Source organism: Sciscionella marina DSM 45152 (assembly GCF_000379465.1).
Classification (GTDB): Bacteria; Actinomycetota; Actinomycetes; order Mycobacteriales; family Pseudonocardiaceae; genus Sciscionella; species Sciscionella marina.
Genome location: NZ_KB905391.1, coordinates 56,468 through 108,079, shown reverse-complemented (window position 1 = coordinate 108,079; position 51,612 = coordinate 56,468). Strand labels below are relative to the sequence as shown.

Below are 51,612 nucleotides of genomic sequence, written 5' to 3'. Positions count from 1 at the left end.
GCACACTCCCGCGAGGTACCCTGGGGCTAGCGTGTTATCCCGGTCGATCTCTCGACCGGCTATACGCCAGTGGCGCTCGATGTGCCGAGCTAGCTCCTCGGTGCGGACGGGGGTAAGCCCATAAAACTCGGCTACCCGCTCGGTGCTTGTCCGTCTTCGTGTCTTGGTTTTCATGGTGACCCCAATCGTCAACTCTGTATCGCCTGGTCAGCCGGTTTGTTACAGCGTAGGCAGTCTGTCGTCATCTGCTGGCATATCTACATGCCCGCGATGCGGATGCACATGTACGCCAAAGGCGTCCAACTCTACTGCGCGCCCACCGCCGATCCCCGGGACAGCTGGGTTGCCAGCATGCGCCACATCGCCTGCGAGGGCCGCTGTTTCGTGCTGGCCGCCAACCAGTTCGCCCGGCGCAGCGATTTCCCGGCCGACTACCCGCTCGAGACGAGTGATCCGGACGAGGTGCTCTGCCGTGGCGCCTCGGTCATCGTCGACCCGCTCGGGGAAATTCTCGCCGGACCGGCGACCGAGGGCCAGACCGTGCTGCACGCCGAACTCGATCTCGGCAGGATCACCGAAGGAAAATACGACTTCGACGCGGTCGGCCATTATGCCCGGCCGGATATTTTCAGCCTGAACGTAAATACCGCAGAACAGCACGCCGTCACCGAACGGCAGGCGTGATATCTCGATTCACGAGGCATCGAGTACCAGACAACGCCCGGCAAGCAAGGAAAGTCCGCGTAAACAACCCGAAAACGCCCAAGAAGGTGCGGTAACGCATATACCGCCTGCGGGTGAGCGGTCTTTACAGGCACATCCACAACCTGCTTAGGATTGACCGAGGAAAGCTTTCAGCTCGAAGATGGAGCTTTTCGGAATCGCACATCCGGAATTCAACGGCGATTTCCTTATTCTCGCAGGGAATGGGTATGGCTACTACGCACGGTCAGGTAGAACCGATCCGGGGCACCCTCGTCCGCGGCGGAACGAGCAAGTGCTGGCTGTTCGATGCGACCGAGGTGAGCCCGGAACGCGAAGCCCTGGAACGGGTCTGGCCTGCCGCGTTCGGCTCCGCGGACGCCGAACAACTCGACGGGGTCGGCGCGGGAACCTCCACGACCTCGAAGGCCGCGGTGGTCGGTTCCGCGGACGCCGGGGACGTGGATGTGCAGTACACCTTCGGTCAGGTCGGCATCGGTGACCGGCGCGTGGAATGGGGAAGCAACTGCGGCAACTGTGCCACGGCGGTCGGGCTCTACGCGGTGCACAACGGATTCGTGGCACCGCACGGGGACGACACCCGCGTGCGGATGTGGAACGGCAACACCGGCGCGCGCATCGACGCGGTGGTGCGCACCCCCGGCGGCGTCGTACCCAGGCACGGCGGGGCGGTGGTCCCCGGCGTGACCGGCCACGGAGTCGGCGTGGACCTGGAGTTCCGTCACCCGGTCGGCCCGGCCACCGGGCGCCTGCTACCTACCGGGAACGCGCTGGATTTCCTGAACCTGCAAGGGAATCCGGTGCCGCTGAGCCTGGTGGACGCCGGTGCCCCCGCCGCGTTGCTCGACGCGGGCGCGCTCGGGCTCGCCGGAACCGAACCGCTTCCCCGGTTCGCCGAGGCGCTGCACGACCTGCTGCCGCTGCGTGCCGAGGCAGCCGTGCGCATGGGCCTGCGTGCTCCGCAGGAGCCGGTGGACCATGCCGTTCCCAAGCTCGGCGTGGTCGGGCCGCCTGCCGATTATCACACCACCGAAGGAAAGCCGGTCGGCGCCGGGGAATTCGACATCGCGGTGCGGATGGCCTCGATGCACGCCCCGCACCCCTCCATCGGGCTCACCTCCGTGGTCGCGGTGCTCGCCGCCGCGATCGTCCCCGGAAGCACCGTGGAACGGATCACCGGCACCCCGGACGGACCGCTGCGGATCGGCACCCCGGCCGGCGTGGTCACCGGTATGCCGGTGCTGGACGCCGACGGCGAGCTGACCGGGGTGTGGCTGTCCCGCTCGGCCCGGGTGCTCGCGGAGGCCACGATCTACGTGCCCGCCGCCCCCGTCCTCGCCGGCACCGCATGACCGCGGCACCGGAACAGGTCGCGGGCCGGACCGCATTCGGTCCCCGGTTCCTCGCCCCGCTCGTTCTCGGCACCCTGCTCAACGCCATCAACTCCTCGATGATCGCGGTGACCCTCACCCCGATCGGGCGGCAGTTCGACGCGTCACCGGCACACACCGTCTGGCTGGTGACCGTGCTCTACCTGGCCACCGCTATCGCCCAGCCGGTCATGGGCCGTCTCGTGGACCGCTACGGCCCGCGCCGGGTGCTCTGTACCGGACTGGTCCTGGTCGCCTTCGCCGGGCTCGCCGGGATGTTCGCGCCGAGCCTGTGGGTGTTGCTCGTGGTCCGCGTGGTGCTCGGCCTCGGCACGGCGAGCGGGTTCCCGGCCGCGATGGCGATCATCAAACAGCGCACGAACGCGCTCGGCCTGGAAACGGTGCCCGGTGGGGTCCTCGCCGCGGTCGCCACATCCACCCAGGCATCCATGGCCGCCGGTCCCACCCTCGGCGCGTTCCTGACCAGTGCCCTCGGCTGGCAGGCGACCTTCGCGGTGAACATCCCGCTGGCCTCGGCGGGGCTGGTGCTGGCGCTGCTCTGGCTGCCCGCCGATCAGCTGCGGCGCGCCGGTTCCGCGCGCGGTATCGACCTCGCCGGGATCGGCCTGTTCTCGGCCACCCTGCTCGCCCTGCTGCTGCTCGGCACCACGCCCTCGATGCCCTTGCTGCTCACCGGTGTGGCGTTGGCCGCAGTGCTGGTGTGGTGGCAGCTGCGCGCCCGGGAACCGTTCCTCGACCTGCGCGCCCTCGGCGGGAACGGCGCGTTGCTGCGCACCTACGGCAGGCAGGCGCTGGCCTATCTGGCGATCTATGCCTTCCTCTACGGCTATCCGCAATGGCTCGCGCACACCGGGCAGCTCGGCGACTCCGCGATCGGTGTCGCCCTGCTGCCGATGTCGCTGACCACCGTGCTGCTGTCCGCATTCGGCAACCGCCTCGGCATCAAGGCGCGGGGCCGCCTGGTGCTCACCGCGGCCACCCTGCTCGCGGGCAGCCTCGCGCTGCTGTTCCTGAGCTCGGACACCGCGCTCGGGGTGCTCGTCGCGGTCGGGTTCTGTTTCGGGCTCGGTCAGGGACTGGCCACGGTGGCCAACCAGACCGCGCTCTACGCGCAGGCACCGCTGGACCGGATCGGCACCCTGAGCGGGTTGTTCCGCACCTCGCAGTACATCGGTGCGCTCGCCTCGACGAGTGTGCTCGCCTTGTGCTTCGGCTCCGGGGTCAGCGATGACGGGCTCGGCGTGCTCGGCCTCGTGCTCTGCGGTGCCGGGCTGGTGCTGTTCGGCCTGACCGCGCTCGACCGGACACTGCGCGGGCTGCGCGAGGCCTGACCGGGCCCGCTCAGTTGCGCGGTTCCAGGCGCACCACGATCGACTTCGAGGTCGGCGTGTTCGAGGCGGCCGCGGTGGACTCCAGCGGAACGAGCGGGTTCGCCTCCGGGAAGTAGGCGGCCGCGCAGCCCTCCGTGGTCGGATAGTCGACGATCCGGAACCGCTCCGCACGCCGCTCCCCATCGGCCCACTCGCTGACCAGGTCGACGATCTCGCCGTTGCTGAGGCCGAGTTCGGCGAGATCCTTCTCGTTCACGAACACGACCCGCCTGCCGTTCTCGATGCCGCGGTACCGGTCGGAGAGCCCGTAGATCGTGGTGTTGTACTGGTCGTGGCTGCGCATGGTCTGCAACAGCAGCCGCCCCTTCGGGGCGCTCGGCGCCTCGAACTCGTTCACCGTGAAGTTCGCTTTCCCCGTAGCGGTGGGGAATTCCCGTGAGTCGCGCGGCGGATGCGGGAGCACGAAACCGTTCTTGGTGCGGACCCGCCGGTTGTAGTCGGCGCAGCCGGGAACCACGGCGGCGATCGCGTCCCGGATCGCGTCGTAGTCCTGCTCGAAGCGCTGCCACGGGATCGGGTGCTGCGCACCGAACAGCGCGCGGGCCACCCCGCAGACGATCGCGACCTCGGAGCGCAGCTGCTCGGAAGCCGGAGCCAGCCGCCCACGCGAGGCGTGCACCATGGACATCGAGTCCTCGACGGTGACGAACTGGTCCCCGCCCTCCTGCCGGTCGCGCTCGGTGCGCCCGAGGGTCGGCAGGATCAGCGCCGTGCGCCCGGCGACCGCGTGCGAACGGTTGAGTTTCGTGGACACCTGCACCGTGAGGTCACAGTCCCGCAATCCTTTCTCGGTGGCCTCGGTGTCCGGGGTCGCGGCGACGAAGTTGCCGCCGACCCCGAAGAACACCCGAACATCCCCGGCGTTCATGGCGCGGATCGCGTCCACCGTGTCGAAGCCGTGCTCGCGCGGCATGGGCATCTCGAACCGCTTCTCCAGCGCGTCGAGGAAAGCGTCCGGCATCTTCTCCCACACGCCCATGGTGCGGTCGCCTTGCACGTTCGAGTGGCCGCGCACCGGGCAGGCTCCCGCGCCCGGCTTTCCCATCATGCCGCGCATCAGCAGCACGTTCATGACCTCGCGGATGGTGGGTACCGCGTGCTTGTGCTGGGTGAGGCCCATCGCCCAGCACACGATGGTGCGCTCGGACCTGGCGAACAGATCGGCGACCCGGCGGATCTGGTCGAGTTCCAGTCCGGTGGCGCGCTCCACGGCGGCCCAGTCCAGCCCGCGCAGGTGCTCGGCGTACTCGGCGAATCCGTGGCCGTACTGCTCGACGAACTCGTGATCCACCGCGTCCGCTTCGAGCAGCAGCTGTCCGATCGCGGCGAACAGCGCCAGATCGCCGCCGAGCCGGATCTGGCAGAACTCGTCGGCCAGCGAAGTGCCCTCGCCGAAGACCTTCAGCGGGCGCTGCGGGTTCTTGAACCGCATCAGCCCGGCCTCGGGAAGCGGGTTGACCGCGATGATCTTCGCGCCGCCTTCCTTGGCCTCCTCGAGAGCGGAGAGCATCCGCGGATGGTTGGTTCCCGGGTTCTGCCCGACGACCACGATCAGGTCGGCCTTGCCGATGTCCTCCAGGGTCACCGAGCCCTTGCCGATGCCGATGGTCTCGGAGAGCGCCGCGCCGGAGGACTCGTGGCACATGTTCGAGCAGTCCGGCAGATTGTTGGTGCCGAAGGCGCGCACCATGAGCTGGTAGAGGAAGGCGGCCTCGTTGCTGGTGCGCCCGGAGGTGTAGAAGGCGGCCTGGTCCGGCGAGTCGAGGGCCTGCAGCTTCTCCGCCACGAGCGCGAAAGCGTCCTCCCAGGAGATCGGCTCGTAGTGGCTCGTACCCTCCCTGCGGACCATCGGCTCGGTGAGCCTGCCCTGCTGGCCGAGCCAGTAGTCGGTCTTCGAGTCCAGCTCCTCGAGGCTGTGCGTGGCGAAGAAGTCCCGCTCCACGCGCCGTTTCGTGGCTTCCTCGGCGACCGCCTTCGCCCCGTTCTCGCAGAACTCGGCGGGTTTGCGGTGCCCGAGCGGATCCGGCCAGGCGCAACCCGGGCAGTCGTAGCCCTGAGTCTGGTTCAGCAGGCGCAACGTGCGCACGGTGCGGACCGGGCCCATCTGCTCCATTCCGCGTTTGAGCGAGACCATCACCCCTGGTATGCCCACCGCCCATTCCTTGGGGTGGCCGACCTCGATGGCGGATTCGTCGATGTCCTCGCGTGGCGCCTTACTCATACCCCTAATCCTGCGCCTTCCCTACCCGCCTTGACCAGCGGGGTCCCTCGGAATAATCAGCTTCACCGTGATCTCCCGGCCACCCCGCCGCCGCAGCACCAGTCCGGCGAGGAATCCGCCGAGCACCCCGGCCAGCACCGGGCCCGCGCGGCGCAGCAGCGGCGCGAGCACCAGGCCGAGCCCGTCCACGGCGGCGGCTTCCGGCGGTGCCGCGGCGGGTGCCGGTTCTCGCGGGGTGTTCACCGGAGCGTCGTCCAGGCCGCCACCGGCGAGCCGTTCCCCGAGGTTGCGGGCGAACTGCTCGATCAGCCGTTGCGAGACATCACCGAGCACTCCCCTGCCGAACTGCGCGACCTTGCCGCGAATGTCCAGGTCCGTGGCGAGGTGCAGCACGCTGGCCCCCTCGCCGTCCGCGGCGACCGTGGCCACCACCTTCGCCTCCGCGTTTCCCCCGCCGTGCTGTTCGGTGCCGCGCGCGGAGAGCACGGCGCGCCGGTTGGCCTCGTCCAGTTCGAGGAACCGCACCTTCCCCGCGTACTGCGAGGCGATCGGGCCGACCTTGATCCGCACCGTCCCGGTGTAGGCCTCGCCGTCGCGCCCGTCCAGGCTCGCCCCGGGAAGGCAAGGCGCGATCCGCTCCACCTCGCACAGCAGCGGGAACAACCGCTCGGGCGGGATCGCGAGCCGGACTTCGTTCTGGATCTGCATGAAACATGGTATACCATTTGCCATGGCCTACGTCACTACGGACGACGGCGTCCGGCTGTTCGTCGAGGAGACCGGAACCGGGTTCCCGATCCTGTTCGTGCACGAGTTCGCCGGGGATCACCGCAGCTGGGAACCACAACTGCGGCGGTTCTCCCGGCAGTACCGGTGCGTGCGCTACGCGGCGCGTGGCTATCCGCCCTCCGAGGTGCCTGCCGATGCCTCGGCCTACTCGCAGCAGCGCGCGGTGGCCGACGCCATCGCGGTGCTGGACGGGCTCGACATCGAACGCGCGCACATCGTGGGCCTGTCCATGGGCGGGTTCTGCACGCTGCACCTCGGCCTCGACCATCCCGAACGGGCCGCCTCGCTCGTGGTGGCCGGGGTCGGCTACGGAGCCGCTCCGGAGAAGCGCGCCGGATTCGCCGCCGAGTGCGAGAAAGTGGCCGAGGCCTACGCGGAAACAGGTTCCCGCGCAGTCGCCGAGTGGTATGCGCGCGGACCGTCCCGGGTGCAGTTCCAGAACAAGGACCCGCGGGGCTGGGCCGAATTCCACGACCGGCTCGCCGAACACGATCCGCTCGGCGCCCGGCTGACGATGCTCGGTGTGCAACGCCTGCGTCCCTCTCTCTACGAGCTCACCGATCGGTTCGCGGCGCTGCGGCTGCCGACGCTGGTGCTCACCGGGGACGAGGACGACGGCTGCCTCGAACCGGCATTGTTGCTCAAACGCGCGATCCCCACGGCGGGACTGCGGGTGCTCGAACGCACCGGGCACACCGCGAACCTCGAAGAGCCCGAGTCGTTCAACGCCGCGCTTGCCGGGTTCCTCGCTGCGGTCGAGTCCGGTTCCTGGCAGGCCCGCGATACACGGGCCACCGCGGGGGCGACGATGCTGCGCGACTGAGTCAGCCGAGCAGACCGCGCAGTTCGGCGATCGCCCCGGACAGGTCCCGGGCGAAGGCGTGCATCGGTTCGCGCACCTCCTTCGGGGTGCACAGGTGCACGTGGAACCGCGAGGGCAGCAGCACGTAGGCGATGCCGATGCACTGCGGGCTGGTCGAACCGAAGCCGAAGTACTGAATGTGCTGGGAGGGCGCCGAACTGGTGGACAGATAGTCCGAGCGCAGGACGCGCCAGCCGGAACTGTCGTAGAGCGCGAGTCCGTCTGCGCCCCGCCTGGACAGTTCCCACAGGTGTTGTTCGGGCGCGGCACCGGATTGGCATTCCTTGGCCCGGGCGACATGGGCGCGCGCCGCATCGCGCGCGGCCGCGATCCGCTCCACCCTGCCTGCCGCGTCGTCCTCCATCAGTTCCACGAAGCGGTACAGCTCCGGGGTGATCACCCGCATCGCCTCGGTGCGCCCGTTCCGGTACTGCCGGGTGGCGATGGATTCGTAGGTGGCGCCGAGGAATCCCTTCGCGCGCCGGTGTGCCAGCTGATAGGCCAGCTGGACGAACGCGTCGGGGGAGACCCCGAGCGCCTTCGCGTCCTCGGTCCCGAAATCCTCGATCGCGAGCAGTTCGGTCGCCATCTGTCCCGCATACTCGGTGAACGCCGCCGCGGTCGCGGCGATCCGGTCCCGCAGGGCCTCGTCGAGGGTGAACGAGATCGGCGCGCAGCCCGGTTTCCCGGTCCCGTTCCGGTCCGCGCCGTCCTCGTCCTGGCCGAGTATCGCGTCCACCAGGTGCAACATCGTGGTGCCGTCGAGCCGACAGTGCTCCACGTTGACCCCGGCGGTCCCGTCCGGGAACACGATCAGCGAGAGCGCCTTGTCGAACCACCGGTTGCCCGGGTCCCCGTGCAGCAGCTGGGCGCAAGTGGCGAGGGTGTCCCCAGGCTGCTCGTCCTCCAGGCACAGGCAGAGCAGGGCCGTCTCCACCGCCTCGAGCGCGGAGGTGTTGCCCAGCTCGCGCAGCGCCTGCCGGTCCCCGGCCCATTCCGCGCGGGCCGCGCTGGTCAGCGCGCCGACCCCGGCTCCCCTGCCCGCCGCGGCCTCGAGCGCCGTGTCCAGTACCCCGGCGAGTTCCGCCTCCGGATACGGCAAGCCCTGTTCGTCGAGCACATCCACGCGGAAGGCATGCCCGCGGGCGAACACCACGATGTGCCGTGCCGGTTCCGGCGGGCGCGCGGTGTCCTGTCCCGCACCCGGAATCCGGGTGGTACCGAACAGAAATCCGTACTGCGCCATGGACTCCGGCTGTCCGCGCTTGCCTGCCGGTTCGAGTTTCCCGTCCAGGATGCGCTGCCGGTACCGCAGCGCCCGGCGCAGCAGGGTGGCCGCACGCGGAACCTGGCGCTGTGCGGATTCCTCGAACAGGAAAAAGAAGTTCGCGTTCAGTGCGATCCGGTCCCGCCTGCCCAGATAACGGAATTCCCAGAACTCGTCCAGCCAGCTCTGCACGCCCGCGCCCTGTTCGTACTCCGCGAGCCGGGCCTGGGCCTTCGCCGCCTCGGGCGCGTCACGGAATTCGGCGACGGCGGTCTCGGTCTCGCGCAGCTGCTCGGCGGTGAGCAGCGGGGCGCACCATTCGAGGAACCGCGCGCAGCTCTCCCCGACGGTCGGCAATGGCACCCGGGGTAGGACGTCCTCATTCTGCTCCACGGACGGCACCCTAGCCGAGTTATCCGGCCTGCACCGGATCCTGGCCGAGGAACCGCTCCTGGATATCCTTCGGCCCGAACGGCCAGGTCCGCTCCACGCGCGCCCAGATCAGGAAAGCGCTCACCCCGACGGCGAGCCAGATCAGCGACAGGACGATGGCCAGGGTTCCCGAGGAGATGTACACGTAGATCCAACCGAGAATGGCCAGCACGCAGGGCACCGGGTACAGCCACTGCTTGTACGGCCTGCGCAGCTCCGGTTGCCGTCGCCGCAGCACGATCAGCGCGACGGCCTGGGCCACCGCCTGCACGACCACGATCACCGCGTTGAGCATCGAGATCACGGTGGACAGATCGAGCAACGACCCGAGCGCCGTGATCACCCCGAGCACCAGCAGGCCGACGTGCGGGAACCGCAGCCGGGGATGCAGTTTTCCGAACCACGGCAGGAAAACCCGGTCCTTCGCGGCCTCATAGGGCACCCGGGAACCACCGAGCAGCCCGGCGAACACCGAGGCGAACGCGGTGATCACGATGAACACGGTGAGCACCTTGGCCACCACGGATCCCCAGGTGCGTTCCAGTACGAGGGCCGCAGCCGAGTTCGAGTGCGCGATCTCCTGCCAGGGAACCGCGCCCAGCACGCCGATCTGCAGCAGCAGGTACAGCAGCATGATGCCGATGACCGAGATGATGATGGAGCGGGGCAGATTTCGCCCGGGATTCCGGATCTCCGCGCCCATGTACGCGGTCGTGTAGTAGCCGAGGTAGTCGTAGATCGCGAGCATCAGTCCGGCACCGAGCCCCATCCAGAAGTGCCCGCCGAGGCTGAATGAGCCCTTCGGGAAGGTGAAGGCGAGATCCGGGTGGAAATGCGTGTAGGCCGCGATGACCACCGCGAGGATGGAGAACAACATGATGCAGAAGAACACCGTGGTGATCCGGCTGACGTCGCCCACCTTGCGGTAGAGCAGCACCGCGATGGCGCCGACGAGCAGGATCCCGATCACGTGCCCGAGCACGTTCGGATTACCCGCCGAGTCCACGACCGCGGGCCACAGATAGCCCAGGTACTGCACCAGTCCGATTATTCCGCTGGACATGATCAGCGGAATGGAGAGCACCGCGGTCCAGACGAACAGGAAGGGCATCAACCGGCCGGTGCGGTACTGGAACGCCTCGCGCAGATACAGATAGGTTCCCCCGGCACCCGGCATCGCGGCCCCGAGCTCGGCCCAGATCAGCCCGTCGAGCAGGGCCAGCAGCGCGCCGACCACCCAGCCGATGACCGCCTGCGGGCCGCCCATCGCGGTCACGATGAGCGGGATCGTGATGAACGGCCCGATACCGCACATCTGCGTCATGTTGATCGCGGTCGCCTGGCCGAGACCGAGCCTTCGCTCAAATCCTGCGGAGGAGCCACCCTCCCGCGGTTGCGCCACTGGAACCACCTCTGCTCGTTATTTTGGAAAGTTTCTTAACATACGCCAGGGGCAAGTGGAAGGGCGGCGGCGTAAACTCCCCGGGAAACAGCGACAGTGGTGACGCAACCGAGGAGCGCGGTGACAACAAGCAAGCCCCCGCAGGCCGGAACCCCGGCGAGCCTGCGCGAGCTGAATCAGCGCGCGGTGCTCGACCTGCTTCGCCGTTCCGGTGCCACGACCCGCCCGCGGATCGCCAAGGAGACCGGGATATCCAAACCGACGGTCGGCCAGGCACTGCTCGATCTCGAACAGTGCGGGCTCGTCCGCGAAGCGGGACGGGAACTGTCCGGGCCCGGCCGCTCGGCCGTGGTGTACGAAGCCGATCCCTCCGCAGGGCACGTGCTCGGCATCGACATCGGCGCGGAACGGCTCCGGCTCGCCGTGGCCGATCTGGACGGGACCGTGGTCGCCACGCTCGACGAACGCAACCGGTCCCGCTCGGCGAGCTCACTGGTGCGCACCATCGAGAAGTACGCGAACCGGGCGGTCGCCGAAGCCGGGATCGAGCGCGATCAAGTACTCGCCACCGTGGTCGGCAGCCCCGGGGTGCCCAACCACGCCTCCCGCACCCTGCGCCAGGCGCACAACCTGCCCGGCTGGGGGCGCGCCGGACTGCTGGACGAGCTCGAGGCCGTGCTCGGCGAGGGCCTTGTCGTGGAGAACGACGCGAACCTGTGTGCGGTCGGTGAACACCGGCGGGGTGCGGCCCGGAACGTGGACGTGTTCGCCTTCATCACCGTCGGCACCGGGATCGGCATGGGCATCGTGGCGGGCGGTTCGCTGTTCCGCGGGGCGCACGGCGCGGCCGGTGAGGTCGGTTATCTGCCCTACGGCTGGCCGTTCCCCTTCGAACCCGTGGACGGGGATGCCGAGGTGCCACCGCGCCAGGGTCTGTTCGAGGCGGCGGCCGCGGCCAATTCGGTGGTGCGCATCGCCACGGACAACGGGGTGCAGGGGGTCAGCACGGCCCGCGAGGTGTTCGCGCGCGCCCATGAAGGCGATCCCCGCGCTCGTGCCGCCGTCGAGGAGGAGGCGACCCGGCTCGCGTTCGTCGTGGCCTCGGTGACCGCGGTGATCGATCCCGAGCTGATCGTGCTCGGCGGCGGAATCGGGGCGAACACCGGATTGCTCGCCGAGCCGCTGCAACGGGCGCTGCACCGCACTACTCCGCTGGCCCCGCCGGTCGTCTCCGGGGAACTCGGTGAGCGGGCGGTGCTCTCCGGCGCGATCAGCACCGCACTGCACACCGCGCGCGATCTCGTCTTCGAACGCAAGACCCGCGCCACGTCCTGAGCCTCTCAGCCGCGCGCCAGCAGCAGCGGAACATCCAGTTCGGCGGAGGTCAGCGAGCCGTGCTGGCCGGGAAACCGGGACATCAATTCGGTCTCCGAGCGAGTGACGATCGTGTCCCCGCGTGCGGCGGCGAGCACGTCACCGATCCGCGGGCGGACGTGCTCGGCGACCCGTGGGCCGAACCAGCCCGCCTCGATCGCCTCCTCCCGGCGCACCACCCAGGCCCGGTCACCGAGCAGTTCCCGCCAGGCCGCGTACACCTGCCCGGCCGCGCCTTGTTCCGGGTACACGTGCCGCATTCGCGGTTCCCCGGCCAGGGTCCGTACCCCGTCGGCGAGTTCGGGTGTGTGGTCGTAGTCCACCCGATCCCCCGCTTCGATCATCCCGTGGTCCGCGGTCACCGCCAGCAAGCCACCCGCGGGCAGTCCCTCGGCGAGCGCGGCGGCGAGCCGGTCGACGTGCACCAGCTGGTGGCACCACGGATCGCTGCCCGGCCCGTACAGATGCCCGAGCTTGTCCAGATCGGCGTGGTAGGCGTAGCAGTACTGGGGACCCGGTTCGCGCAGCGCCGCATGGCTCGCCGAGACCAGATCCCCGAGCGCATAGGTGCCGTGGAACCGGGCACCGCGCAGCACCGCGTGGGTGAGCCCGCTGCCCTCGAGTTCCGCCGGGCTGACCACGTGCGCACCGATCCCCGCTTCCGCCGCGCGCTCGAACAGGCTCGGCAGTGGTTGCAGCCGTTCCGGAATCACGTCCTCGGACCAGTTGAGCGCGTTCAGTACGGCGCCGTCCCCGACCGCGAAGGAGTAGCCGACGATGCCGTGTTCCCCGCAGGGCCGGCCGGTGCCGATCGAGGAGATGCTCGTCGCGGTGGTGCTCGGGAACCCGGCCGTGAGCGGTCCGCGGTCCGCCGCGAGCGAGGCCAGAAACGGCGCCTTGTCGCGGTGTTCGCGCAACAGTTCCCAGCCGAGCCCGTCCACGAGCAGCAGGCAGGCCTTCTCCGTCTCCGGGAGTCCGAGCACATCCGCGGCATCGGGCAGGCCGAGCCGGGCCAGCAGCGAACCGGCGAGATCGGCCAGCGCACCCGATCCGTAGCGTGGGGCGGCCGGGATCATCGGGTTCCCCGTACCGCCCGCAGCCGGTACGCGTAGCCGTACTCGCGATCGGCGTGCAGCAGGTATCGCTCGAGCGGTGGTGCGCCCCAGGAATCGTTGCCGCCCAGGCCCATCTGCCGGTGATTCACCCCGATCGTGACCTCGGCCCTCCTGCGCAGCTCGTGCGGATGCCGCGGGCCGTCCAGATCGAACGGGGTGTAGTGCAGCGCGCTGATCTCCAAGGGTTCTCCTTCCGGTTCGGCACGCACCTCGATCCCGGTGCCGTGTCCATCGGTCAGCCGGGCCCACCGCACCCCGGTCACGTTCCCCGTCTGCTGCGGGCGTACGTACGGGGTGAACTGCTCGTCCACGGTGCTGCGATAGCTGCCGAGAAACGCCGCGGTGTGCCGGTCCCAGTAGTTCTCCTACGGACCCCGCCTGTACCAGGAGAAGCCCTCGAATCCCGGTGGCACCGTGTACAGCGTGCCGACCATCGCGAGATCCGGCAGTCCGGGAACGGGACCGGACGCGCCCGCGCGGGCTCCTGGTTCAGCTGGAAAACGGCCGGGGCACCGTTCCATTCCGCGCGCTCCGCGGCCAACGCCTCCTTCCGATCGTGCAACGCCGCCGATCCCGCCGTGACGGCTCCGGCGACCAGTAACGACCGGCGAGTGACACGTCGGGTCATGCGACCACTCCCCACGGGATTCGGCGGCAGCGGCCATTATCGGGCGGGGTGGAACGAGTCGCAAGATCGTTCTCCGCCGATGGCGAATGGTTCCCACGAGGGTTAGGTTTGCGGATATGCCCAGCGAAGCCGATTACCTCGCCCTCGTGGCCCACCGGGACCAGGGAGTGCTGGCGACTCTCCGGCGCGCCGGAACCCCACAGCTGTCCACCGTCAACTACGCCTTCTATCCCGAGGAGCGCCTGCTGCGCGTCTCCACGATCACCAGCCTCGCGAAGGTGGCCAATCTGCGCCGCGATCCGCGCGCCGGTTTCCACGTGGCCAGCGAGGACGGCTGGTCCTACGCGGCGCTCGACGTGACGGCGGAGCTCAGTCCCGTCTCCGAAAGCCCGGAGGACGCGACCGTCGAGGAGCTCGTCCGGGTCTACCGCGACATTCTCGGCGAACACCCGGACTGGGCGGACTATCGCGCCGCGATGGTCGCCGATCGCCGGTTGGTGCTCCGGCTGCGGATCCAGCACGCCTACGGCCGGGTTTGACCCGGGCACCGCACCCGATACGTGCGATCATGGGCGCATGACGCGCACCGTGTACCTCGTCGGTGAGCCGGCGGCCGACGCCCTGCTCGCCACCGATCCGCTCGCCCTGCTCACCGGCATGCTGCTGGACCAGCAGGTGCCGATGGAGACCGCATTCGCCGGGCCGAAGAAGCTGCTCGACCGGCTCGGCACCCTCGACACCGGCCGGATAGCCGCCATGGACCCGGACGAGTTCGCCGGCATCTGCGCCACCCCGCCCGCCGTGCACCGGTTCCCCGGCTCCATGGCCAAGCGCATCCAGGCGATGTGCCAGGCGATCGTCGAGAACTACGACGGCGACGCCGAAGCCATCTGGACCCGGGGCGAGCCGAACGGCAAGGAAGTGCTCACCCGGCTCAAGGCGCTGCCCGGCTTCGGTGAGCAGAAGGCGCGCATCTTCCTCGCCCTGCTCGGCAAGCAGTTCGGGCTGCGGGCCTCGGGCTGGCGCGAGGCGGCGGGCGGTTACGGCGAACAGGGCGCGCGCTACTCGATCGCCGATGTCGTGGACGCCGATTCGCTCGGTGAGGTGCGGGCCTACAAGAAGGCCGCGAAGGCGGCGGCCAAGCAAGCCAAGGGCTGAGCCCGTTCGATCGAGTGAAGCATCGTTCGAACCTGTGTTCGAATAATTCGTGTACACTGGCCTTATGACGGCGATGTTGCAAGGTTCCTTGTTCGGTACGGAGGAAGCGGTCGGCCTGCGGCCACTGGAGCAGGCGCGGCGCACCGAACTGGGCGACGGGGCGTGGATCGACCTGCTTCCCGGCTGGCTCAGCGGAGCGGACGAGGTGTTCGACCGCCTCGCCTCGGATGTGCCGTGGCACGCCGAGCGCCGGGTCATGTACGACCGGGTGGTATCGGTTCCCCGGCTGCTCAGCTTCTACGAAGAGCACGACGAGATGCCGGATCCCTGCCTCCGCGATGCGCGCGCCCTGCTGACCGCGCACTATCTCGACGAGCTCCGCGAACCGTTCTGCACGGCGGGACTGTGTTACTACCGCGACGGGGCGGACAGTGTGGCCTGGCACGGCGACACCATCGGGCGCGGTGCGCGGGAGGACACCATGGTCGCGATCCTGTCCGTCGGCGCCCCGCGCACCCTGCTGCTGCGGCCACGCGATCCCGGAGCGGGTTCGCCGGTCCGCCGCTCGCTCGGGCACGGCGATCTCGTCGTCATGGGCGGGTCCTGCCAGCGGACCTGGGAACACGCCATCCCCAAGACGGCTCGCGCTGTCGGCCCCCGGATCAGCATCCAGTTCCGGCCGCGCGGCGTGCGATAGGAGCGGGGGAAATGGCCGGGATGCCGCTGACGACCGGGCGATGGCGGATCGTCGATGTGGATCTCTGGGACAGCGATGCCGTCGATCTCCTGGAACCCGGCCTCATCGAGTTCACCGGTGAGGAGACCGGCGGTTCGCTTTCCAGGCCTGGCGCGCGGGACACGTATGCCCCGGCGGCCGACCCGTCCCCGCCTGCCGAGCAGGATTCCCCCGGATGAGCGTTTCCATGCCCCGTGTCAGACCGTGCTCGCCGCCCGCTCCCGCATCACCGTCCGCTCGGCCGCGTTGCCGGTCAGTTCTGCCGCACGCGCGAATTCGGCACGGGCCTCCGCCGCTCGGCCGAGTTTCGCCAGCAGATCGCCCCGAACGCTGGCGAGCAGGTAGTAGTCCCGCAGCACGGGATCCGAACGCAGCTCGTCCACCAGCCGCAGGCCGGCCTCCGGTCCGAAAGCCATACCGAGCGCCACCGCGCGGTTGAGCTCCACGACCGGCGAACCGGTCCGCCGGGCCAGCTGCTCGTACAGGGCGGCGATGCGCGCCCAGTCGGTTTCCTCCGCGGTGACGGCCCGCGCATGACAGGCGGCGATCGCGGCCTGCAGGGTGTAGGGGCCGGGTTCCGCGGCCAGTTCCACCGCCCGGCCGAGTGCTTCGAGGCCGCGGCCGATCAGCAACCGGTCCCATCGCCCGCGGTCCTGATCGAGCAGCAGGACCGGCTCACCCTGCGGTCCGAGCCGCGCACCCGCCCGGGAACCCTGCAACTCCAGCAGCGCGATCAGTCCGTGGACCTCCGGCTCTCCGGGGAGCAGGGTGGCCAGCATCCGGCCGAGCCGCTGCGCCTCCTCGCACAGCGCGGGGCGCATCCAGTCGTCGCCCGCGGTCGCCGAATACCCCTCGTTGAAGATCAGGTACACCACTTCGAGGACCGAGTCGAGCCGCTCGCGCAGCTGCTCCCGGTCCGGCACCGTGAACCGCACCCGCTCCTTGGTCAGGGTTCGCTTGGCGCGGACGATCCGCTGTGCCATCGTCGACTCGGACGCCAGGTAGGCGCGGGCGATCTCCTTCGTGCTCAGGCCACCCAGCATGCGCAACACCAGGGCGACCCTGGCCTGCGGGGCGAGCACCGGATGGCACGCGGTGAACATCAGCCCGAGCAGATCGTCCCCGAAGTGCACATCGAGCGTGTCGTCCGGCTCGCCGGGCTCTTGTTCCAGATCGCGTCCGAGGTCACCGAGCTTCGCGGCGAACCGCTCGTCCCGGCGGAACCGGTCGATGGCCCGCCGTTTTCCGGTCGTCATCAGCCAGGCCCCCGGATTGTCCGGGACCCTCGATTCCGGCCACTGTTCGAGCGCCGCGACCAGTGCGTCCTGGGCCAGCTCCTCGGCGAGACCGACGTCGTGCACCATCCGGGCCAGCCCGGCGATCAGCCGGGCCGACTCGACACGCCACACGGCGTCGATCCGGGCCCGAACGCGCGTGCGCGCGTTCGGGCCCGGCGCTTCGGATTCGTTCATGCGGCCATCTCAGCAGCACAGCGGACCGTGCGGCAACTTCAGCCCTCCAGCGCGGTGAGGCCGAGCTCCTCGAACTCGTAGATCCGCCGGATCTCCAGCCGCGCCGCACCGTGTGCGTCCAGTTCCGGCCAGCCCTTGACCCATTCGATGGCCTCGGCGAGCGAAGGCGCTTCGATCAGGCTGTAGCCGGCGATGAGTTCCTTGGTCTCCGCGAACGGTCCGTCCACCACCCTCGGTTTCCCGCCGTCGAACTCCACCCGGGCACCCTGCGTGCTCGGATGCAGCCCGTCCCCGCCGAGGAATCGCACACCCTCCGGGGTCTTGCGGTTGAACTCCTCCATCGCCTCGTACAGCTCCTGCTCGGGCTGCACCCCGGTCTCGGTCTCCTCGTCCGCCTTGCGGATCACCATGAAGCGCATCGCAGTCCTCTCCGGTGCCGGTTGCCCGGTCATCGCCCCTGGTTCTGTTCGACGACGGCCGCGCGCAACCGTTCTTCCTGTGCGCGGATCGCCGCTGAGTAGTTCGTCTCGAAGTCCTCGGCCTCGAAGATCTGCCGTAGCTCCACGACACCACCCTCCCCGGGGCAGCGCCTCGCCCATTCGAGCGCTTCCTCCCAGTCCTTGAACTGGAGCAACCAGAAGCCCGCGATGAGTTCCTTGGTCTCCGCGAACGGTCCGTCGATCACCGTCGGCTTCCCGTCACCATCGAACACCACGCGCTTGCCCCGCGAACTCGGATACAGCCCCTCGGCCGCGAGCAGCGCACCGGCCTTGGCCAGGTCCTCGTTGAACGCACCCATCCGCGCGACGTCCTGCTCCGACGGGAGCTCTCCGGCCTCGCTGTGCTCATCGGCGTGCACGAACATCAGGAATCGCATCTCGCCCTACCTTTCGTTGTGGCCCGTCCCCAGTGGCCGGGGCCCGGATACCAAGGCGTCGAACGGGCCCGATCCGGATCGACAGGTGCACCGGAAACCGCTCCGACGATTCTCGGTGACCTGCATCACGCCCGCTTACGGAAGCCTGCCGCCCCGGGAGCAGGTCGGCAATCTCCGCCCGTCCGTGGTGAGCGGCGCGATGTTTCCAAGGCAAGCATGGTGGGTTAGCGTGACGAACAAACCGACTGGAACGTATGTAGAGCAGTAAGGGTGATCCGATGCGCTTCGGCATGGCAATGAGCTACAGCGGTGGGTTCTCCGAAGCGGTCGAGGAGATGACCGCCCTCGAACAGGCGGGGCTCGACATCGCGTTCGTACCGGAAGCCTATTCCTTCGACGCGGTCAGCCAGCTCGGCTATCTCGCGGCCCGGACCACCCGGATGGAACTCGCCTCCGGGATCTTCCAGATCTATACCCGCACCCCTTCGCTGACCGCGATGACCGCGGCCGGGCTGGACTTCGTCAGCGGCGGCCGGTTCGTCCTCGGCCTCGGCGCCTCCGGCCCGCAGGTGATCGAGGGATTCCACGGCGTGCCGTACAACGCGCCGCTCGGCCGTACCCGCGAACTGGTCGAGATCTGCCGCAAGGTGTGGCGCCGCGAACGGCTCACCTACGACGGCAAGTACTACCAGATCCCGCTTCCCGCGGAGCAGGGAACCGGGCTCGGCAAGCCGCTCAAGCTGATCAACCATCCGGTACGGGAGCGGATCCCGGTGCTGATCGCCGCGATCGGCCCGAAGAACGTGGAACTGACCGCCGAGATCGCCGAGGCCTGGCAGCCGATCTTCTTCCTGCCGGAGCGAGCGAACGAGGTGTGGGGCGAGTCCCTGAGCAAGGGCAAGCAGAAGCGCGGTCCCGAGCTCGGCGAGCTCGCCGTGCACGCGAGCGCGACGCTGGCCATCGGGGACGACGTCGATCACCTGCTCGAGGCGGTGAAACCGGCGCTGGCCCTCTACATCGGCGGAATGGGCGCCAAGGGCAAGAACTTCTACAACGACCTCGCCTGCCGCTACGGCTACGCGAAGGAAGCCGAGCAGATCCAGGACCTCTACCTCGGCGGGAACAAGGAGGCCGCCGCTGCCGCGGTTCCGGACGAGCTGGCCAGGAACATCTCGCTGATCGGCCCCCGTTCCTTCGTCAAGGAGCGCCTCGCGGCCTTCGCCGAGGCCGGGGCGACCACAATCCACCTGACGCCCCTGGCGGGCACCACGGCGGAGAAGGTCAAGCTGGTCGAGACGGTTCGGGACCTGAGCGACTGACCTCGCGGATATCGCGCACGTGATGGACTCCCTCGTGCGCGGCCTGGCGGACGAGCCAACGCGTCCCGCGCACCTCGCCGGGAAGCCGGCTCGCCGTCCGGTCCCAGTCCCGCACCCGTTCGACCTCGGCGAGGCAGCCGTCGACAGCTGATTCGAGTTCGCCGAGCACCGCCTCGGGAATCGTCTCGGCGTAGTGGAATCGCGCCGCGCGCAGATCGTTGAGCATGGGTTCCAGCACCGGCCGGTCCTCGGTCCTGGTGCGGTAGAGCCGGATCGTGGACGTGACGTAGACATCCCGCAGGTGGCAGGCGTATTCGAGGGCGGACCAGATCCCGGGTTCCGGACGGCTGCGCAGCACCGGCGCGGGCGTCGCCTCGAGCGCGGTCCGCGCGTTCGCCGGCATTTCCCCGATGATCCGCACGGCCTCCGGGACGCCGAGTTCGGCGTAGGAGAGCGCGCACGGGGCGCAGTGGAAGTCCTCGGCGGCAAGGGTACCCGACACAGTAGGAGATGCTACCCAGGCGAGCTTGAGTATCCCCCGAGGACACGATCGGGCGCCGACCCGCTATGGTCACCCAACGCTCAATAGAGCACGCGAACAAGCACACGAAAGGAATAGACTCGGTGCCAGAGGATCTTCGTACGCAACTGGTCGATTCGCCGCAGTACCCCGAGTTTGTTTCAGATTGCCGCCAACTCGTGGACGACGAAGTGGCCTCGAAATCGGGAGCCACGGGACTCACCGTGAAAAGCGCCTACAAAATGGTGCAGAAGCTCAAGCCGAACATGATCGACGAGGCCGTCAAGGACCTGCTCCCGGAGCTGACCAGCCGGCTGCAGCCGTTCTACGCCGACTACAGGTCCGCGGGCAACGGTGCGGGGCTTTCCAGCTACTTCGAGTCGAGGCAGGACGAGATCTCCGAGGCGCTGCTCGGTCTCACCGACGACCGTGCCGAGCGCAGCAACCGGGGCACCATCAAGAAGGCCTACGGCATGCTGCGCCCGCAGGGCAAAAAGCACGTCACGGTCGCGGTCCCCAAGCTCGGCGAGCTGATCGCCAAGCACACCGGCACCAACTGAAACAAAACGACGTTCGGGCGGGAATTCGATGATCGAATTCCCGCCCGAACGTTTTTCTCCCCCACGACCTGTGAATCGGTGCGCTATTCGATAGCGCTGCCGAGCTTCCAATATCCGGAGAAATAGATATCCGCCTTCGGGATCCCGCGCTCACCGACGAGGTGCCTGCGGATCCCGCGAACCATCGACGACTCCCCTGCGAGCCACACGTACGGCCTTCCGGGGCGCAGTTCGGCCCGCCGTACCGCTTCGAGCAGCACCCCGGGATCGCCGGGCGTGGCGCCGGACCTGGTCACGACGTCGATCTCTACCTTCGCGACACTGTGCAGCGGTGGCACATCGGCCCGCGTGCCGACTTCGAGTACCACGTGCGCGACGACATCCGGGTCCAGGCCTTCGAGAATGGCCGCGATCGCGGGAAGTGCCGTCTCGTCCCCGATGAGCAGCGAGTAGTCCGTTTCCCGGGGAGGGGCGTATTCCCAGCCGCCGATCTGCGCGCAGCGCGCGTTCGGAGCCAGCAGCGCGGCCCGGTCGCCCGGCCGCGCCGACTCGATCCAGGAGGCCGCGGGCCCGCACGGCTGATCACCGGTCTCGTGCAGCACGAACTCGATCCAGGCCGTCCGCAGGGACCGATCGAACCGCCGGATGGTGTAGGTGCGGATCGGCGGGCGATGTTCGGCCGGGATCGCCCGGTAGTCGTGGAACCATTCCCGTCCGACCGGCACCACCGGACGGTCCTGACCGGGCAGCGGGAAGAACAGCTTGACCCGCTGGTCCCGGCCCGCACAGGTCATCTGGTCCAGATCGGGCGCGGTGAACGCGACACGACGGAGATGCGGCGTCACCTCCTCGATCTCGGCGACCTCGACATCGAACAACACGAACGGCATATCGGGCGCGCGCACATCGACCGGGGTGGTCATCGATCACCTCCAGCAGGCTCGGACTCGGTTAGGTTAACCTAACCTACCAAACCCGCCTGGTGTGCGAGCAACCCCGCCTGGGTGCGGTTCGCGCAGTCGATCTTGACGAGCATCCGCGAGATGTACCCCTTCACGGTGGCCTCGGAGAGGTACAGCCGCCCGGCGATCTGCGCGTTGGACATCCCCTCGCCGAGGCAGGTGAGCACTTCGAGCTCCCGTTCGGAGAGCGCGCCGAGCTGGTCCCGGGCGCGGTTGCGCGCCTCGTACTCGCCGCTGGAGTTGCCCACAAGGCGTGCGGCCGCCGACGGGGAGAGCACGGTGTGCCCGTCCGCGGCCACTCGCACAAGGTTGAGCAGATCCTCCGGAGGGGTGGATTTCACCAGAAATCCCGCAGCCCCGGCCTTGAGGGCACGCAGCACGTAGGAGTCGGCGTCGAACGTGGTGAGCGCGACCACCGCGGGCGGCGCGGCGAGCGCGGTGATCCGCTCGATCGCGGTGAGCCCGTCCACGCCGGGCATCCGCAGGTCCATGAGCACCACCCGCGGCTCGGTGCGCACCACGACCTCGACCGCCTCGGCGCCGTCCTGCGCGGTGCCGAGCACCTCGATGTCCGCCGAACTGCCGAGGATGGTGCGCAAGTGCGCGCACACCATGGGCTCGTCGTCCACGACGACGACACCGATCGTCATACCAGCTCCTTCGCCTTCTCGGTCGGCACATAGGCCGGAAGCACCGCCTCGAGCAGGAAGCCGCCCTCGTTGTCGGGCACCGCATCGAGCCGGCCGTGCACCAGCTCGACCCGCCTGCGCAGCCCGCGCAGCCCGGATCCGGAACCGGTCCCGGGCAATGGATTGTGCGCCACCGCGGACGGCGCAGCATTGCGCACCCGCAGGCGCAGCCGTTCCCGTTCGTAGTCCACCGTCACCTCGGTGCGCGCACCGGGCGCGTGCTTGTGCACGTTCGTCAGCCCTTCCTGCACGATCCGGTACGCGGTCCTGCCGACCACCGGAGAGACGTGCGCGCGGCTGCCGTTCTCCGTGAGGGACACATCCAGGCCGACCGCCCGGGAGCCCTCCACGAGATCGGTGAGCGAGGGCGGCCGGACGCCGTCCTCCGTGACCCGGTCCCGTTCCTCGGCAGGCGAGCGCAGCACCCCGATCAGATCGCGCAGTTCCTCCAGCGCCTCGCAGCCCGCGGCGCGCAGCTCCTCCGCAGCGGCGCGGGTCTGTTCATCCCCCGCGGTCACCCCGAGCGCGCCCGCCTGCAACACCATCAGGCTCAGCCGATGGGTGACCACGTCGTGCATCTCCCCCGCGAGCTTCACCCGCTCGTCCGCGCGGGCCTGCTCGGCGAGCAGCTGGCGCTCCCGGTCCGCGCGCTCGGCCCGCTCCCGCAGCGCGTGCACGGTGCGCACCCGGTAACCGAGGAACAACCCGAGCAGGGTCGGGGCCGTCGCCATCAGCACCCCGGTGGCCAGCGAGGACCAGTCCAGCGCCCACACCCGGATCGCGAGCACGTTCAGCAGCACCAGCATCGGGATGATCAGGTACCCGAACCGGCCGCGCCAGCCGAAGTAGGCCAGCGTCCAGCCGATGTGCGAACAGGCGATGTTGATCCAGACATTGGTGCCGTTGGTCATCGGCGGCACCCAGGAGGGGAACAGCAGCGAGCAGCCGAGCCCGAGCAACGCCACACCCAGCAGCGCGAGCATCAGCCATTCGCGGGGCAGGTTGGGCAGGAAGATCAGCACGCTGACGGCCAGCTGCAGCACCATGACCGCGATCGCCGGGCCGTAGCCGTGCTCCGGACTCCAGGGCACCCCGACCGCGCCGAAGAACTCCGCGCCGACCATGCACACCATCAGCACCGGCCAGACGTGCACCGCGAGGATCGCCGCCAGCACCGCGGCCAGACTGAACCTGTTCCGCATGTACCGCAGACCGACTCCATCGCACACGCCGCTGACGCTACCCGCTTCCCCGGCCGTCACCACCCGAAACCATGCTCCGGTCGCACGGAATGACAACGAAAGTCGCATCCGCCGACCACCAATGCGGCTCACGTCCGAGGGCCCCGATGCGGTCAACTCGTTCAGCATGACGACCGCACCCACGGGCCGGGCGCTCGCCGAGAGCGCAACCGCGGGACTGCTGCGCGCGGTTGCGCCGTGGTACCCGGTACCGAATCATGTGCCGTGGCCCGACGACAGGGAGGAATCAGACATGAGCAGGACGTTGCCGCAGCAGCTCTACCTACTCAGCTACAACGTGGACAAGGGAAAGCTGAGCAACAGCCAGTTCCGCGGGCACCTCATGCGTGCCGCGGCACTGGCCGAGCTGACCATCGAGGGCTATCTGACCGACGCGGACGGAAAGGCGATCGCGGATCCCGGGAAGCCGCCCGCCGACCAGTTCCTCGCCGAGGTGCTCGCGGACAGCCCCGCCCAGCGGCCCCGGTCCTGGCGGTCCCTCGTGCGGCGGCGCACCCGCGCGGCCGAGGCCACCGTCCGGTCCCAGCTGGCCGCCGAGGGAACGATCACCGTGACTCCGGCACGCGTGCTCGGCCTCTTCCCCCGGCACGAGGTCACCGTCACCAGGGATTCCGAGGTCAGCACGCTGCGCGAGACCGCCCGGCGCCCGGTGCTCAACCAGCTGGATCCCGCCTCGGTGCCACAGCGTGAGGCGGCGCTGGCGGTGCTGTCCGCGGCCGGCGAGCTGAGCAGTGTGTTCTCCCGCGCGGAGCGCCGCGAGCACAAGCGAGTGATCCGCGAGCTCGGGGACAGTCTCGGCGAGGCGGCACCGAGCCTGCGCAAGGCGATCGCCTCGATCAGGGCCGCCATCGCGGCGAGCGCGGCGCACGGCGGCGGTTAGATCGAGGCAGCCCGCACGGCGAGCTAAACGGTGGCGGTCGCCTTCTCCAGTTCGACCAGCGCCGTCTCCAGGTGCCCGAGCAGCCGCTGCAGGTGCGGGACGCTGCGCCGGCATCCGGTGAGACCGAACGAGAGCCGATCGGCGTAGCTGACGCAGGTGATGTTCAGCGCCTGGCCGTCATAGGGGATGGAGACCGGGTACAGGCCCTCGAGCTCGGCACCGTTGTAGTAGAGCGGGCGCCGCGGACCCGGCACGTTCGAGATGATCAGATTGAACGGCGGCCTGGTCAGCTCCGGGACCCCGGGAATCGGCTGCAGCGCCAGCCCGCCGATTGCGAAAGCCGAGAGCAGCAGCACCTCGAGCGGGCTGCGGCCGGAGAAGGCCTCTTTGCCGCTGGCCATCGAGGTGGCGATCCGCTCCAGCCGGGTCGCCGGATCGGTCGCGTCGGTGGCCAGTTCGCACAGTGTGCCGCCGATCGCGTTGCCCTGCGCGGAATCGTCGCGCCGGATCGAGACCGGGACAGCGGCGACCAGCGGCGACTCCGGCAGCGCGTCCAGATCGAGCAGATAGTGCCGCAGCGCCCCGGAGCACATCGCGAGCACCACGTCGTTGATCGTGCTCCCGGTCGCCTTGCGCACCGCGTTCAACCGGTGCAGCGGCCAATCCTGGGCGGCGAACCGGCGTGCCCCGGTGATCGGCACGTTCAGGATGCTGCGCGGTGCCTGGTACGGCAGCATCTCGGCGGGTTCGCGCAGCCCGCGCCGGATCTTGCCGGCCAGTGCGGGGCCGAACCGGGCCAGATCGCCGACCGCCTTGACGACCTCGTTCGCCTGGCCGCTCAGCCGCTGCGGCAGCTCGGTCAGCGTGCTCACCGTCGTGCGCTCGGGTTCTCCGGCCGGGCGGGGGCGGGCCTGGAAGGGCGCGGTCGCGGTGTCCGCGTGTGGGTCCGAGGTCAGCGAACGCTGCAGCAGCCGAAGCGCCGAAACCCCGTCGAGCAGTGAGTGGTGCACCTTGGTGTACACCGCGAACCGGTTGTCCTCGAGCCCTTCGATCAGGTGCATCTCCCACAGCGGGCGATGCCGGTCGAGCAGCGTTCCGTGCAGCCGGGACACCAGCTCGAGCAGCTCGCGCACCCGGCCCGGTTTGGGCAGCGCGGAGAGCCGGACGTGGTACTCCAGATCGAGATCACCGTCCTCGACCCAGGCGAACTGGCCGAGGCTGTTGACCGGGGCACGCGGGGTACGCCGGAACATCCTGGCGACGTCGCCGGTGTTGATCAGCTCGCGGTGCACATCGCCCACGTGGCCGGGTCCGGCGCCCGGGGGCAGCCGGAACAGTTCGAGCCCGCCGACATGGATCGGATGCTCGCGCCCCTCGGCGAGCAACCACATCGAGTCGTTCAGCGGCATGATCGACATCCCGGCCCCTCCTCTGCGCGATTCCGGGTTCGCGAACCCGAACGTGGTAACACGAGCAGGTGAAGTGAATCACAGCTCCTGCGGATTATCGTGGCCGGGCCGCGGTCAGGTCCAGGTCAGTTCCGCCCGTTGGGACCAGTAGCGTTCCGGGGCCTCGGCAAGGTCCTCGCGGACATCCACACCGATCCCGGCCGCCCGCAGATTACTGGTCAGCTGCCCGGTACTCGCCGGGCCGAGCAGCACGCGATCGGCCCACGTCCGGGTCAGCACCGCGGACAGGGCGATCACGTCCGGATCCGTGTGCTCCCGCACGGCGGCCGCGCGCACCAGCTCCGGGGGATCGACGGCGAGCCTTCCGTTCGCCAGCGGTTCCTTGACGAGCACGAGCGCACCCGAATCGTGGGCCTCGGCGAGAGCGGGGCCCACCGAGGGCTCGAGCAGGTTCCACGTCGACTGGACCGCGGTGAACAGTCGTGCGCCGTCCACCTCGAGCGCCAATCCCCTGCGCACCGCATCGGCCTGGCGTGGCCCGGAGGTGGAGAAGCCGAGCCGCACCCCTTCGGCGGCCAGGTCCGCGAGGGCACCGAGCAAGCCCGGGTCCTCGAACAGCGGGCTGTCCACGGTCAGCGAGTGCACCTGGTACAGATCGAGCCGGTCCCCGAGCAGTTTCCGGGTCTCGGCGAGCTGTTCGCGCAGCCGGGTGAGGCTGTGCTCCTTGACCTCGTGCACCTCGGCCGTGCGCCGCCAATCGCCGACGTAGGTGTAACCCCATTTGCTGGACACGGTGACATCGCGGTGACCGCGCTCGCCGAGCCAGGACGCGAGGAATTCCTCGGCGAGGCCGTACGAACGGGCCGCATCCACCCACCGGACACCCGCCGCGTACGCCTCGTCGAGCACCGCGAAGGTGGCCGACCGCATCGCCTCGACGGTGCGGTCGGCCGGAAGTGCTCCTTCGCGTCCGAGATTGAGGTAGGCGGGCCTGCCGAGGGCAGCGAGCCCGATCGCGAACCGATCCACTCTCTAAAGGTACTGACCGGTGTTGTTGGCCGTGTCGATCGCCCGTCCGGACTCGGCGTTCTTTCCGGTGACGAGGGTCCGGATGTAGACGATCCGCTCCCCCTTCTTGCCGGAGATGCGCGCCCAGTCATCCGGGTTCGTGGTGTTCGGCAGGTCCTCGTTCTCGGCGAACTCGTCCACGATCGCGTCGAGCAGGTGCTGCACGCGAAGCCCGGGCTGCTTGGTCTCCAGCACGGCCTTCACCGCGGTCTTCTTCGCCCGCGCCACGATGTTCTCGATCATCGCGCCGGAGTTGAAGTCCTTGAAGTACAGCACTTCCTTGTCCCCGTTGGCGTAGGTCACCTCGAGGAACCGGTTCTCGTCGCTCTCGGCGTACATCCGGTCGACGGTGTGCTGGATCATCGCGTCGATGCAGGACTGCGGATTGCCACCGAACTCGGCGAGGTCGTCGGCGTGGATCGGCAACGACTTCGTCAGGTACTTCGCGAAGATGTCGGTCGCCGCCTCCGCGTCCGGACGCTCGATCTTGATCTTCACGTCCAGCCGGCCCGGACGCAGGATCGCCGGGTCGATCATGTCCTCGCGGTTGGACGCGCCGATCACGATGACGTTCTCCAGACCCTCGACACCGTCGATCTCGGCGAGCAGCTGCGGAACGATCGTGGTCTCCACATCCGAGGAGACACCGGAACCGCGGGTGCGGAAGATCGAGTCCATCTCGTCGAAGAACACGATCACCGGGGTACCCGCCGAGGCCTTCTCCCGCGCCCGCTGGAAGATCGTGCGGATGTGCCGCTCGGTCTCCCCGACGAACTTGTTCAGCAGCTCGGGGCCCTTGATGTTGAGGAAGTAGGACTTCGCCTCCGCGACCGCACTCGGGTTGTCCGGATCCGAGCTCTCCGCTGTCTGCTTCGCCAGCGAGTTCGCCACCGCCTTCGCGATCAGCGTCTTACCGCAGCCGGGCGGCCCGTAGAGCAGCACACCCTTGGGCGGGGTGAGCTCGTACTCGGTGTACAGGTCCTTGTGCAGGAATGGCAGTTCGACCGCGTCCCGGATCTGCTCGATCTGGCGGAACAGGCCACCGATGTCCTCGTAGCGCACATCCGGGACCTCCTCCAGCACGAGATCCTCGACCTCGGCCTTCGGAACCCGCTCGTAGGCGTAACCGGCCTTGGTGTCCACCAGCAGCGAATCACCCGGCTTGAGCAGATCGGCCTCGATGGATTCGGCGAGCAGCACCACGCGCTCCTCGTCGGCATGCCCGACGATCAGCGCCCGGTGTGGCTGATCCTGCTCGATCGGGGCCAGCACCTCACGCAGCCCGCACACCTCGCCGACACGTTCGAAAGAGCCCGCCTCCACGACGGTCAGCGCTTCGTTCAACCGCACCGATTGCCCGAGCCGAAGACTCTCACCTTCGACCGCGGGCGAAACGACGACGCGCATCTTGCGCCCCGAGGTGTACACGTCGACCGTGCCGTCCTCGTGCCTGCCGAGAAAGACGCCGTAGCCGCTCGGCGGCTGGGCAAGCCGGTCGACCTCCTCACGCAGCGCCAGCAGCTGGCTGCGGGCGTCACGCAAGGTGTCGACGAGCTTCGTATTGCGCTCGGTCAACTGGTTGACCCGCTCGTTCGCCTCGGTCAGCCGCTGCTCGAGCGCGCGCGACTGACGCGGGGACTCGGCGAGCCTGCGTCGTAGTTGGTTGATTTCCTCTTCCAGGAGCCGGACCTGCGCAGCAGGGTCCCTCGTGGTCGAGGCGTCTGGGGTCGGGGACGTGCTGGATTCGACGAATTCGCCGACCTCGCCGTCCGCGAACTGATCCTCGGGGGAGCCACCGTCTTCGTAGTGGCCACCGGTGCGGTCGTGCTGCATATCGGCAACCCTCCTCCCGCTCTGTTTTCCCCTACGGTACAAGCGATCACCGACATCCCGTGAGTACCAAATGTTGCCGGTGTCGTCACCGCCCAGTTGGCGAGACGATGCCGCCAGGTCATTCGCGGTGCGCTGCGGGGCAGAACGCCGTATTCACGGCTCCTGCCGACACGGTGAACCGGCAGCTGCACCACCTCGTGGGCGTGTGGCCTTGATCACCTTGTGTTTTCGCTCGATAACAGTTATCCAACGCTCTTCACCTGAGCTGCGGCGAGCCCTCCGGAGCGGCACGATACCGTTGCCCCGCGCAGCCACGCACCACACGCACAACCAGGGTTTTGCCATGTCCTCGCAGAAACCGGCGACGAATCCGTATCGCACGCCGGAGCCTCGGCAGCACAACGGTGCGCCTTCGGCTGGTGGGCGCCGTAGACGCACCGGGCTACTGCTCGGCGTCGGAACCGTCGTCGTGGTGCTGCTCGCCGCCTTCGGTGTCGCGGGCTTCGCCTATCCCGGCTGGTTCCTCAACGTGGACGACACCAAGCACACCCCGCGCAAGGAGGCCGTGGTCTCGCACGGTCCCCGGGACGCGGGCCGCACCGCGGAGGGCACCACCAACACCGCGCTCGACTACCTCAACTCGGGCGATCTCGACGGGTTCGCCTCGCTGTCCTGCGCCGGTCAGCGCGAGGAGATGCTGCGCACGATCGACGCCTACGATCCCCGGCTCGCCGCGGGCGCGAGCGCGGATGTCGAGCGGATCGACGTTCAGTACGCCCTCGAACAGGTCGGGATGCGCGGCAGGGGCCAGGCCGTCGCGGACATCAGCGAGAACTTCGACAATTTGCCGAAGAACTACGACAAGCTCATCCCGCAGGACCGGTTCTCCGGCAGGATCTCCCTGCAGCGCAAGGGCGGCCAGTGGCAACTGTGCGGGATCGAGTTCAACGTTCCCGGAGAGGACTCCGCCGATCCCGGTGACGGTCCCGATCAGGACATCGGCCCCGAGCCGGATCAGGACGAGCCGGACGCCACGCTCCCGCCGACCTCCTGAGGACCCGTCCCAATCGGCGGCCCGGCACCGACCGCGCACCGGGGGTACATCCGAGCCGCGCTCGGTACGGTCACATCGACACTTTCGGATATCGGTGCCTACTGCGCATCGCGGTCCACGGCGTACCGTGCTCGCCCGGCGCGGCACCCGGTCAAGCGAATTCAGCGCAGCTGGCGACGGCGCCCCTGCTTCGGCGGGGCCACGCCGTCCGCGAGCCTGCGCGTGGTGAGCAGGAAGGCGGTGTGCGCGATCATCCGGTGCTCCGGGCGCACCGCGAGATCCACCACGTGCCATGGCCGGATGAGCGATTCCCAGGCCTGTGGTTCGGTCCAGCACTCCTGCGCGCGCAGCGCCTCGGTCACCGTGGACAGCTGGGTCGTCGTGGCCACGTAGACCAGCAGCACGCCGCCTTCGACGATCCCGCGCGCCACGGTGTCCAGCATCTCCCACGGCGCGAGCATGTCCAGCACGACGCGGTCGAAGGGCTCGCCCGGTTCGTGCTCGGCGAGATCACCGACCCGCAGCGACCAATTCTCGGGCAGGTCACCGAAGAAGGCCCGCACGTTGCGCTCCGCGTGCTCGGCGTGGTCCTCGCGCACCTCGTAGGAGCACACCTGCCCGGTCTCGCCGACCGCGCGCAGCAGCGAACAGCTCAGCGCCCCGGAACCGGCTCCCGCCTCGAGCACCCGCGCGCCGGGGAAGATGTCGGCCCACATGATGATCTGCGCGGCGTCCTTGGGATAGATGACCTGTGCGCCGCGCGGCATGGAGAGCACATAGTCGGCGAGCAGCGGGCGCAGCGCCAGGTATTCCGAGCCGTTCGCGGAAAGCACCACCGAGCCCTCCGGCTTACCGAGCACTGTGTCATGCGGGATCTCGCCGCGATGACTGTGGAAACTCTCCCCGGAACGAAGCACGAGCGCGTACTTGCGCCCCTTCGAATCGGTCAGCTGGACCCGGTCCCCCTCGACGAAAACCCCTGTACGCACGCGCGCCATCCTCGCAGACGCCGGCGCCCGGTTCAGCGGCGGCGCTCGTGCAGTGCCGTGCGCAGGTCCGCGCGGTGCAGCACCCCGGAGGGGCGCCCGTGTTCGTCGAGGACGAGGAACTGCCAGGCCGCAGTGGTGCGAACCCGTTCGATGATGTCCTCGCCGTCCTCGGAGTCCAGCAGCACGTTGCCCGCGCCGACCGATTCCGCCGCACGCTCCGCGGGGGCCTGCGGCGAGTGCGCGGCCAATTGCTGGGCCCTGGTCTCGTCCAGCAGCCCCGCCGCAATCCCGTCCGCGCGCACCAGCACCACACCGCGGCCCGCGGATGCGGCGAGCGCGTCCGCGACCGGGCTCTCCGCGGGCAGCTGCAGCACCGGGCGCACGAGCTCGCCGAGGGTGAGCCCGGCGGGCCACACCGAGCGCACCTCGGAGTCCAGTTCCTCGCGGGCACCGGCGATGACGAACCACGCGGTCAGCGCGCACACCGCGAGCCGCAGCCAGCGGTCCTCGCTGTTGGCCAGCAGCCCGGCGATCGCCCAGGCGAGCAGCGCGACCGAGATCGCCGCCGCGCCGGCCACCGCGATCTTGGTGCCGAGGGTCCGCCGTCCGGTCAGTGCCCACACCCCGGCGCGCAGGATCCGCCCGCCGTCGAGCGGAAGCCCGGGCAGCGCGTTGAACACCCCGACCGCGAGATTGGCCACCGCGCACTCGATGATCAGCAACCAGGCCGGGCCACCGTAGGGCACCACGAGCAACAGCGCCGCGAACACCGCCGCGAGCGCGAGGGACACCACCGGACCGGCCACCGCGACCAAGCCCTCCTGCGCGGGGCGGCGCGGTGAGCGCACCACCTCCGTTGCCCCGCCGAGCAGCGAGAGACGCATCCGGCGCACGCCCATGTTCAGGCGCAGCGCCACGACACAGTGCCCCAGTTCGTGCAGCAGCACCGAAATCCCGAGCAGCACGGCGAAGGTGACCGCGAACAGCGCCGCGGCCAGCAGCCCGGTCCCCGGGAGTATCCGCTGCACGATCGGCGTGTACAGGGCCACGATCAGCAGCGAACCGACCCACCAGGTCGCGGAGAGCAGCACGGGGACACCGCGTACCCGGAACAGCAGCAGTCCGCCACCATCCGGGACCACTCTCGTCACGCTCGCTGATGATGCCACGTACGCAGCCTAACCGCCGAGATGTGGGAGGCCCGTCATGCGCTGCACTTCGGGCCTCGGCGGCACGCCTGGACAGGATTGTCGGTGCGGGGGAATAAGGTTGCCGCATGAACATGACGGCCGAGCAGACCGGGGGGACAGCGCAGTCCGGGCACAAGCCGCGATCGATCGCCCTCTCCCCCTCGCGCGCCGCCGATTTCAAGCAGTGCCCGCTGCTCTACCGGTTCCGCGCCATCGATCGCATCCCGGAACGCCCGAGCGAGGCGCAGGTACGCGGCACCGTGGTGCACGCGGTGCTCGAGCGGCTGTTCGGGCTCCCCGCGGGACAGCGCACCCTCGCCACGGCCGCCGAGCTCGTGGACCCCTGCCTCACCGAACTGCTCGAACGCGAGCCCGAGCTCACGGAGTTCTTCGACGAAGCAGGCCTGGACCAGCTGCGGCAGTCGGCACGGCCGCTGCTGGAGACCTACTTCGGCATGGAGGATCCCAGCCGCTTCGATCCGGACGCCTGCGAGCTGCTCGTGGAAGCCGAGCTGGATTCCGGGGTGCGGCTGCGCGGCTACGTCGACCGGGTGGATGTCGCGCCGACCGGAGAGGTCCGGGTGGTCGACTACAAGACCGGCGCGGCACCGCGGGCGGTGTTCGAGGCCAAGGCGCTGTTCCAGATGAAGTTCTACGCGCTGGCCCTGCTCCGATTGCGCGGCGAGGTGCCCGACCAGCTCAAACTGATGTACCTGCGGGACGGCGAGGCGCTCACCTACGCCCCCGAGGAGGGCGAGCTGCGCCGTTTCGAACGCACCTGCGAGGCGATCTGGGGCGCCATCCGGCGGGCGGGCGATTCCGGGGACTTCCGGCCGAGCCCGAGCAAGCTGTGCGACTGGTGCGAACACAAGACGCGCTGCCCGGCCTTCGGCGGCACCCCTCCGGAATATCCGGGCTGGCCGGAGAGTCCGGCCGAACAAGCCGAAAGCGAAGTGGACTGAGCCGGGCATGCCCTTCTTCAAGCAACTCGACGAGAACCGGTTCGCGGCGCAGTGGGAGACGACCGGCCCCTGGACCGAGGGCGCACAACACCTCGGCCCGCCTTCCGCGCTGATGACCAGGGCGCTCGAGGCGGTACCCGGCGAGCTCGACGCCAGGATCGCCAGCATCACGGTGGACATCCTGGGACCGGTGCCCGTCGACGAACTGACGGTCTCGGCCTCCCTCGACCGTCCGGGCCGCTCCGTCGAACTGCTGTCCGCCCGGCTGTCCTCCGGAGACCGGGTCGTGGCCCGGGCCACCGCGTGGCGCATCATCGCCGGCGACAGCGAGGCGGTGCGCACCTCCACGGTCGCCCCGCTGCCTCCGGTCGAGCAGTCCGTGGAGAGCCCGATGCCCGAGGGGTGGGGCCGCGGATACATCGATGCGATGGAGTGGCGCAGTCTCACCGGGGGCTTCGGCGAACCCGGCCCGGCCGCGCTGTGGGTCCGCCAGCGGATCCCGCTCGTGGACGAAGAGGAGCCGAGTCCGCTGCAGCGGCTGATGACCGTCGCCGACTCCGGCAGCGGCGCCTCCAACATGCTGCGCCCGGACCGGTGGTGGTTCATCAACACCGCGCTCACCGTGCACATCCAGCGCGAGCCCGAGGGCGAGTGGATAGGCCTCGACGCGAGCACCACCATCGGGCCCGGCGGACTGGGCACGGCCCGCTCCGAGCTGCACGATGTGCACGGGCACGTGGCCGGTGGCAGCCAGCCACTGATGATCCGCCCGCGCTGAACCGCTAGACCGCGAGGGCGCGGCGAATCCCGGCGGATTCCTCCTCGTCCAGGGCGATCCCCAGGGAACCGAGCAGTTCGGGCACCTCCGCCGCGGTGACGGTGCGTTCCTCGCTCCGCCCGCCCGGATACTCGATGGTGAACGTGTTCCCCACGAGTCTGCACACCCGGTCGGCCTCGGTGCGGAACACCACGATCTTGCCGACGAACGGCGAACGCGGATGCGAGCTGATGAAGTGGTTGGCCAGCTCGAAATCCGAAGGCCAGGCCGGTTCCAGATCGAAGGAATGCAACGGTATCCAGCCCTGCGGACCGTGCTGTTCCAGCGTCCAGGCCCCGTCGTGCAGCATCATCCGGTGCGGCTTGCCGGACTGGTCCACGCGCGCCCCTTCGGTCAACCGCATCGGCTGCGGCATGCCCAGCCCGAACCCGACGTCGGCGAGATACTCGCTGCCCTCGACATCCACGATCACACTCGCGTGCGTGCGGTACCCGGACCCCTGCGGATTCCTCCTGCACAACACCCGCCAGGCCCGGTAGCCCAGGCGTTCGAGCACCGCGGCGAACAGCAGCACGTGTTCGTAGCAGTAACCACCGCGGCCCCGGTGCAACAGTTTGTCCACGATCGCGCCGAGGTCCAGGTCCGGCCGCCGACCGAGCATGACGTCCAGATTCTCGAATGGGAAGGTCCGCGCATGCGCCTCGGTGAGCTCGTGCAAGGCAGCGGCCGACGGGGGCCTGCGAGGCACTCCAACGTGCGCGAGGTAGGCGTCCACGTCGACGGTCGCGGTCTCGAACTGCTCGGGAGTGATGGTCTGCATCGTCGCCATACCGACCAGCGAAACACCTCCAGTTAACTGGAGGTCAAGGATTACATCCGGCAGGAGCGGATGTCGAAGGCCAGCACTGCCCGCGCGCCCAGCGCGGAGAGCTCGTCCATCAGCCGGTTCGCCTCGCCGCGCGGCATCATGGCGCGCACCGCGACCCAGTCCGGGTCCGCGAGCGGGGCCACGGTCGGCGATTCCAGTCCGGGCGTGATCGCGATCGCCTCGTCCAGCAGCGCCCGCGGGCAGTCGTAGTCCAGCATCAGGTATTGCTGGGCATACACCACACCCTGGATCCGCGCGGTGAGCTGGGCGCGCGCCTTGTCGTCCACGGCATCCGAGTGCTCGATCAGCACGGCCTCCGAACGGCAGATCGGCTCACCGAACGCGACGAGTTCGTGCTGGCGCAGGGTGCGGCCGGAACCGACCACATCCGCGATCGCGTCGGCCACCCCCAGCTGCACGGAGATCTCCACCGCCCCGTCGAGCCGGATCACCTCCGCCTCGACACCGTGCCGGGCGAGGTCGTCGCGCACCAGCCGCGGGTACGAGGTCGCGAGCCTACGCCCGCGCAGCTCCTCGACGGTCCACTGCTTTCCCGCGGGGGCGGCGTAGCGGAACGTGGAGGAACCGAAGCCGAGGGCGAGCCGTTCGCCGACCGCGGCGCCGGAGTCGAGGGCCAGGTCGCGTCCGGTGATCCCGAGGTCGAGCTGCCCGGAACCGACGTAGACCGGAATGTCCTTGGGGCGCAGGAAGAAGAACTCGACCTCGTTCAGCTGATCGATGACCGTCAGCTCGCGACCCGAGCGCTGCCGGTACCCGGCCTCGGCCAATACCTCGGCCGCCGGAGCGGAGAGCGCCCCCTTGTTCGGCACGGCGACACGCAACATCGGAAGGGCTCCTACAGGTAGCGGTAGACGTCTTCGGTGGTGAGTCCGCGGCTGAGCATCAACACCTGCAAGCGGTAGAGCAGCTGCGAGATCTCCTCGGCGAGCGCATCGTCGGACTCGTGCTCGGCGGCGAGCCACACCTCGCCCGCTTCCTCGAGCACCTTCTTGCCCTGAGCGTGCACCCCGGCATCGAGAGCGGCGACGGTTCCGGAGCCGGCCGGGCGTTCCACGGCCCGGCCGGACAGTTCGGCGAACAGCTCGTCGAAGGTCTTCACGGGGGCCAAGTCTTTCATGCCCCCGTCGGCGCTAACTTGGGTGGCCATGACCGCCCCGATCGACGACGCCGAGACCGCGCTGCTCGCCACCGCCGGGCTGCGCGGCAATCTGTCCGCGCGGCCGCTCGACGGTGGGTTCTCCAACCACATGCGAACGGTCACCGACGGGGAACGCACGGTGGTGTTGCGGCGCTGGAAGGGCGGCGCGGATGCGGCCCGGACCGAGCTGGCCGCGCTGCGTGAGGCGGCCGCCGACGGGATCCCGGTGCCCGGGGTGCTGGCCGCCGAGGCGGACCGGGCCGTGCTCGCCCTGGTGCCCGGTGAACTCGCCTCGACCGTGCTCCCCCGCGCCACCCGGGCCCAGGCCGAGACCATCGGCGAACGGATCGGTGCCGTCTTCGCCACAGTATGGGACCGGCCGCGGGAGGTCGCAGGCGAGGCGAAACGCGGAACGGACCCGCTGGAGTTCACCCCATGGCCGATCCGGCCCGCGGAGTTGTTCGAGCAGCTGCTCGAACGGATCACCGCCGCCCCGCCCGGCTGGGTGGCCATGGCAGCCGACTACGCCGAGACGATGAATTACCTGCTGCACCGGCCGGTCCGCTCGCACAGCGATGCGAACCCGAAGAACATCCTGCTGCGCCGCGAGGGCAAGGATTACACCGTGGCCGCCCTGCTCGACTGGGAGTTCACCTGCGCCGCCCCGCTCGAACACGACCTCGGCAATCTGCTGCGGTTCGAACGGCTCGGCTCCGTGCCCGGCCCGTTCGGCAACGGGATCGCGCGCGGCAGCGGATGCGATCGCGAACAGATCACCCTCGGCAGGCGCCTGGACCTGTTCGCGATCGCCGAGCTGTTCTCCCGGGAGAACATCGAGCAGCACGGGATGTACCGGGTGCTGTACGAACTGGCCGAGCGCCAGCTGCGCACCCCGTTGTAGCTAAGAGTGCGTGGCGTGGATCCTGGTCAGTTCGACGGCGTCCACCCCGACGAGCGAGTCGCGCAGTTCGGTGCGCTCCCCCGGTTCGACGGGCGCGTCACAGGGCACGACCAGCACCACGGCCCCCGCCGCCCGCGCGGAGCCGCTGCCCGCGGCCGAGTCCTCGACCGCGATGCACGCGGCCGGATCCACGCCGAGCAGCCGCGCCGCCTTCGCGTAGGGCTCCGGATGCGGCTTGTTGAGCCCGTCCACCTCGTCGCCGCACACCGTCACGTCGAAGTTCTCCGGGCCGATGGTGTTCAGGGCGAGCTCGGCGGTGTCCCGCTGGGTCGAAGTGACCAGCGCACTGCGCAAGCCGGCCGCACGCACCGAGCGCAACGCCTCGGCCGCGCCCGGCCGCCAGGGCAGCGGCTGGGCGAACAGCTCGGCGATACGTTCGGTGATCCAGCTACTGGTCTCGGCCATGCGCTGCCCGGTCGCCGCGACTCCGGCGAATCCGAGCAGCGCGGCCGAGGTGTCGGCCATGTTCGAGCCGACGAGCGAGGCCCGTTGCTGCTCGGAGAGCCGGACACCGTAGTGCTCGGCGATCTCCCGCAGCGGGATGTCCCACAGCTTCTCGCTGTCCACGAGCGTGCCGTCCATGTCCCACAGCACGGCCCGTAGTTCCTGTCCCGTCAACTGGCCCCTCTCCCCTCACGACACTGCATCAGGTGTTGAAGTACTTCGCCTCTGGATGATGCACGACGATCGCGTCCGTGGACTGTTCCGGGTGCAGCTGGTGTTCCTCGGACAACTTCACCCCGATGCGTTCCGGGTCGAGCAACTCCTCGATCTTGGCGCGGTCCTCCAGGTTCGGGCAGGCGCCGTAACCGAGCGAGAACCGGGCACCCCGGTAGCCGAGCCGGAAGAAGTCCTCGATGTTCTGCGAGTCGTCCTTCGCCACCGCGGACCCGTCCGGAAGGGTCAGCTCGGCGCGGATCCGGGAGTGCCAGTACTCGGCGAGCGCCTCGGTCAGCTGCACACCGAGCCCGTGCACCTCCAGGTAGTCGCGGTAGGCGTTGTTCTCGAACAGCTCCTGGGCGTAGTCCGCGATCGGCTGGCCCATGGTGACCGTGGAGAACCCGACCACGTCGACCTGGCCCTGGGTCTTGGCGAGTTCCCGCGGGCGGAAGAAATCCGCGAGACACAGGTGCCGGTCCTTGCGCTGGCGCGGGAAGCTGAACCGGAAGCGCTCGGGCGCGTCCGGGTCGGCCTCGGTGAGCACGACGAGGTCGTCCTTCTCGGCCACACACGGGAAGTAGCCGTAGACCGCGGCCGCGTGCTGCAGGATCCCGTCGGTGGACAGCCGCTCGAGCCAGTAGCGCAGCCGCGGGCGGCCCTCGCTCTCCACCAGGTCCTCGTAGCTCGGCCCCTCCTTGCCCTTGGTGCCGCGCAGGCCCCACTGACCGAGGAAGGTGGCGCGCTCGTCGAGCATGCCCGAGTAGTCCGCGAGCGGAACACCCTTGGAGATCCGGGTTCCCCAGAACGGCGGGGTGGGCACCTGGATGTCGGTGGACACGTCGGAACGCTCCGGGATCGGGCCCGCCTCGGCCTCCTCCTTCTCGCGGCGCTTCTCCGCGATGCGTTTGGAGCGCTCGTGCCGCGCCTTGCGCTCGGCGGCCTTGGCCTTCTCCTCCTCGGAGATCTCCGGTGCCTCGCCGCGCTTCTCCGCCATCAGGTTGTCCATCAGCCGGAGCCCTTCGAAGGCGTCCTTGGCATAGCGGACATCCCCGTTGAAGGTCTCGGTCAGATCGTTCTCCACGAAGCCACGGGTCAGGGCCGCGCCACCGAGCATCACCGGGAACCTGTCCGCGACACCCCGGGAGTTCATCTCCTCGAGGTTCTCCTTCATGATGACCGTCGACTTCACCAGCAGTCCGGACATCCCGATGACGTCGGCACGGTTCTCCTCGGCCGCTTCGAGGATGGCGTTCACCGGCTGCTTGATGCCGATGTTGACGACGTCGTAACCGTTGTTGGACAGGATGATGTCCACGAGGTTCTTGCCGATGTCGTGCACATCGCCTTTCACCGTGGCGAGCACGATCTTGCCCTTGCCCTCGTCATCGGCCTTCTCCATGTACGGTTCGAGATGGGCGACCGCGGTCTTCATCACCTCGGCGGACTGCAGCACGAACGGCAGCTGCATCTGCCCGGAACCGAACAGCTCACCGACGGTCTTCATACCGGCCAGCAGCGTCTGGTTGACGATCTCCAGCGCGGACTTCTCCTCGAGGGCCGCCATCAGGTCGTCCTCGAGGCCGTTGCGCTCGCCGTCCACGATGCGCCGCTCGAGCCGCTCGAACAGCGGCAGCTTCGCCAGTTCCTCGGCGCGGGACTCCTTCGAGGAGGACGCGGTGACGCCCTCGAACAGCTGCATGAACTTCTGCAGCGGGTCGTAATCGCCCTCGCGGCGGTCGTAGATCATGTCCAGGGCGACCGTGCGCTGTTCGTCCTCGATCTTGGCCATCGGCAGGATCTTCGATGCGTGCACGATCGCCGAGTCGAGCCCGGCCTCGCGGCACTCGTGCAGGAACACCGAGTTCAGCACCTGACGCGCCGCCGGGTTCAGGCCGAACGAGATGTTCGAAAGGCCGAGCGTGGTCTGCACATCCGGATGGCGTTCCTTGAGCTTGCGGATCGCCTCGATCGTCTCGACACCGTCCTTGCGGGACTCCTCCTGACCGGTGGCGATGGTGAAGGTCAGCGTGTCCATGATGATGTCCGACTCGGCGAGCCCGAACTTGCCGGTGATGTCGGCGATCAGGCGCTCGGCGATCTCCACCTTCTTGTCCGCGGTGCGCGCCTGGCCCTCCTCGTCGATGGTCAGCGCGACGATGGTGGCACCGAACTCCCGGACCAGCTCCATGACCTTGGTGAACCGGGACTCCGGTCCGTCGCCGTCCTCGTAGTTCACCGAGTTCACCGCGCACCGTCCACCGAGGTGTTCGAGCCCGGTGCGGATCACGTCGATCTCGGTGGAGTCGAGCATGATCGGCAGGGTCGATGCGGTGGCGAACCGCTCGGCGATCTCGGCCATGTCCTTGGCACCGTCCCGGCCGACGTAGTCGACGCACACATCGAGCATGTGCGCCCCGTCCCGGGTCTGGTCCCTGGCGATCGCCACGCAGTCGTTCCACTCCTCGGCGATCATCGCCTCACGGAACTTCTTCGAGCCGTTCGCGTTCGTACGCTCGCCGATCATCAGCACCGAGGCGTCCTGTTCGAACGGAACCGGCTGGTAGAGCGAGGAAATACTCGGCTCGCGCTCCGGACTGCGCTCGGGCGAGCGGAGATCCTTCACGGCCTCGGCCACCGCCGCCACGTGCCGGTCGGTGGTACCACAGCAGCCGCCGACCAGCCGGGCGCCGTAGTCGGTGACGAACTGGCTCAGCGCCGCGGCCAGCTCCTCGGGCTGCAGCGGGTACACCGCGCCGTTCGGGCCGAGCTCGGGCAGTCCGGCGTTCGGCATCACCGAGATCGGCGCGTTCGCGTGCTTGGCGAGGTAACGGAGGTGTTCGGACATCTCGGCCGGGCCGGTCGCACAGTTCATCCCGATCAGGTCGATGCCGAGCGGTTCGAGCGCGACCATCGCCGCACCGATCTCCGAGCCGAGCAGCATCGTCCCCGTGGTCTCCACGGTGACCTGGGCGATGATCGGGATGCGGATGCCCTCCCGCTCCATGGCGTGCTGGGAACCGATCACCGCGGCCTTGGTCTGCAGCAGGTCCTGACAGGTCTCCACCAGGATCGCGTCCGCGCCGCCGATCAGCAGCCCGCGCGCGGCGTCCGCGTAGGCGTCCCGCAGCGTGGCGTACGGGGCATGACCGAGGGTCGGCAGCTTCGTCCCGGGGCCCATCGAGCCGAGTACGAACCGGTCGCCGTCGTACTCGTCGGCCACCTCACGAGCGAGCGCCGCGCCGGTCCTGGCGAGTTCGAAGTTGCGCTCGGTGATGTCGTACTCGGCGAGGTTCGCGAAGTTGCAGCCGAAGGTGTTGGTCTCGACCGCGTCTGCGCCCGCGTCGAAGTAGCCGCGGTGGATGGCCCGGACCACGTCCGGCCTGGTCACGTTCAGGATCTCGTTGCAACCTTCTAGATTGTCGAAATCGGCAAGGGAGAGATCCTGCGCCTGCAATGCGGTGCCCATCGCACCGTCCGCGACCACGACCCGTTCGTTCAGTGCATCCAACAGCGCGGTATTGGTCAGATTCCCTTTTTGATTGTCCGACATGGGTCCAGCCTACGGTCCCCGGTCAACAGCGAACACGACGTAGGCTGTCCGGGTGTCAGAGACCGAAGCCGAGAACACCGAGCCCGAGGCACCGCGGAAGGCGATCCTCGTCGCCGCTTTCGAGGGCTGGAACGACGCGGGCGATGCAGCTACGACAGCGGTCGAGCACCTCCAGCTGATCTGGGACGCCGCCCCGCTCACCGAGCTCGATCCGGACGACTACTACGACTTCCAAGTGAGCAGGCCCACAGTCCGCATGGTGGACGGAATCACCCGTAGCATCGAGGAGCCGACGACCCGGGTCACCCACGCGACCCCGCCGGACAGCGAGACACAGGTGCTGCTGCTGCACGGTCTCGAACCCAATATGCGCTGGCGGCAGTTCTGCGCGGAGATCATCTCACTCGCTGAGAAATACGAGGTCTCGATGCTGGTGACGCTCGGTGCACTGCTCGCCGACACCGCCCACACCCGGCCCATCCCGGTCAGCGGGGCTGCGCACGACACCGATTCGGCGAAGCGCTTCGGCCTCGCCCGCTCCGAGTACGAGGGCCCGACGGGGATCGTCGGCGTTCTCCAGGACGCCTGCGTGCGCGCCGGAATCCCGGCGGTCTCGTTCTGGGCCGCCGTGCCGCACTACGTGTCCCAGCCGCCCTCGCCCAAAGTCACGATCGCCCTGCTGCGCAGGGTGGAGGATCTGCTCGGCGCCCCGGTCAGCCTGAGCTCGCTGCCCGACCAGGCGCGCGAATGGGAGCAGACGGTCAGCGAGATGATCGCCGAGGACGAGGAGGTCGCCGAATACGTGCGCGGCCTCGAGGAACGCGGTGACGCCGAACCGCCGATGGACGAGGTGTCCGGGGACGAGATCGCCTGGCAGGTGGAGCAGTACCTGCGCCGCCGCGACGAGTGACCCGGAGGGCACCCGCCGCGGCCCCAGGTACCTACGGCGCCACGCCGAGGAGTGCGTCGACCGCGGCGGCCAGTCCGGCCGGTGCCTGCGGATCGGTGCCCCGGCGTTCCAGGGCCTCGGCGACCCAGCCGTCGATCGCGGCGAGCGCCCGCGGGGTGTCCAGGTCGTCGGAGAGGTGATCGCGCAGCCGGGCGATGGTGTCGGTGCCATCCGGCCCGGCAGGCAGCGCGAAGGCGGTGCGCCAGCGCGCCAGCCGCCGCAGGGCCTCCTCGAGGGTCTGCCCGGTCCAGGAGCGGTCCGCGCGGTAGTGCGTGGCGAACAGCCCGAGCCGGATCGCCATCGGGTCGACCTCGCTTGCCCGCAGTTTCGAGACGAACACCAGGTTGCCCTTGGACTTGGACATCTTCTCGCCGTTCAGCCCGACCATGCCCGCGTGCGTGTAGTGCCGCGCGAACGGCCGCTGCCCGGAAAGCGCCTCCGCGTGCGCCGCCGAGTACTCGTGGTGCGGGAACGCGAGATCCGATCCGCCGCCCTGCACGTCGAATGGAATGCCGAGCCGGTTGTAGGCGATGGCCGAACACTCGATGTGCCAGCCGGGCCGCCCCTGCCCCAGTTCGCTCTCCCAGGACGGTTCGCCCGGCCGCGCCATCCGCCACAGCAGCGCGTCGAGGGGATGCCGCTTGCCGGTGCGCTCCGGGTCGCCGCCGCGTTCGGCGAACAGGGCGCGCATGCTTTCCGCGGACTCGTTCGACTCGTAGCCGAAATGCCCGGTCGCCGTGTGGTCGAAGTAGACGTCCGGATACTCGGGATCGTCGGCCCGGTAGGCGGCGCCCGAGGAGAGCAGCTTGCCGACCACCTCGATGATCTCCGGGATGGATTCGACGGCGCCGACGAACTCGCGCGGCGGCAGCACCCGCAGCGCCTCCATGTCCTCGCGGAACAGCGCCGTCTCGCGCAGCCCGAGTACCACCCAGTCGTCCTTGTCCCGCTCGGCCCGCTCCAGCAGCGGATCGTCGATATCGGTCACGTTCTGCACGTAGTGCACCGCGTGCCCGTTGTCCAGCCAGATCCGGTGCACGAGATCGAACGCGAGGTAGGTCGCGGCGTGGCCGAGGTGGGTGGCGTCGTACGGGGTGATCCCGCAGACGTACATCCGCGCCGTGCTCCCCGGGGCGGTCGGCCGCACCTGACCGGTCGCGGTGTCGTGAAGCCGGAGCGGACGCGGTTTCCCGTCGACCCTCGGCACGTCGGTTGGCGCCCATGTCTGCATGACATCGACGATAACCGTTGCTCCCGGCCACGGACCGGCCCGTCCACGGCGTGAAACCCGCCGGATCAGGTGCGGCGGCCGCGGAGATAGTCGGCGACCACGGCGGCACCGAGCCCGTCCAGATCGGGCGCGACCACCCGGCCGTTCGCGCGGCGGGCGAGCAGGTCCACGAACTCGGTCAGCCGCGGATCCTCGCCGAGCCGGAAGATCGAGGTGCTCGTCCCGAGCCTGGCCAGACTGTCCACTTCGGACACGGTAAGCGCGAGGGTGCGCGGATCCGGCGGATAGCTGAACTCCGCGGCACCGTCGGGTTCGAGGTGCGCGGTCGGCTCGCCGTCGGTGACCACCAGCAGCACCGGATTCGCGTCCGGATTGCGCTGGAAGTGCCTTCCGGCGAGCAACAGGGCGTGGTGCAGGTTGGTGCCCTGTTCCCAGGTGCCCTCGAGCGCGACCAGCTCACCGAGCTCCAGGGTGTTCGCGTGCCTGCCGAAGCCGATCAGCGCGAGTTCGTCGGTGCGGTACCGGGTGGTGATGAGCTGGTGCAGCGCGAGGGCGGTCCGCTTCATCGGCAGCCAGCGTCCCTCGGCGACCATGGACCAGGAGGTGTCCACGCACAGGGCGACTGCGGCCCGCTCGCGTTTCTCGGTCTCGATCACCTCGACATCGCGCACATCCAGGCGTACTCCGGAAGCCCCGGTCTCCGCGGACCGCAGCACCGCATTGCGCACGGTGCGTGCCACGTCCCAGGACTCGGTGTCCCCGAACCGCCACGGCCGGCTCGATCCGGTCGGTTCCCCGGCCGCGCCCGCCCTCGTGGTGTCCCGCTCACCGCGGCCGGCCCGCAGCGAACCGAGCACATCGCGCAGCGCCACCGCACCGAGCCTGCGCAATGCTTTGGGCGACAACCGGAGCGTTCCGTCCTCGGCCCGCTCGAACAGGCCACCACGGTGCAGTTCGCGTTCCAGTTCGGCCAGCCTGCGCGCGCTCACCGCGGCCTCCTCGCCGAGCTGGGCGGCCAGCGCCTCCAGGTCGATGTCCTCCAGCCGGGCGCCCGGATACGACTGGGAGAGCTGTTCGGCGAGCGCGTCGAGCTGGCCGAGCTCCTGCATCGCCTGCGCCCCCTCGGCGAGCCCGAGTGGATTGTCCCCGCGCATCCGGGCCGCGGAATCCCAGTCCTCACCCGGCCGCAGTGTCCGTAGCAGACCATCCATCGTGGACAGTCCCTGGCCGATCCGCGAATCACCGAAGGCCTGCGCCGACAGGTCGGCGAGCTCCGCGCGCTGTTCGGCCGACATCGAGTTCATCATCCGCTGCACGGCGGCCGAACGGGCGGCCAGTGCGTCCACCAGCTCCTCGGTGTTCTCCGGGTTCTCCGGGAAGTACTGGCCGTGCTTGGCCATGAACTCGGCGAACCGCTCGCTCGTGTCCTCGCCCCGCGCGTGCGCGGCGAGCAATTCGTTGAGGTCCTCGAGCATCCCGGCCATGGCGTCCACATCGGCCTTGCCGACCTGCCCGAGCGCGTCCTTCATACCCTCGAACCGGGACTGCATGAGCTGTTCCCCGAGCAGGTCCCGGATCCGCTGATAGTCCTCGCGTGCCTGTTCGGAACGCCAGGGGTATTCGGCGAGTTCGTTCACCGCCCCCGCGGTGGAACTGGGCAGCGCATCCAGCCGCGCCTCGGCGAAGCGCGCGTCATCGCTCGGATCGGGGAACAGTGCGCGGCGTTCGGCGTCCAGGGCACGCTCGAGCAATTCCCGGACCTCGTTCAGGGTGCCGTCCAGGTTGTTCTCCCGCTGCAGTTTCGCGCGCCGCTGCCACAGCTGCCTGGTCAGCTCGTCCAGCCCGGTGGTGCCCGGCGTTCCCCTGCGGAGCAGTTCCTCGAGCGCGGAACGGGGTGAGGCACCGTCCATCACGTCCCTGCCGAGCTCGTCCAGCGCCTCCCGCAGGCCCAGTGGCGGCGCGAGCGGATCGGGCCCCTCGTGCCAGCGACCGTAGCGCCAAGTACCGGTCATGAGAGCGGACCTTTCGTGAGCGTCGCAGGGCCGCCCGCGGTCCGAGGGGCACAGCGGAAGTCCGATCGGGGCAGCTCCGATAGGGACAGCACAGTCATGGCCCGTACACCGTCTCGGATTCGTCCGCGTCCTTGGCGAGGCGGCGGGCCAGATACAGGGATTCGAGGGCGAACTCGATCGCGGCGGCGATCCGAGCCGGTTCCCGTTCCACCCCGGGTTCGGTCAGCCGCTCCACGATGTCGTGGCACACCGGCAGTTCCGGCAAGGCGTGCAGGATCTCCCGCGCGGGCACCCGCTCCCCCGTGGTCACCACCCGGCCATCCACAATGGACTCGACAAGCGGGTTCATATCGATCCCGCCGAGCCATTCCCGTGCCGTCTCGGCGAATGCCCTGCGCAGCAGGTGGCGCAGATGCTCGAGTTCGCGCCCCTGTTCCCCGGTCTCGAACTCCACCTTGCCGCGCAGTACCTCGGGCAACGCCTCCAGATCGACCGGGCGCGCCACCGGATTCGGCTCACCGATGAGCGTCGCACGGCGCAGCGCCGCGGCGGCGACGGTCTCGGCGGCGGCCACGGCGAACCGGGCGGACACCCCGGAACGCTGGTCCACCGCACCGGATTCGCGCAGCAGGCGCACATACCGGGCGAGCACCTCGATCAGCGGCTCGCCGAGTTCCGCGCCGAGCTCGGCCTCCTGGCGCACCACCGCGGCCTCGGCGGCGACCGAAAGCGGGTAGTGGGTACGGATCTCCGCGCCGAACCGGTCCTTGAGCGGGGTGATGATCCGGCCCCGGTTGGTGTAGTCCTCCGGGTTCGCGGTCGCCACCAGCAGCACATCCAGGGGCAGCCGCAGCGTGTAGCCGCGCACCTGGATGTCGCGTTCCTCCATCACGTTGAGCAGGGCGACCTGGATGCGTTCGGCCAGATCGGGCAGTTCGTTGATGCCGACGATCCCGCGGTGTGCGCGGGGCACGAGGCCGAAGTGGATCGTCTCCGGGTCACCGAGGCTGCGTCCCTCGGCCACCTTGACCGGGTCCACATCGCCGACCAGGTCGCCGACGCTGGTGTCCGGGGTGGCCAGCTTCTCGGTGTACCGCTGGGACCGGTGCACCCAGGTCACCGGCAGCTCGTCGCCGAGTTCGGCCGCGCGCCGCAGGGATTCCGGGGTGATCGGCTCCATGGGGTGCTCACCGAGTTGGGCGCCCGCGATCACCGGGGCCCATTCGTCGAGCAGCACGGAAAGGGTGCGCAGCAGCCGGGTCTTGCCCTGACCGCGTTCGCCGAGCAGCACCACGTCGTGCCCGGCGAGCAGGGCCCGTTCCAGTGCGGGAAGCACCGTCCGGTCGAACCCCACGATGCCCTGCCACGGATTGTCTCCCGCGCGCAGTGCGGCGAGCAGGTTCTCGCGCAATTCGGTCTTCACCGGGCGCGGTGGATACCTGCCGGATTCCCGGAGCGCGCCCAGCGTCGTCGGCTGGGGCATCGGTGATTGCGGCGTGGTTGACTGCGTCACGGTCGACTCCTTCACTCGCTCCGGTTCCGACGCTACGTCGCCGAACGGGATCTTGCGAGGTGGAGCAACTCCAGCTCACCCCGGGCCTGCGATAATGCCGCACCATGAGCACCCCCATCCGGTTCAGCTGGACCCTGCGCCGCGCCGACCATCTCGACCTGCTGCGCACCTCGATGCCACTGATCCGGTTCGCACCGCTGTTCGCGGCCGCGCTCGCGGTGGCAGGCATGGTCCTGCTCGTGCTCGGGCAGTGGCTGGCCGGCGTTCTCGGCCTCGTACTCGGCGCGCTCGTGCTCGCGGTGCCCTACTGGCAGGCGGTGCTTTCCGAGCGGCACTATCCCTTGGCGGGCAAAGAGATCAGCGCGAGCGCGGACCAGTCCAGGGTGAAGCTCGACGTGGCCGCGCATGCGCACAGCGAACTCGCCTGGGACCGGATCAGCGGCTGGTCGGACACCGGGCGCACGATCGTGCTGCGCACCGGATCCTCGGGCGGTTACCCGATCCCGCGGCGTGCGTTCACCGATCCCGGACAGGCGGCGGAGTTCACGAAGTTGTTGCACGCCAAGGTCGGCGCGCCCGGCAACCGACCCCGCTGACGGCACCCGGAATCGCCTGCGTAGCATCGGATGTGTGGCGAGTGTGAGCGCGACACTGGTGGTGTGGGCGGCGGCGTGGCGCTATGGTCGCGCCGCTTCGGACGACGTATTGGACGCCTTGCAGGTGTGGGCGGATGTGCACCGGGTGCGTGCCGCCGATCCGCGCACCGCGGCGGCGCTGGATCTTCCGGGAAGCGGTGAACCGCCTGCGGCGCCTGCGCTGTTGCTGGCGGCGCTGCGCAATGCCGATCTGGCGGACGCGGGCATCGTGTTGCCGATCCCCGGGGATGTGCGCGGTCTCGGCGGGAAATCCTCCTTCGCCGAGGACGCGATGCGCGCGGGCGAGGCGGTTCTGCTCGCCTCGGCGGGCCTGGGCATCGTGCCGAACAAGGTCAGTCAGGACGAGGTCCAGTGGACCGTCTATACGCTTCCCCAGCTGACCGGGCGCGAGCACACCCCGCTCTCCCAGGCCGAGCACGACCTCTCCGGCTCCATGCGGGCCGCGGCGACCGCGCTGATCGAGCTCGGCGTCGCCAAGGCCCGGCCCAATGTGCGCGAGGAGATCGCCGAGCACGTGGCGCGCAATCCCGAGGTGCCGTGGCCGGACGGGATGCCGGGCCGCGCGGTACGGGTGCTGGCCCGCGCCGCCGAGCTCGACGCGATCCTCTGGGTGGCCAGCGGTGATCAGCCGGGCAGCGCCCTGTCCGCGCGTACCGCACAGGCCCGCGAACAGGTGCTCCAGCCATTGATCAGTGCGGTGCGCTCGGCCCGCTGCGCCGCGGTGGACGAAGCGGTCCGAGCGCTCTCCGAGCAGGCCGAGCCCGCCGAACAGACCGAGCCGAGCTCGTCTAACTGACGCAGACCGCGGGTACCTCGGCATCCTCGCTCTGCTGGTCTGCCACCCGCTGTGGTTCCGGTGCACCGATCCGGCGGTCCAGCAGCAGCGAACCGAGCCCGGCGAGCAGTGCGAGCGCCACGATGCCCGCACCCACCACCGGGACCGCCAGATACCCCAGCCCCGCGTCGATCACCGCCCCACCGACGAGCGGGCCGATCGTGTTGCCGATATTGAACGCGGACACGTTCATGGAGTTCGCCAGGGTCGGCGCTTCCCCTGCGAGGCTGAACATCCGGCCGAGCAATGCCGGGTTCGCGCCGAAACCGGCGAGTCCGAGCAGCCCGACCGCGACGATCGCGAGCACCTTGTTCTCCCCGAACAGGCCGAGCGCCGCGAGCACCAGCGCCAGCGCGCCGAGCGGGAGGAAAAGGCTCGCGAACGGGTGGCTGTCCGCGAACCGGCCGGCCACTTGCAGCCCGATCACCGCACCGACGCCGAACACCGCGAGCAGCAACGGCACGATGCCCTCGGTGAATCCGCTGACGCCGACCAGGAACGGCGACAGGTAGGAGAAGGTGCCGAAGATCGCGGCACCGGTCAGGCCGATCGTGCCGAGTGCGACCCAGGCCCGTGGCTGGCGGAACACCCGCAGTTCGGTGCGCAGATTCGACTGGGCTACTCCACTGCTCGTCTGCAGCCTCGGCACCAGCGCGAGCACGCCGAGCATGGCCAGCAGCGCGGCACCGGCCACGGCGAAGAAGGCGCCGCGCCAGCCGCCGCCCTCCCCGATCACCGTGCCGAGCGGGACGCCGAGCACATTGGCGACGGTCAGACCCCCGACGAAGACCGCCAGGCCACGGGCGCGTTTACCCGGACCGGCGAGCCGGACCACCACCGTGCCGCCGACCGCCCAGAATGCCCCGGTCGCCACCGCCGTGACCACTCGCGCCACCACGAGTGTCGCGTAGTCCGCAGCGAACCCGGCGACCACATGGCCGAGCACGAACACGGCCAGCGCGCCGAGCAGCGTCGCCTTGCGCGGCCAGCGCAGCGTCAGTGCCGCCATCACCGGGGCACCGATCACCATGCCGATCGCGAAGGCCGCGATCAGCCCGCCGACCGCGGACACCGATACCCCGAGGTCGCGCGCCATTCCCGGTAACAGACCGGAAATCATGAACTCGGTCGTGCCGAGCGCGAACACGCTCAGCGCGAGCACGTACACACCGCGATGCATCGATTTCCCCTCGAAATTCACTGACTGAACAACGGAGGCAACCAATGCCGGGAGCGGCTTGTTCCCCCTACGGAGAAATCCGCCCATACTCCGGAAAGCCGATGGGGCCGGGAATATTCAGGACGTGCTGGCGCAGCAGCCGGGTGCGCACGGGGCGCCGTTGGCCGTGCAGCCGGCGAGCGGGAACGCGGACAGTTTGCGTGCCGGGGCCCCGATCCGGTGTTCCTGTACGAGTTCCACGATCAGCTTCGCGAACCGGGGATCGGTGCCCGGGGTGGCCACCCTGGCGAACCGCATACCGTGTTCGGCCGCACGCTCGGCGGCTTCGTTGTCCAGATCCCAGACGACCTCGAGGTGGTCGGAGACGAAGCCGACCGGGTGCACCACGACCGCACCGATTCCCTTGGCGTGCAAGGTATCCAGGTGGTCCACGATGTCCGGCTCGAGCCACGGGATGTGCGGCGGGCCGGAGCGGGACTGCCAGACCACGTCGAACTCGGCGACACCGGCACGCTCGGCGACCAGCCGGGCCGCCTCGTACACCTGCCGCGAGTACAGCTTGCCGCCCTCGGCCTCGGTCCCGGCGCGTTCGTCCGCCGCGGTCGGGATGGAGTGCGCGGTGAACACCAGGCGACCCGGTTCGCCGAGCTTCGCCAGCGCCGCGGTGACCGCGTCCGCACCGGCCTCGATGAACAGCGGGTGGTCGAAGAACTGACGCAGCTTCACCAGATCCGGGGCGTCCTCCCCGAGGTCCGCGCGCGCGGCGAGGATGTCCTCGTGGTACTGCTTGCACGCCGAATAGCCGCCGTAGGCGCTCGTGGTGAACACCAGTGCCCGGCGCACCCCGTCGGCGCGCATCGTGCGCAGGGTGTCGGTGAGCATCGGATACCAGTTCCGGTTGCCGAAGTAGACCGGGAGCCCGATTCCTTCGGCGGACAGTTCGGCGCGCACATCCTCGATGATCGCCCGGTTCAGCGCATTGATCGGGGAAACCCCGCCGAAGTGCTGGTAGTGCTTCTCGACCTCGTCCAGCCGCTCCGGGGGAACCCCCCTTCCCCGGGTCACGTTCTCCAGGAACGGGCGGACATCGGCCGGTTGCTCCGGGCCGCCGAAGGAAAGCAACAGCAGCGCGTCATAGGCGCCTTCGGTGTAGTCAGGATCGGACACGTCCCCTATCATCGCGCGCGCGATTCCTCAGCCGTTCGCCAGGGCATCGAACTCGTCCACGATCGCCGCCACGATCTCCGGCCAGGAGGTGTCCAGTTCCCCGGCCGCCAGCGACATGGTGACCTCGCTGAGCCCGCCGACGAGCAACAGCGAGCCGATCGTGGCCCGCGCGTCGCCGAGCGCGTCCCCGTAGTGCTGTCGCGCGTGCGCGCTGACCAGTCCGGCGAACCGGTGCACGTGCTCATGCCTGCGCGCGCGCAGTGCGGGATTGCCGAGTGATTCCACAAGCATGGCGCGGATGATCCGCGGGTCCTGTTCGGTCAGCTCGACATAGGCGTACAGCGCGGCGCGCAGCTTCTCCCGCGGCCGGGCGGGCGCCTTCTCCAGCGCCGTGCGCACCCGCTCCTCGAGGGTGCCCGCCGCATCGTCGAGCACCGCGACCAGCAGCGCGTCCAGATTGGCGAAGCTCTCGTAGAAGTACCGCTCGGTGAGCCGCGCCCGCCCGCACACCGCGGTCATCGTGGTCGCGGCCAGCCCTTCGGTGCCGAGCAGTTCATAGCCCGCCTCGATGAGCCGCGCCCTGCGCTGCCGTGTTCGCTCCGCACCGGAGGCTCCTCGATAGCTGCGGGTCACCCACTCGATCCTGCCATCAACGTTGACGCGACCGCACACACGTTCTAGCATCTGACATACGTTCCTGTCAGATTGTTTCTGCGGAGGGCCCGATGACCGTGCTCGCCCCACCCCCGAAGACGACAGACCTCCGCCCGGTCCCCGGCGCACGCAGCTGGCCCTACGCGGGCTTCCTGCTCACCACCGACCGGCTCGGCTCCGCGCGGCGCCGCTTCGACCAGTACGGCCCGGTCAGCTGGTCCAACGCGCTCGGTCGCAAGATCGTGCTCCTCCAGGGGCCGGATGCGATCGGCCAAGCCCTGTCCAATGTGGACAAGACCATCGCCAACGGGCCCGGCTGGCAGTTCTTCATCGGGCCGTTCTTCAACCGCGGGCTGATGCTGCTCGATTTCGGCGAGCACCTGCACCACCGGCGGATCATGCAGCAGGCGTTCACCAACGAGCGGTTACGCGGCTACCTGGACACGATGAACGCGATGATCGCCGAGCGCATCCGCGGCTGGCGGCCACGCCCCCACTTCCGGTCCTATCCCGCGGTGCGCGCGCTCACCCTCGATGTGGCCACCGAACTGTTCATGGGCGGCACCGAACGCGGCACCCAGAAGCGGCGGGTCAACCGGGCCTTCGCCGACACCGTACGGGCCGGGACCTCGATCGTGCGCTATCCGCTGCCGCTGACCAAATGGCGTCGCGGGGTCGAAGGACGCAAGGTGCTCGAATCCTTGCTGTACCAGCGAATCGGCGCGCACCGCGAGGGTTCGGGCCGTGATCTGTTCACCTCGCTGTGCCACGCGGAATCCGAGGACGGGCACCGGTTCACCGATGCCGACGTGGTGAACCACATGATCTTCCTGCTGATGGCCGCACACGACACGACCACGATCACCCTCGCCACGATGATCGGCTACCTGGGCGCCGATCAGCG

General features: G+C 69.2%; 48 protein-coding genes and 1 pseudogene (1 of these 49 running past the window's edge). 20 read left to right on the top strand and 29 right to left on the bottom strand.

What is annotated here, in order from left to right; genetic code table 11:
* The first annotated feature begins 216 nt into the window (after nt 1-216).
* The 3 genes from A37U_RS0116795 (at nt 217) to A37U_RS0116785 (ending at nt 3,445) form a co-directional block, all read left to right on the top strand.
* Nucleotides 217-684, top strand: coding sequence for a nitrilase-related carbon-nitrogen hydrolase (locus A37U_RS0116795; protein WP_276141437.1), 468 nt, complete (start codon nt 217-219; stop codon nt 682-684).
* 248 nt (nt 685-932) lie between these two features.
* Nucleotides 933-2,075, top strand: coding sequence for a PrpF domain-containing protein (locus A37U_RS0116790; protein WP_020497817.1), 1,143 nt, complete (start codon nt 933-935; stop codon nt 2,073-2,075).
* Nucleotides 2,072-3,445: an MFS transporter gene (locus A37U_RS0116785; protein ID WP_020497816.1), complete on the top strand. Its 1,374-nt coding sequence runs from the start codon at nt 2,072-2,074 to the stop codon at nt 3,443-3,445. Before A37U_RS0116790 ends, A37U_RS0116785 begins: the two co-directional genes overlap by 4 nt.
* A 10-nt stretch (nt 3,446-3,455) precedes the next feature.
* Here the strand turns inward: A37U_RS0116785 and A37U_RS0116780 are convergent, their stop codons facing one another.
* On the bottom strand, nt 3,456-5,726 hold the full coding sequence (locus A37U_RS0116780) for an FdhF/YdeP family oxidoreductase (protein WP_020497815.1): 2,271 nt from the start codon (nt 5,724-5,726) through the stop codon (nt 3,456-3,458).
* Nucleotides 5,727-5,747: 21 nt separating this feature from the next.
* The gene (locus tag A37U_RS0116775; protein WP_020497814.1) at nt 5,748-6,434 is read right to left on the bottom strand and encodes an SRPBCC family protein; all 687 of its coding nucleotides are present in this window, start codon (nt 6,432-6,434) and stop codon (nt 5,748-5,750) included.
* Nucleotides 6,435-6,456: 22 nt separating this feature from the next.
* On the opposite strand from A37U_RS0116775, the gene A37U_RS0116770 reads away from it, so the two are divergent.
* On the top strand, nt 6,457-7,338 hold the full coding sequence (locus tag A37U_RS0116770) for an alpha/beta fold hydrolase (RefSeq protein WP_020497813.1): 882 nt from the start codon (nt 6,457-6,459) through the stop codon (nt 7,336-7,338).
* A 1-nt stretch (nt 7,339) separates the two neighbouring features.
* Here the strand turns inward: A37U_RS0116770 and A37U_RS0116765 are convergent, their stop codons facing one another.
* Nucleotides 7,340-9,037, bottom strand: a complete 1,698-nt coding sequence (locus tag A37U_RS0116765) for a choline/carnitine O-acyltransferase (RefSeq protein ID WP_240437599.1) — start codon at nt 9,035-9,037, stop codon at nt 7,340-7,342.
* A gap of 19 nt (nt 9,038-9,056) precedes the next feature.
* Nucleotides 9,057-10,478, bottom strand: coding sequence for an APC family permease (locus A37U_RS0116760; protein WP_020497811.1), 1,422 nt, complete (start codon nt 10,476-10,478; stop codon nt 9,057-9,059).
* 120 nt (nt 10,479-10,598) lie between these two features.
* On the opposite strand from A37U_RS0116760, the gene A37U_RS0116755 reads away from it, so the two are divergent.
* A complete protein-coding gene (locus A37U_RS0116755) occupies nt 10,599-11,813 on the top strand; it encodes an ROK family transcriptional regulator (RefSeq protein ID WP_020497810.1) in 1,215 nt (404 codons plus the stop codon).
* A 5-nt stretch (nt 11,814-11,818) separates the two neighbouring features.
* Here A37U_RS0116755 and A37U_RS0116750 read toward each other — a convergent pair whose 3' ends face one another.
* Both A37U_RS0116750 and A37U_RS52945 read right to left on the bottom strand, forming a co-directional pair.
* Nucleotides 11,819-12,928 carry an alkaline phosphatase family protein gene (locus tag A37U_RS0116750; protein WP_020497809.1) on the bottom strand — a complete coding sequence of 370 codons (1,110 nt, stop codon included), beginning with the start codon at nt 12,926-12,928 and terminating at the stop codon, nt 11,819-11,821.
* Nucleotides 12,925-13,320 (bottom strand): annotated as a pseudogene (locus tag A37U_RS52945) (beta-galactosidase small subunit-related protein); the annotation flags it as partial. The pseudogene A37U_RS52945 and the gene A37U_RS0116750, both read right to left, overlap by 4 nt.
* Before the next feature lie 391 nt (nt 13,321-13,711).
* Here A37U_RS52945 and A37U_RS0116740 point away from each other — a divergent pair.
* The 4 genes from A37U_RS0116740 (at nt 13,712) to A37U_RS44070 (ending at nt 15,668) form a co-directional block, all read left to right on the top strand.
* Complete coding sequence (locus tag A37U_RS0116740; RefSeq protein ID WP_020497807.1) at nt 13,712-14,134, top strand: PPOX class F420-dependent oxidoreductase; 423 nt, start codon at nt 13,712-13,714, stop codon at nt 14,132-14,134.
* 37 nt (nt 14,135-14,171) lie between these two features.
* Nucleotides 14,172-14,753, top strand: a complete 582-nt coding sequence (locus tag A37U_RS0116735; RefSeq protein WP_020497806.1) for an HhH-GPD-type base excision DNA repair protein — start codon at nt 14,172-14,174, stop codon at nt 14,751-14,753.
* Nucleotides 14,754-14,817: 64 nt separating this feature from the next.
* Complete coding sequence (locus tag A37U_RS0116730; RefSeq protein ID WP_020497805.1) at nt 14,818-15,450, top strand: alpha-ketoglutarate-dependent dioxygenase AlkB; 633 nt, start codon at nt 14,818-14,820, stop codon at nt 15,448-15,450.
* Nucleotides 15,451-15,461: 11 nt separating this feature from the next.
* Nucleotides 15,462-15,668, top strand: a complete 207-nt coding sequence (locus A37U_RS44070) for a hypothetical protein (RefSeq protein ID WP_020497804.1) — start codon at nt 15,462-15,464, stop codon at nt 15,666-15,668.
* 18 nt (nt 15,669-15,686) lie between these two features.
* Here the strand turns inward: A37U_RS44070 and A37U_RS0116720 are convergent, their stop codons facing one another.
* Genes A37U_RS0116720 through A37U_RS0116710 form a run of 3 tightly spaced genes read right to left on the bottom strand, consistent with a single transcriptional unit; the run spans nt 15,687 to nt 17,838 of the window.
* Entirely contained in the window at nt 15,687-16,961 is a 1,275-nt protein-coding gene (locus tag A37U_RS0116720; RefSeq protein ID WP_020497803.1) for an RNA polymerase sigma factor, read from the bottom strand.
* Nucleotides 16,962-16,999: 38 nt separating this feature from the next.
* Nucleotides 17,000-17,380 carry a YciI family protein gene (locus A37U_RS44065; RefSeq protein WP_157182873.1) on the bottom strand — a complete coding sequence of 127 codons (381 nt, stop codon included), beginning with the start codon at nt 17,378-17,380 and terminating at the stop codon, nt 17,000-17,002.
* A gap of 29 nt (nt 17,381-17,409) precedes the next feature.
* A complete protein-coding gene (locus A37U_RS0116710; RefSeq protein ID WP_020497801.1) occupies nt 17,410-17,838 on the bottom strand; it encodes a YciI family protein in 429 nt (142 codons plus the stop codon).
* A gap of 278 nt (nt 17,839-18,116) precedes the next feature.
* On the opposite strand from A37U_RS0116710, the gene A37U_RS0116705 reads away from it, so the two are divergent.
* Nucleotides 18,117-19,157, top strand: coding sequence for an LLM class F420-dependent oxidoreductase (locus tag A37U_RS0116705; RefSeq protein WP_020497800.1), 1,041 nt, complete (start codon nt 18,117-18,119; stop codon nt 19,155-19,157).
* Here A37U_RS0116705 and A37U_RS44060 read toward each other — a convergent pair.
* Nucleotides 19,120-19,659: a DinB family protein gene (locus tag A37U_RS44060; RefSeq protein WP_020497799.1), complete on the bottom strand. Its 540-nt coding sequence runs from the start codon at nt 19,657-19,659 to the stop codon at nt 19,120-19,122. The genes A37U_RS0116705 and A37U_RS44060 overlap by 38 nt on opposite strands.
* A 122-nt stretch (nt 19,660-19,781) precedes the next feature.
* Between A37U_RS44060 and A37U_RS0116695 the strand changes: the two genes are divergently transcribed.
* Complete coding sequence (locus A37U_RS0116695; protein ID WP_026197289.1) at nt 19,782-20,237, top strand: DUF6918 family protein; 456 nt, start codon at nt 19,782-19,784, stop codon at nt 20,235-20,237.
* 83 nt (nt 20,238-20,320) lie between these two features.
* Here A37U_RS0116695 and A37U_RS44055 read toward each other — a convergent pair whose 3' ends face one another.
* The 3 genes from A37U_RS44055 to A37U_RS44050 are packed head-to-tail and all read right to left on the bottom strand — an operon-like array spanning nt 20,321 to nt 23,090.
* Nucleotides 20,321-21,160: a siderophore-interacting protein gene (locus A37U_RS44055; protein WP_020497797.1), complete on the bottom strand. Its 840-nt coding sequence runs from the start codon at nt 21,158-21,160 to the stop codon at nt 20,321-20,323.
* Nucleotides 21,161-21,198: 38 nt separating this feature from the next.
* Nucleotides 21,199-21,849 carry a response regulator transcription factor gene (locus tag A37U_RS0116685; protein ID WP_020497796.1) on the bottom strand — a complete coding sequence of 217 codons (651 nt, stop codon included), beginning with the start codon at nt 21,847-21,849 and terminating at the stop codon, nt 21,199-21,201.
* A complete protein-coding gene (locus A37U_RS44050; protein ID WP_020497795.1) occupies nt 21,846-23,090 on the bottom strand; it encodes a sensor histidine kinase in 1,245 nt (414 codons plus the stop codon). The genes A37U_RS0116685 and A37U_RS44050 overlap by 4 nt, the downstream gene beginning before the upstream one ends.
* A gap of 166 nt (nt 23,091-23,256) precedes the next feature.
* Between A37U_RS44050 and A37U_RS51595 the strand changes: the two genes are divergently transcribed.
* Nucleotides 23,257-24,030 carry a GOLPH3/VPS74 family protein gene (locus tag A37U_RS51595; RefSeq protein WP_169526887.1) on the top strand — a complete coding sequence of 258 codons (774 nt, stop codon included), beginning with the start codon at nt 23,257-23,259 and terminating at the stop codon, nt 24,028-24,030.
* 23 nt (nt 24,031-24,053) lie between these two features.
* On the opposite strand, the gene A37U_RS0116670 is transcribed toward A37U_RS51595, so the two are convergent.
* The 3 genes from A37U_RS0116670 to arc all read right to left on the bottom strand — a co-directional run bounded on the left by A37U_RS0116670 (nt 24,054) and on the right by arc (nt 28,340).
* A complete protein-coding gene (locus A37U_RS0116670) occupies nt 24,054-25,448 on the bottom strand; it encodes a WS/DGAT/MGAT family O-acyltransferase (RefSeq protein ID WP_020497793.1) in 1,395 nt (464 codons plus the stop codon).
* A gap of 105 nt (nt 25,449-25,553) precedes the next feature.
* Nucleotides 25,554-26,468, bottom strand: a complete 915-nt coding sequence (locus A37U_RS0116665) for an aldo/keto reductase (protein ID WP_020497792.1) — start codon at nt 26,466-26,468, stop codon at nt 25,554-25,556.
* A 3-nt stretch (nt 26,469-26,471) separates the two neighbouring features.
* Complete coding sequence (gene arc, locus A37U_RS0116660) at nt 26,472-28,340, bottom strand: proteasome ATPase (protein WP_020497791.1); 1,869 nt, start codon at nt 28,338-28,340, stop codon at nt 26,472-26,474.
* A 343-nt stretch (nt 28,341-28,683) separates the two neighbouring features.
* Between arc and A37U_RS0116655 the strand changes: the two genes are divergently transcribed.
* A complete protein-coding gene (locus A37U_RS0116655; protein ID WP_157182872.1) occupies nt 28,684-29,394 on the top strand; it encodes a hypothetical protein in 711 nt (236 codons plus the stop codon).
* 161 nt (nt 29,395-29,555) lie between these two features.
* Here the strand turns inward: A37U_RS0116655 and A37U_RS0116650 are convergent, their stop codons facing one another.
* Both A37U_RS0116650 and A37U_RS0116645 read right to left on the bottom strand, forming a co-directional pair.
* A complete protein-coding gene (locus A37U_RS0116650) occupies nt 29,556-30,392 on the bottom strand; it encodes a tRNA (adenine-N1)-methyltransferase (RefSeq protein ID WP_026197287.1) in 837 nt (278 codons plus the stop codon).
* 23 nt (nt 30,393-30,415) lie between these two features.
* Nucleotides 30,416-31,525 carry a site-2 protease family protein gene (locus tag A37U_RS0116645; RefSeq protein WP_020497788.1) on the bottom strand — a complete coding sequence of 370 codons (1,110 nt, stop codon included), beginning with the start codon at nt 31,523-31,525 and terminating at the stop codon, nt 30,416-30,418.
* Nucleotides 31,526-31,659: 134 nt separating this feature from the next.
* Here A37U_RS0116645 and A37U_RS0116640 point away from each other — a divergent pair, with 134 nt between their 5' ends.
* The gene (locus A37U_RS0116640) at nt 31,660-32,535 is read left to right on the top strand and encodes a RecB family exonuclease (protein ID WP_020497787.1); all 876 of its coding nucleotides are present in this window, start codon (nt 31,660-31,662) and stop codon (nt 32,533-32,535) included.
* Between the two features lie 7 nt (nt 32,536-32,542).
* Nucleotides 32,543-33,313, top strand: a complete 771-nt coding sequence (locus tag A37U_RS0116635; RefSeq protein ID WP_020497786.1) for a thioesterase family protein — start codon at nt 32,543-32,545, stop codon at nt 33,311-33,313.
* Nucleotides 33,314-33,317: 4 nt separating this feature from the next.
* Here the strand turns inward: A37U_RS0116635 and A37U_RS0116630 are convergent, their stop codons facing one another.
* Genes A37U_RS0116630 through A37U_RS0116620 form a run of 3 tightly spaced genes read right to left on the bottom strand, consistent with a single transcriptional unit; the run spans nt 33,318 to nt 35,301 of the window.
* Complete coding sequence (locus A37U_RS0116630; protein ID WP_020497785.1) at nt 33,318-34,142, bottom strand: arylamine N-acetyltransferase family protein; 825 nt, start codon at nt 34,140-34,142, stop codon at nt 33,318-33,320.
* A gap of 41 nt (nt 34,143-34,183) precedes the next feature.
* Nucleotides 34,184-35,026 (bottom strand): ATP phosphoribosyltransferase, encoded by an 843-nt coding sequence (gene hisG, locus A37U_RS0116625; RefSeq protein ID WP_020497784.1) that lies wholly within the window; start codon nt 35,024-35,026, stop codon nt 34,184-34,186.
* 11 nt (nt 35,027-35,037) lie between these two features.
* Nucleotides 35,038-35,301, bottom strand: a complete 264-nt coding sequence (locus A37U_RS0116620; protein WP_020497783.1) for a phosphoribosyl-ATP diphosphatase — start codon at nt 35,299-35,301, stop codon at nt 35,038-35,040.
* A gap of 46 nt (nt 35,302-35,347) precedes the next feature.
* Between A37U_RS0116620 and A37U_RS0116615 the strand changes: the two genes are divergently transcribed.
* Complete coding sequence (locus A37U_RS0116615) at nt 35,348-36,241, top strand: phosphotransferase family protein (protein ID WP_020497782.1); 894 nt, start codon at nt 35,348-35,350, stop codon at nt 36,239-36,241.
* Here A37U_RS0116615 and A37U_RS44045 read toward each other — a convergent pair whose 3' ends face one another.
* Both A37U_RS44045 and metH read right to left on the bottom strand, forming a co-directional pair.
* A complete protein-coding gene (locus A37U_RS44045) occupies nt 36,242-36,883 on the bottom strand; it encodes an HAD family hydrolase (protein ID WP_040587945.1) in 642 nt (213 codons plus the stop codon).
* A gap of 64 nt (nt 36,884-36,947) precedes the next feature.
* Nucleotides 36,948-40,511 carry a methionine synthase gene (gene metH, locus A37U_RS0116605; protein WP_020497780.1) on the bottom strand — a complete coding sequence of 1,188 codons (3,564 nt, stop codon included), beginning with the start codon at nt 40,509-40,511 and terminating at the stop codon, nt 36,948-36,950.
* Nucleotides 40,512-40,563: 52 nt separating this feature from the next.
* Between metH and A37U_RS0116600 the strand changes: the two genes are divergently transcribed.
* Nucleotides 40,564-41,421 (top strand): PAC2 family protein, encoded by an 858-nt coding sequence (locus tag A37U_RS0116600; RefSeq protein WP_020497779.1) that lies wholly within the window; start codon nt 40,564-40,566, stop codon nt 41,419-41,421.
* A 31-nt stretch (nt 41,422-41,452) separates the two neighbouring features.
* Here the strand turns inward: A37U_RS0116600 and mshC are convergent, their stop codons facing one another.
* The 3 genes from mshC to A37U_RS0116585 all read right to left on the bottom strand — a co-directional run bounded on the left by mshC (nt 41,453) and on the right by A37U_RS0116585 (nt 46,186).
* Nucleotides 41,453-42,691, bottom strand: coding sequence for a cysteine--1-D-myo-inosityl 2-amino-2-deoxy-alpha-D-glucopyranoside ligase (mshC, locus tag A37U_RS0116595; RefSeq protein ID WP_026197286.1), 1,239 nt, complete (start codon nt 42,689-42,691; stop codon nt 41,453-41,455).
* Nucleotides 42,692-42,756: 65 nt separating this feature from the next.
* Complete coding sequence (locus A37U_RS0116590; protein WP_020497777.1) at nt 42,757-44,703, bottom strand: vWA domain-containing protein; 1,947 nt, start codon at nt 44,701-44,703, stop codon at nt 42,757-42,759.
* Nucleotides 44,704-44,797: 94 nt separating this feature from the next.
* Nucleotides 44,798-46,186: a sigma 54-interacting transcriptional regulator gene (locus A37U_RS0116585; RefSeq protein ID WP_020497776.1), complete on the bottom strand. Its 1,389-nt coding sequence runs from the start codon at nt 46,184-46,186 to the stop codon at nt 44,798-44,800.
* A gap of 134 nt (nt 46,187-46,320) precedes the next feature.
* Between A37U_RS0116585 and A37U_RS0116580 the strand changes: the two genes are divergently transcribed.
* Both A37U_RS0116580 and A37U_RS0116575 read left to right on the top strand, forming a co-directional pair.
* Complete coding sequence (locus A37U_RS0116580) at nt 46,321-46,812, top strand: YcxB family protein (RefSeq protein WP_020497775.1); 492 nt, start codon at nt 46,321-46,323, stop codon at nt 46,810-46,812.
* A gap of 34 nt (nt 46,813-46,846) precedes the next feature.
* Entirely contained in the window at nt 46,847-47,668 is an 822-nt protein-coding gene (locus tag A37U_RS0116575; RefSeq protein WP_051111658.1) for a hypothetical protein, read from the top strand.
* On the opposite strand, the gene A37U_RS44040 is transcribed toward A37U_RS0116575, so the two are convergent.
* The 3 genes from A37U_RS44040 to A37U_RS0116560 form a co-directional block, all read right to left on the bottom strand.
* Nucleotides 47,661-48,887 carry a Cmx/CmrA family chloramphenicol efflux MFS transporter gene (locus tag A37U_RS44040; protein ID WP_040587943.1) on the bottom strand — a complete coding sequence of 409 codons (1,227 nt, stop codon included), beginning with the start codon at nt 48,885-48,887 and terminating at the stop codon, nt 47,661-47,663. The genes A37U_RS0116575 and A37U_RS44040 overlap by 8 nt on opposite strands.
* A gap of 117 nt (nt 48,888-49,004) precedes the next feature.
* The gene (locus A37U_RS0116565) at nt 49,005-50,066 is read right to left on the bottom strand and encodes a ferrochelatase (protein ID WP_051111657.1); all 1,062 of its coding nucleotides are present in this window, start codon (nt 50,064-50,066) and stop codon (nt 49,005-49,007) included.
* 15 nt (nt 50,067-50,081) lie between these two features.
* Nucleotides 50,082-50,687 (bottom strand): TetR/AcrR family transcriptional regulator, encoded by a 606-nt coding sequence (locus tag A37U_RS0116560; RefSeq protein ID WP_020497771.1) that lies wholly within the window; start codon nt 50,685-50,687, stop codon nt 50,082-50,084.
* A gap of 92 nt (nt 50,688-50,779) precedes the next feature.
* Between A37U_RS0116560 and A37U_RS0116555 the strand changes: the two genes are divergently transcribed.
* On the top strand, nt 50,780-51,612 hold the 5' portion of the coding sequence (locus A37U_RS0116555) for a cytochrome P450 (protein ID WP_020497770.1). 505 nt of this gene lie beyond the right edge of the window; the window shows 833 of its 1,338 coding nt (coding positions 1-833); the start codon lies at nt 50,780-50,782; the stop codon falls past the right edge of the window.

What these genes read in the sequence shown, in the direction of transcription:
- A37U_RS0116705 (WP_020497800.1), top strand. Translation starts at nt 18,117, where the DNA reads ATGCGCTTCGGCATGGCAATGAGCTACAGCGGTGGGTTCTCCGAAGCG.
- A37U_RS44040 (WP_040587943.1), bottom strand. Translation starts at nt 48,887, where the DNA reads ATGCATCGCGGTGTGTACGTGCTCGCGCTGAGCGTGTTCGCGCTCGGC.
- A37U_RS0116740 (WP_020497807.1), top strand. Translation starts at nt 13,712, where the DNA reads ATGCCCAGCGAAGCCGATTACCTCGCCCTCGTGGCCCACCGGGACCAG.
- A37U_RS0116730 (WP_020497805.1), top strand. Translation starts at nt 14,818, where the DNA reads ATGACGGCGATGTTGCAAGGTTCCTTGTTCGGTACGGAGGAAGCGGTC.
- A37U_RS0116670 (WP_020497793.1), bottom strand. Translation starts at nt 25,448, where the DNA reads ATGTCGATCATGCCGCTGAACGACTCGATGTGGTTGCTCGCCGAGGGG.
- A37U_RS0116710 (WP_020497801.1), bottom strand. Translation starts at nt 17,838, where the DNA reads ATGCGATTCCTGATGTTCGTGCACGCCGATGAGCACAGCGAGGCCGGA.
- A37U_RS0116785 (WP_020497816.1), top strand. Translation starts at nt 2,072, where the DNA reads ATGACCGCGGCACCGGAACAGGTCGCGGGCCGGACCGCATTCGGTCCC.
- A37U_RS0116685 (WP_020497796.1), bottom strand. Translation starts at nt 21,849, where the DNA reads ATGACGATCGGTGTCGTCGTCGTGGACGACGAGCCCATGGTGTGCGCG.
- A37U_RS44055 (WP_020497797.1), bottom strand. Translation starts at nt 21,160, where the DNA reads ATGACCACCCCGGTCGATGTGCGCGCGCCCGATATGCCGTTCGTGTTG.
- A37U_RS0116640 (WP_020497787.1), top strand. Translation starts at nt 31,660, where the DNA reads ATGAACATGACGGCCGAGCAGACCGGGGGGACAGCGCAGTCCGGGCAC.
- A37U_RS44050 (WP_020497795.1), bottom strand. Translation starts at nt 23,090, where the DNA reads ATGCGGAACAGGTTCAGTCTGGCCGCGGTGCTGGCGGCGATCCTCGCG.
- A37U_RS0116580 (WP_020497775.1), top strand. Translation starts at nt 46,321, where the DNA reads ATGAGCACCCCCATCCGGTTCAGCTGGACCCTGCGCCGCGCCGACCAT.
- A37U_RS0116635 (WP_020497786.1), top strand. Translation starts at nt 32,543, where the DNA reads ATGCCCTTCTTCAAGCAACTCGACGAGAACCGGTTCGCGGCGCAGTGG.
- A37U_RS0116630 (WP_020497785.1), bottom strand. Translation starts at nt 34,142, where the DNA reads ATGGCGACGATGCAGACCATCACTCCCGAGCAGTTCGAGACCGCGACC.
- A37U_RS0116720 (WP_020497803.1), bottom strand. Translation starts at nt 16,961, where the DNA reads ATGAACGAATCCGAAGCGCCGGGCCCGAACGCGCGCACGCGCGTTCGG.
- metH (WP_020497780.1), bottom strand. Translation starts at nt 40,511, where the DNA reads ATGTCGGACAATCAAAAAGGGAATCTGACCAATACCGCGCTGTTGGAT.
- A37U_RS0116565 (WP_051111657.1), bottom strand. Translation starts at nt 50,066, where the DNA reads ATGATAGGGGACGTGTCCGATCCTGACTACACCGAAGGCGCCTATGAC.
- A37U_RS0116735 (WP_020497806.1), top strand. Translation starts at nt 14,172, where the DNA reads ATGACGCGCACCGTGTACCTCGTCGGTGAGCCGGCGGCCGACGCCCTG.
- mshC (WP_026197286.1), bottom strand. Translation starts at nt 42,691, where the DNA reads ATGCAGACATGGGCGCCAACCGACGTGCCGAGGGTCGACGGGAAACCG.
- A37U_RS51595 (WP_169526887.1), top strand. Translation starts at nt 23,257, where the DNA reads ATGACGACCGCACCCACGGGCCGGGCGCTCGCCGAGAGCGCAACCGCG.
- arc (WP_020497791.1), bottom strand. Translation starts at nt 28,340, where the DNA reads ATGCAGCACGACCGCACCGGTGGCCACTACGAAGACGGTGGCTCCCCC.
- A37U_RS0116780 (WP_020497815.1), bottom strand. Translation starts at nt 5,726, where the DNA reads ATGAGTAAGGCGCCACGCGAGGACATCGACGAATCCGCCATCGAGGTC.
- A37U_RS0116790 (WP_020497817.1), top strand. Translation starts at nt 933, where the DNA reads ATGGCTACTACGCACGGTCAGGTAGAACCGATCCGGGGCACCCTCGTC.
- A37U_RS0116770 (WP_020497813.1), top strand. Translation starts at nt 6,457, where the DNA reads ATGGCCTACGTCACTACGGACGACGGCGTCCGGCTGTTCGTCGAGGAG.
- A37U_RS44065 (WP_157182873.1), bottom strand. Translation starts at nt 17,380, where the DNA reads ATGCGCTTCATGGTGATCCGCAAGGCGGACGAGGAGACCGAGACCGGG.
- hisG (WP_020497784.1), bottom strand. Translation starts at nt 35,026, where the DNA reads ATGTTGCGTGTCGCCGTGCCGAACAAGGGGGCGCTCTCCGCTCCGGCG.
- A37U_RS0116590 (WP_020497777.1), bottom strand. Translation starts at nt 44,703, where the DNA reads ATGACCGGTACTTGGCGCTACGGTCGCTGGCACGAGGGGCCCGATCCG.
- A37U_RS44045 (WP_040587945.1), bottom strand. Translation starts at nt 36,883, where the DNA reads ATGGACGGCACGCTCGTGGACAGCGAGAAGCTGTGGGACATCCCGCTG.
- A37U_RS0116650 (WP_026197287.1), bottom strand. Translation starts at nt 30,392, where the DNA reads ATGGCGCGCGTGCGTACAGGGGTTTTCGTCGAGGGGGACCGGGTCCAG.
- A37U_RS0116615 (WP_020497782.1), top strand. Translation starts at nt 35,348, where the DNA reads ATGACCGCCCCGATCGACGACGCCGAGACCGCGCTGCTCGCCACCGCC.
- A37U_RS0116775 (WP_020497814.1), bottom strand. Translation starts at nt 6,434, where the DNA reads ATGCAGATCCAGAACGAAGTCCGGCTCGCGATCCCGCCCGAGCGGTTG.
- A37U_RS0116655 (WP_157182872.1), top strand. Translation starts at nt 28,684, where the DNA reads ATGTCCTCGCAGAAACCGGCGACGAATCCGTATCGCACGCCGGAGCCT.
- A37U_RS0116750 (WP_020497809.1), bottom strand. Translation starts at nt 12,928, where the DNA reads ATGATCCCGGCCGCCCCACGCTACGGATCGGGTGCGCTGGCCGATCTC.
- A37U_RS44070 (WP_020497804.1), top strand. Translation starts at nt 15,462, where the DNA reads ATGGCCGGGATGCCGCTGACGACCGGGCGATGGCGGATCGTCGATGTG.
- A37U_RS0116585 (WP_020497776.1), bottom strand. Translation starts at nt 46,186, where the DNA reads ATGCCCCAGCCGACGACGCTGGGCGCGCTCCGGGAATCCGGCAGGTAT.